Here is a 55732-nt window from a genome sequence, read left to right as displayed (position 1 = left end):
GGCCGCGTTGCTTAGCGAAATCGGCGTACCCACGAATCTGATGCGCGGCTTTGCCGTGATCTCGCGCGCGGCCGGCCTGGTGTCGCACGTGGCGGAAGAACAGCAAAGCCCGTCGGGCCGCTACATCTGGGAAACCATCGACCACGCCATCCCTTACGTCGGCAAGGGCAAGACGCATCAGCACGAGGACGGGGAACCGGCATGACGGCGGCGCAGGGCACCGATACCCGACTGGCGGGCAAGGTTGCGCTGGTGGCCGGCGCAGGCGCGTCCGCCAGCGGCTGGAGCATCGGCCGTGCCAGTTGCGTGACGATGGCGCGGCAAGGCGCAGCCATCGTGGCGCTGGACGTGAACCTGGCGGCTGCGCAGGATGCCGCCCATGAAGTGGAAAAAATCGGCGGCAGCGCCCTGGCCGTGCAGGCGGACGTGGCCGACCCGGACGCCATGCAGGCAGCGGTGGACGCCGCGCTGCGCCGCTATGGTCGCATCGACATCCTGCAAGCCAATGCGGGCATCGGCAAGGTGGGCGGGCCCGAGGATATTTCGCTGCAAGACTGGGACCGCATCCAGCAGGTGAACGTGACCAGTTTGCTGATCGCCACGCGCCTGCTGGCGCCCGTGATGCGGCAACAGGCCGGCGGCGCCATCGTCACGGTGTCGTCCATTGCAGGCATCCGGTACACCGGTTACCCGCACCTGGCCTACAGCGTCAGCAAGGCCGCCGTCATTCACTTTGCGCGCATGGCGGCGCAGCAATATGCCGCTGACGGCATCCGTGTGAATACCGTGATCCCCGGGCTGATCGACACGCCGCGCGTGGCGCAGAACGTGGCGCGCATGTTCGACCCCGACAACCTGCAAGCCGCGCTGGCCGCGCGCGACAAGCAAGTGCCGATGGGCCGCATGGGCACGCCGTGGGAAGTGGCGAAAGCGGTGGCTTTTTTGGCGTCGGACGAGGCGTCGTACATCACCGGCACCGAGCTGGTCGTGGACGGCGGGCTGACGGGGAAATACGCCTGATTGCCGACGCCGCGCCCGGGCGCAGGACGCAGGACGCAGCCGCTACGCCTTACCAGGAGGTGGAGTAGGCTCCCGGAAACTGCTTGGCCACAAACGCCTTCACCTCGTCCGACTGGTACGCCTTGATGAAGCGCGCAATGCGCGGGTCGCTCTTGTTGTCTTCACGCGCGGCGATCACCACGGCGGCAAAGGGCGCGTCCTTGCTTTCCAGCGCCAGCGCGTCCTTGGCGGGCGACAGCCCCGCCGGGATGGCGTAGGCCGAGTTGACCGCCGCCGCGTCCACGTCCGACAACGAATGCGGCAGCTGGGCCGCTTCGATCTCGATGAACTTCAGCTGCTTGGGGTTCTCGACGATGTCGAACAGCGACGCCGTCACCGTCACCCCGTCCTTGAGCTTGATGAGCTTGGCCGCCTGCAACACCAGCAGCGCGCGGGCGCCGTTGGTGGGGTCATTGGGTATCGCCACCTTGCCGCCTTGCGGCAGGTCATCCAGCGACTTCAAGCGCTTGGAATAGATGCCCATCTGCTGCACCACGGCGGTGGCCACCGGCACCAGCTTGTAGCCGCGCGCCTTGTTCTGCGAGTCAAGAAAAGGTTTGTGCTGATAGATGTTCAGGTCAAGTTCCTTGGCGTCCAGCGCGGCGTTGGGCTGGATGAAATCGCTGAATTCAATCAACTTCACTTTCAGGCCCTGCTTGGCCGCCACCTGCTGCACGACTTCGCCGATCTGCGCGTGCGGGCCGACGGTGACCCCTACCTTCAGTTCGGCGTCCTGCGCCATGGCTTGGGTGCCGGCAAAACCGAGCACGGCGGCGAATACGGCGAGGGAATGGCGAAGGCGCATGTGGCGCATAGGGATCTCTGGAAGTAGAAAGAATGACCCGCGATTCTATGCAGCGCCCTACAAAACCGGAAGCGATGAATATTCATATTGATATGCGCGAAATCGTATAAAGCACCGCGCCATGACAAGCCCGCCTCATGCGGACACAATAGCAGCTGCCATCAATCACCCGCATTCACGCCATGTCCACATCCGCCGAACTTCACCCCCACGCGCGCGCGCTGCTTGCCGACCACTACCAGGCCATCGACGCGGACTTGCCCGCGTTGCTGGACTTGCTGTTCGCCCGCAGTGCCGGTGAAGACTGGCACAAGGCCGGCACCTTCAAGCACCATCTGCTGGGCGTGTACCGCACGCTGGCCTTGTGGAACCAGCCGCGCGAAGTGCGCATGCTGGGCTTGTTCCACAGCGTATATGGCAACGAATACGTGGACCTGACCTTGTTCGACCGCGAGCGCGAACGCGAGACCTTGCGCAACGTGCTGGGCGACGAAGCCGAGGAATGGGTCAGCCTGTTCTGCGCCATGCCCCGCACGACGTTCGTGCAGACCGTGCTGGCGGGCCAGGGTACGGGCGGTGCAGGCATGACGCTTGAAGGCGCTGACGGGCACGTGTTTACGTTGACGCCGCGCCAGGTCGCCGCGTTCATCGTCGTGTCCGCCGCCGACATCGGCGAACAGTGGCACAGCTGGCAAGACGAGATCTTTGCCGGTTATCCGAGGCAGCAGCGGCGTGATCTGAAAACCAACTGGGCATCGTCGTTGTGGCCGGGGCCGCTGAAGCCGCCGTCAAACATCCTGTCGATGCTGTCGCACTTGCTGGCGCCCTTGTCCGGCATGCCGGCCGATACCGGCATCCCCGTTCCGCCCGCCTTCGACGCGTGCCGCGCCACGCTCAGCCCGCGCGACGAAGCCGCCGCCAGCGCGCTGTATTGGCAGGTCATCACGCGCATGCACCCGCTGACGGAAATGGACAGCGCGCGCCATCTGCTGGAAGCGGCCGTGGCGCATAACCCGTGGGTGGGCGAACCGCGTTTGCTGCTGGCGCAACTGGCGCTGACCACGGGCGATTTCGACGCGGCCCAAACGCATGCCGCGGCGGGCCTGGCCGCCTTGCAGGCGTGGGGCACGGCGTGGGACAAGCGCATCGAGTGGTCGGGCTGGATGGCCTGGGCGCGCATCGAATTGCAAAACGCCCGCGCGCGCCATTGGCCGGAAAACCTGGCAGCGCTCAATGGCTTGGGGCTGGTCGAGTAAGCCCGCGCCGCCGCCACCATGCAAAAACCCCCGAAGGTTGGATTTCGTCCAACTTTCGGGGGTCAGTTCACATGCGGGGCTGTTTCACTTCACGCGGCACACTGGCAGCAACTTGCCTACTTCATGCCTTCCCAATGCGGGCCGGGCACGATGATGTCGAACAATTCCAGCACGCGCGCCACGGTGTGATCCACCATTTCTTCAATGGACGACGGGCGGTGATAGAAGGCCGGCAGCGGCGGAAACACGATGCCGCCCATTTCGGTCACGGCGGTCATGTTGCGCAGGTGCGCCAGGTTGAAGGGCGTTTCGCGCACCAGCATCACCAGCCGCCGGCGTTCCTTCAAGGTGACGTCGGCCGCGCGCGTGATGAGGTTGTCGGACAGGCCATGCGCCACTGCCGCCAACGTGCGCATCGAACACGGCACGATCACCATGCCGGCGGTCTGGAACGCGCCGCTGGCCAGCGTGGCGCCCACGTCGCGCACCGAATGCACGTGGTCGGCCAGCGCGTAGACATCGTGGCGGCTGACATCAAGCTCGTGCTTGATGTTCAGCACCCCCGAGGCGGACACCACCAGATGCGTCTCGACATCTTCCACGCCGCGCAGGGCTTGCAGCATGCGCACCGCGTACAACGCGCCGGTGGCGCCGGTGATGCCGATAACAAGCCGCCGCATCGCGGCGTTAAGCCGTGGCGCCGGATTGCTCCAGCAGCGTCTTCAGTTCGCCGGATTCATTCATCTCGTTCATGATGTCCGAGCCGCCGATGAATTCGCCGGCCACGTACAGCTGGGGAATGGTGGGCCAGCTGGAAAATTCCTTGATGCCCTGGCGGACTTCGTCGTCTTCCAGCACATTGACGGTGACCAACTTCTTCACGCCACAGCCCTTCAGGATTTGAATGGCCTTGCCGGAAAAGCCGCACTGCGGGAATTGGGCGGTGCCCTTCATGAACAGCACAACGGGGTGCTGGGTCACGGTTTCGCGGATGAATTCTTGAACGTCGCTCATGGTGGTCTCTTGGACAGGCATAACGGAATACGCCAATTATAGGTACAGCGGAAAAATCCGCCCGAAATCCCCGGAAGCGGGTCAGGCCAAACGCGTTTTCCGCGCCAAACTCTTGTAACAGACGGCCCGGCTCAACCGCGCGCGGCAGGCCGGCGTCCGCCGGAAATTCGTTCGATGCCGGCCAGGTCATGGCGGCTGTGCACGTTCTCGAACCCGGCATCGGCCAGCAAGCGGCGTACCGCCTGCGCCTGGTCCCAGCCGTGTTCCAGCCACAGCGCGCCACCCGGCCTGAGGTGCTGGCCGGCGCCCATCACGATGCGGTTAAGGTCTTGCAACCCGCTCGCGCCGTCGGTCAGCGCACCGCGAGGTTCAAAGCGCAGATCGCCCTGGTCCAGATGCGGGTCGTTGCTGGCCACATAGGGCGGGTTGGACACGATCAGATCGAAACCCTCGCCGGCCGGCACCGCATCGAACCAGCTGCCTTCCACGAAACGCACCGATGCGGTCAGATCCCACGCGTTGGCCGCCGCCACCTTCAGCGCGGCGGCGCTGACGTCGGACGCCATCACGCGCGCATCGCGTCGGGCCAGGGCGATGGAAATGGCGATGGCGCCGCTGCCCGTGCCCAGGTCCAGCACGGCAGGCCCGGAGATACCCGCCACGCACTCCAGCGCGGTTTCCACCAGCACTTCGGTGTCGGGACGGGGAATCAGCACGTCGGGCGTCACGGTGAATCGGTGACCCATGAACTCGCGGTGGCCCAGCAGATATGCCATCGGTTCGCCCGCCAGCCGGCGCACCAGCAACGCGTTGAAGGCGGCAGCAACGTCGGGGTCCAGCGGGTCGGTGTCGTGCGCCAGCAGCCATGCACGCGGCTTTTGCAGCACGTGCTCAAGCAGCATCCGCACTTCCAGGCGCGGCAGGCGGGTGTCGAGCAGCAGGCTTTTGAGCCGGGGCGTCGTCATGGCGCGCGCGTCAGAGGTCGTCGCCCAGCGCCGCCAACTGCTCGGCCTGATGCTCGGCGATCAGCGCGCCGGTCAGCTCTTCCAGGTCGCCTTCCATGATCTGCTGCAACTTGTACAGCGTCAGGTTGATACGGTGGTCCGTCACGCGGCCCTGCGGAAAGTTATAGGTGCGGATGCGCTCGGAGCGGTCGCCCGTGCCGATCAGGCTCTTGCGCTCGGCGGCTTCCTTGCTTTGGCGCTCGCGCGTTTCCTTGTCTTTCAGGCGCGCGGCCAGCACCTGCATGGCCTTGTCCTTGTTGCGGTGCTGCGAGCGATCATCCTGGCATTCCACCACCAGTCCGGTCGGCAAGTGGGTGATGCGCACCGCCGAATCGGTCTTGTTGATGTGCTGGCCGCCCGCACCGCTGGCGCGGAACGTGTCGATGCGCAGGTCGTTGGCGTTGATGACGATTTCCGACATCTCGTCGGCTTCCGCCATCACGGCCACGGTGCAGGCCGACGTGTGGATGCGGCCTTGCGCTTCGGTGGCCGGCACGCGCTGCACGCGGTGTGCGCCGGATTCGAACTTCAGGCGGCCGTAGGCGCCGTCGCCGTCAATGCGCGCAATCACTTCCTTGTAGCCGCCCAATTCCGAGGCGCTTTCCGACATCAGCTCGACGCGCCAGCCGCGCGCTTCCGCATAGCGGGTGTACATGCGCAGCAGGTCGCCCGAGAACAGCGCGCTTTCGTCGCCGCCCGTGCCCGCGCGGATTTCCAGGAACACGCTGCGCCCGTCGTTGGGGTCGCGCGGCAGCAACAGAAGCTGCAACGCGCTTTCCAGGCCTTCCAGCTTGCCTCGGCCCGATTTGATTTCCTCTTCGGCCATGGCTTTCATGTCGGGGTCGGACAGCATTTCCTGCGCCGTCGCCAGGTCTTCTTCGGTGCGGGCGAACGCGGTGAACGCTTCGACCACGGGCTCAAGCTCTGCGCGTTCGCGCGAGAGCTTGCGAAAACGGTCCATATCGGACGCGGTTTCCGGTTGGGCCAGCAACGCGTCCACCTCGGTCAGGCGGTTACACAGATGCTCCAGCCGGCTGCGCATGGAAGATTTCATGGGGGAATGACCAAAGAGAAAACGGGAATAGCGGGCGCCCACAAGACGAACGCCCGCCAGGAGGCGGGACGTGGGGCAGATTCGCTAACGGCGGGAATCGCGGCCGGGGAACAGGCGCGGCATCCAGGCAAGCAGCTGCTTGCGGTCGTCGCCTTCGCTGCGGTTCAACGCCGCCAGCGGGCCGTGCAGGTATTTTTGCGTCAACCCGTGCGCCAGCTGTTCCAGCACGGCTTCGGGCGATTCGCCACGCGCCAGCAGGCGGCGCGCGCGTTCCAGTTCAGCGGCGCGGACGTCTTCGGCGGCCTGGTGCAGGTCGCGGATAACGGGCACCACTTCGCGGGACTGCATCCAGTGCATGAAGCCCTGGACGCGGGTTTCGATAATCGCTTCGGCCTGCACCACGGCGGCGCGGCGCGCGTCGGTGCCGGTTTGCACCAGCCGGCCCAGATCGTCCACCGAATACAGATAGACATCATCCAGGCGGCCGACTTCAGGTTCGATGTCGCGGGGCACGGCCAGGTCGATCATGACCATGGGGCGGTGGCGGCGCAGGCGCGTAGCCCGTTCCACCATCCCCAGGCCGAGGATGGGCAGGGAGCTTGCCGTACAGGAGACGATGACGTCGAACTCCGACAGGCGATCCGTCAGGTCGGACAGCTTCATGGTGCTGGCCGAAAAACGGTTGGCCAGGATTTCGGCGCGCTCGGCCGTGCGGTTGGCCACCACCATGCTGCGCGGGCGTTGCGCGGCGAAGTGAGTGGCGCACAGTTCAATCATTTCGCCCGCGCCGATGAACAGCGTGCGGGCCTGGTCCAGGTTGCCGAACACGCGCTCGGCCAGGCGGACGGCGGCGGCGGCCATGGACACCGATTGCGCGCCGATGGCGGTCTGCGACCGCACTTCCTTGGCCACCGAGAACGTGCGCTGGAACATCTGATGCAGCAAGGTGCCCAGCGAGCCGGCTTCGCCGGCGGCGCGCACGGCGTCTTTCATCTGCCCCACGATCTGGGTTTCACCCAGCACCATGGAATCCAGCCCGCTGGCCACGCGAAAAGCGTGACGGACGGCGTCGTCTTGATGATGGCGGTACAGGTGCGGGCGCAGCGTGCCGGCGTCCAGGCGGTTATGTTCAGCCAGCCAGGCGGGCAATTGATCAGCGACGTGACCGTCCGCCGCGCAATAGATTTCGGTGCGATTACAGGTGGACAGGATGGCGGCTTCACGAACGGAACCGCCGAATGCCGAACGCAGGCCTTCCAGCGCAGGCTTGACCAGATCGACGGGCATGGACACGCGTTCGCGAACCGAAACCGGCGCGGACGTGTGGTTCAGACCGAAGGCAAGGACAGCTACCGACATGTGGATGCGTAAAGAACTGCCACGAAATTAACTCGAAGATTATACCCCTGCGGGTTATCCCCAGCCCACTTGCGCCCGCTTGCGCGACCCTGCGTCGCACCTTCCGTTCCATTCACCCAACAGTTGGCAGGCGCGGCGGGGCGAAAAATAGTTGGCGGATCTGCCCCTGCGGCTGGCGTGGGCAAAAAAAATTGTGTATAGTTGCGGACTTCGTTGGCCTGGTAGCTCAGTCGGTAGAGCAGAGGATTGAAAATCCTTGTGTCGGTGGTTCGATTCCGCCCCAGGCCACCAAAAGAATTATTGGGATTTCGATAGCCATATCAAGTCCCAAAAAAGCCCAGCCGCCGCGCTGGGCTTTTTGCACCGAGTACGTGTTGGCCTGGTAGCTCAGTCGGTAGAGCAGAGGATTGAAAATCCTTGTGTCGGTGGTTCGATTCCGCCCCAGGCCACCAAAAGAATTATTGGGATTTCGATAGCCATATCAAGTCCCAAAAAAGCCCAGCCGCCGCGCTGGGCTTTTTGCACCGAGTACGTGTTGGCCTGGTAGCTCAGTCGGTAGAGCAGAGGATTGAAAATCCTTGTGTCGGTGGTTCGATTCCGCCCCAGGCCACCAAAAGAATTATTGGGATTTCGATAGCCATATCAAGTCCCAAAAAAGCCCAGCCGCCGCGCTGGGCTTTTTGCACCGAGTACGTGTTGGCCTGGTAGCTCAGTCGGTAGAGCAGAGGATTGAAAATCCTTGTGTCGGTGGTTCGATTCCGCCCCAGGCCACCAAAAGAATTATTGGGATTTCGATAGCCATATCAAGTCCCAAAAAAGCCCAGCCGCCGCGCTGGGCTTTTTGCACCGAGTACGTGTTGGCCTGGTAGCTCAGTCGGTAGAGCAGAGGATTGAAAATCCTTGTGTCGGTGGTTCGATTCCGCCCCAGGCCACCAGCCCTCCTGATCTCCACCGCTGTGGGGATTTTTTTACGTCCAAATTCTGGCGTTTACCCCCGCCTCGGCGCCCGCTTGCAAAATATTACATGCCGGCAAAAAAGCCGGGCACGAGGTCTACAATCGTCGGTATGAAACCGGCCGCCAATCTTCGCTTCGCTGTGCGCGACCGCATCAACGGCGTTGATGTGGGCCCAAAGGCTGTTCCCTTGAGCCTGCTTGGCGAGTTTCAAAAAGACGTCAGCGACTTTCTGCAAGGGTCCACTCGAGAGGTCAACCCGGCCGCAGTGCTGGTGTCGATAGAAGAAGGGTCGCTGGTTTTAGTCGCCGAAGGGTTGTTGGCGGCATCAACGCTCTGGGCCGATGTGGAACGCTTAGCCGTCCCGAATTCTCTCGAAGCCATTGATCCCCGGCGCGCGGCGGTCATCGAGCGCTGGCAAGCCCAGGCACGCAACAATCCCGATCGTGTTTACGCCCTTGAAGACAACACGCGGCGCGCGCTGACGATCGTCAATGCCCAGTCAGACTTCAAACAATCCGTCGATATTTGGGTAACCGTGGAAAAGTACTTACACGGCAAAATCGTGGACTGGGGCGGCAAGACCAAAGCGAACGTTCACCTTGTGCTTGAAAATGGCAAATCGCTTACGGTAGCCGCCACTCAGCAATTACTGGCACAGGAGAGCGAAAATCGCCTCTATCGCCCAGCCTTGCTGCACGTGACCGCTGAAGAGAATTTACGAACCGGTGAATTGCGCAATTTGAATCTGCGCTCGTTTGAGGTGCACCACCCCGCGTACGACGACGATGAATTCCAGCGAATGGTACGCAAAGGCACCGCGGCCTGGGCGGACGTACCCGACGCAACACGATGGGTTGAATCACTGCGTGGCGACGACTCATGACGGCAGCAGTGTTGCTGGATACCAGCTATCTGATCTCGCTCGTCGACGCGACTCGCCCCAACCACCAAATTGCCACCCGGTACTTCCGGCAGATGCTCGACGAGTCTCTGCCGATTTATTTTTCGGCAGTCGTTGCAGCAGAATTCGGCATCAAGCAAGCACTGACCGACTTACCACTGCAAAAGTTTCGCCACCTGCCGTTCAACATCCCGCACGGGCAGCGAGCCGCCCAATTGTGGAATGCGCTGGGCCCAAGGGGCGATGGCACCGGGCGCGCAGTTGCGCGTGATGACATCAAACTCATTGCCCAGGCTTGTCACGAGCGCATTCCCTTTGTCCTCAATGAGGACGCTTCCTCGCTGCACAAATACTGCGAACGGCTACGCGAGGCTGGCGTATGCCAGGTGCGTTCCATCGTCCTGGCCAGCGGTTATGACCCCGCAGCCTTCCGAATGGATGGTCAGCAAGGATTCGACCTAAGCGGCGAACCCTAGAGCGGGTTAACATTGCCTTCGCTCCGGGGTGCACGCCAGTGCTGAGATTCAGACCCGCGAACTTGACCCGGTTCATGCCGGCGTAAGAAGAGCAATCGTCCGACCCTGCCGCGCCTTTGCGCCGCTTGCGCGGGCGGGCTTCGGAGCTTCCTTGTACCGGAATCTACGAACGCCCATGAACAACGCTGCCCCGCCCGTCGCGGAAATTCTTGAATTCATTGCCCAGGACGGCTGCACCGACGCGCAGTTCGACCAGTTGGCGCTGCGGCTTTTTGCGTATCAATATGGCGCCAACGCGCCGTATCGCGCGTTTTGCCAGCGGCGCGGCGCCACCGTGCGCAATGTGAAGACCTGGAGCGACATTCCCGCCGTGCCCATCGACGCCTTCAAGGCGATGGAGCTGCGTTGCGAGGCGCCACGGCCCGACGAGCGTGTCTTCATGACCAGCGGCACCACGCGCGCCGATATGCGCGGCCGGCACTTTCACCCGCATCTGGACGTCTACGACCTGTCCATGACGCGCAATTTCGCCGCGCGCGTCATGCAGGGCACGCCGCGCCTGCCGATGGGCATTCTGTTTCCGGACGAAGTCGCCATGCCCAATTCGTCGCTGGCGCATTATCTGGCGCTGGCCATGACCGCGTTCGGCACCGAAGACAGCCGCTATTTCATGTCGCCGCAGGGCATCGACCTGGATGGGTTGTTGCGCCGCCTGGAAAAGGCCGAAAGCGATGGCCGGCCCTACGCGCTGCTGGGCGCCAGCTTCAGCTTCGTGCATGTGATCGATGCGCTGCGCAAGGCGGGCCGCACGTTCCATTTGCCGCCGGGCAGCCGCATTCTGGATACCGGCGGCTACAAGGGCCAGTCGCGCGAGCTGCCGCTGGACACCTTTTATGCCGAGCTTTCCGAGCTGCTGGGCGTGCCGCGAGCGCTGTGCATCAACATGTACGGCATGACCGAACTCAGCACTCAGTTTTACGACGACGGCAATGCCACGGTCCCGTCCGTGAAATCGGGGCCGCACTGGATCCGCTCGCGCCTGGTCGACCCGGCGACCGGCCGGACCGTGCCCGCGGGCGAACGCGGCATTCTGGCGCACTGCGACCTGGGCAACTTCAACTCGGTCAGCACCATCCTCACCGAAGACGTCGGGCAACCGGCCGATGGCGGCTTTTTGCTGTTGGGCCGTGCCGAAGGCGCGCAAGCGAAGGGCTGCTCGCTGGCCGTCGAAGCATTCATTCAGTCTGCGCGGCCATGAGCGTGCAACGGGTCCAAGCGGGATACCTGCCGGGGCTGGCTTCGGCCGATGTCCAATGGCAGACCCTGCCTTTCGAGCAGAACGGCCGGCGCGTGGACGTGGCCGTGCCGGTGCTGACCGCGTCACAGATGCAAGCGCTGGCCGAACGCGTCAAGCAGGCCAGCGCCCGGCATCTGAAGACGATGACGGTGTCGGAAATCATCAACGTGATTGATCGCGCCATTGCCCGGCTGCTGGATCCTGACGACCCGGTCCGGCAACAAGCCGACGCGCTGTTGCCGATCGTCAGCGGCTATGACGCGCAAATGGTGCGGCTGGGCCTGACCGGCTTTTTCAAGACCTTCCGCGCGCCACAGCTGCATCGCTTTGTGGCCGAGGACTTTGCCAACCCCAAGGTGCTGGACGGCTTTCAACCGGCGGCCAAGGGCGGCGCGGTGCGCGCCCACGGCCCGCAATTGCTGGTGCACAGCTGGGCCGGCAACGTGCCCGCGCTGGCGTTGTGGAGCCTGATCTGCGGTCTGCTCGTCAAGGCCGGCAATATCGGCAAGCTGCCCAGCGCCGAACCGCTGTTTGCCGGCTGGTTCGCGCACCTGTTGGCCCAGGTGCACCCGCCGCTGGCCGACTGCCTGGCCGTGGTCTGGTGGCGCGGCGCGGGCGAGGACGACGCCGCCGCGCTGTACGCGCAGGCCGATACCGTGGTGGCGTATGGCGGCAACGACGCGCTGCATGCCATCCAGCGCCGCCTGCCCGTTACGACGCGCTTTCTGCCGCATGGCCACAAGCTGGGCTTCGGCGTGGTCAGCGCAGCCGCGCTGGACGCCCAAAAGGCCCCCGCCCTGGCACGCCGTGCGGCATGGGATGTGATGCGCTACGACCAGCAAGGCTGTTATTCGCCGCAGATTTTTTACGTGCAGCGCGGCGGCCAGGTAGCGCCGCGCGACTTTGCGGCTTACCTGGCGGGCGAGCTGGCCAATCTGCATCGCCGCTTTCCCCGCCGCCCATTGGACCTGGCCGAATCGGCTGCGGTGGCCAAATGGCGGCAGTCCATCGAATGGCACTTGCCGTCCCACGATGCCGACGCATTGATCGGCGACCCCGACGCCGCTTGGGCAGTCTCTTATGTTGATGCCGCCCCCACGCTATCGCCCACGGCCCTGCAACGCAGCATCGTGGTGGCGGGCATCGACGCCCTGGATGACGTGGCGGCGCACGTGGCGCCCCACCGCCACTACCTGCAAACGGCGGGCGTGGCCGCGACGCCCGAAGAGCTGTATCGCCTGGCCGATCAACTGGGCGCGGTGGGCGTTACCCGCGTCAGCGCGATTGGGGCGATGAGCATGCCCGAGGCCGGCTGGCATCACGACGGCCGCTTCAACTTGCTGGACCTGGTGCGCATGACCGAAATCGAACAGTCCGCCGAAACCGCCGCCGACCCCTACGCGTCGTACGAACCATGATTGCGGACGCGTCCCGCCCCTTCCTGCACATCGACGGGGCGGTCTACACCTACCCCGGCCGCGCGCCCATCGTGCACGGTATCGACTGGCGCCTGCAAGCCGGCGGCTTTCATTGCCTGGTTGGCCGCAGCGGCTGCGGCAAGACCACGCTGCTGAAACTTGCCGCCGGTTTGTTGACCCCGCAGTCCGGCCGCGTGGTGCTGCAAGACGGCACGCCTGCGGCGCCCGGCCCGCAACTGGGCTATGTATTCCAGGCGCCGACGCTGCTGGATTGGCAACATGTGATCGACAACGTGCTGCTGCCCGTGTCGTTGCAACGCCGGCCGCTGCCTGAAGACACCCGGCACGCGCACGATCTGCTTTCCATGCTGGGCCTGTCCGACCACGCGCAGCACTATCCCCGCCAACTGTCCGGCGGCCAGCAAAGCCGCGTGGCGCTGGCCCGCGCGCTGATCCTTGAACCGGCCTTGCTGTTGCTGGACGAACCCTTTGCCGCGCTGGACGCCATCACGCGCGGCGAGTTGCAAGACGACCTGCTGCGCATGTGCCGCCTGCGCAATACCACCGTGCTGTTCGTCACGCACGACATCAGCGAAGCCGTCTACCTGGGCGACCGCGTGGCCGTCATGCACCAGGGCCGCATGCTGGCCGACCTGCCGGTGGACCTGCCCGCGCCCCGCACGCAAGCCATGCGACACGGCGCGGCGTTCAACGCCACCTGCGCGCAGGTGTACGAATTCATGACCGGGGCGCGCCCATGACGCCGGCCTTCCGATTCCGCCTGCTGGCGGTGGCGCTGCTTATCGCGCTGCTTGGCGTCTGGGAATTCACCGTGCGCCAGGCCGGTATCTCGGCATTGGTGCTGCCGGCCCCATCCGCCATCGCGCAGACCTTGTGGACCAGTCTGGCCACCGGCTACCTGTGGCCACACATCGGCGCGACGCTTGCCGAGATGCTGCTGGGCCTGGCGATCGGCGGCGCGGCGGGCCTGGGCATCGGCATTGCATTGGCCGAATCGGCCCTGCTGGACCGCGTGCTCAAGCCCTACGTGATCGTCAGCCAGGTTGTCCCCAAGCTGGCGCTGGCGCCGCTGTTCGTGGTGTGGTTCGGTTTCGGCATGGCGCCCACGGTGGTCATGACCGCGCTGATCTGCTTTTTCCCCTTGATGGAAAACACGCTGACCAGCTTGCGTCAGGTCGATCCGAACCGGCTGCAACTGTTTCGCATGCTGGGCGCCACGCGCGCGCAAACCTTGCTGCGGCTGAAGCTGCCCGCCGGCCTGCCGGGCATTCTGGCGGGCCTGCGCGTGGCGCTGGTGCTGGCATTGGTCGGCGCCGTGGTGGGCGAATTCATAGGCGCCAGCCGGGGTTTGGGCGCCGTCATCATTGCCGCGCAAGGCATGATGGACACGCCCCTGATGTTCGCCGCACTGACCGCCATTGCCGCCATCGGGCTGCTGGGCTATCAGGCCACGCTGATGCTGGAACGACGCCTGCTGCGTCCCTACGCCGATCAATCATGACTTTCATCCGGACCCCACCCATGCTTTCGTCCCCTGCCCGCCGCAGCTTGCTGACCGCCGCCGCCGGCCTTGCCGCCACGTCCCTGGCGCCGTGGGCGGTGCACGCCCAAGGCGCGCCGACCGGCACCATCACCCTGGCTGGCTGGAGCAAGCCCATCAGCGAAATCACCAACCTGCTGGCTGAGCCGGACAAGGGCTTCTTCAAGGCGCAGGGCGTGAACCTTGTCTACTTGCCCGGGGCGGGCGGTGGCGACGCCATCCGCAACCTGCTCAGCGGCCAGGCCGACGTGGCCTTTACCGACCCCGGCTCGTTTTTCATGGCGTTGGACAAGGGCGAAAAACTGCGCGCCATCTACGACATCTATCCGCAAAACGTCTTCAACGTGGTGTCGTTGAAGTCGGCCAACATCACGCGGCCGGCCGACTTGAAGGGCAAGCGCATCGGCGTCTACAGCCTGTCCAGCGGCACGCGCCAGAACCTGCTGGTCATGCTGCATCAGGCCGGGCTGACCGAAGCCGACGTTGAAATCGTCGTCACCGGCGTGCTGAACTTTGCGCCGCTGCTGCAAGGCCAGGTGGACGCCACCGCCGCCACCGACACCGGCTTGCTGGTGGGGCGCAAGCGCGGCCTGGGCGAGGTCAACGTGATGCAGGTCAGCGACACGTTGAACGTGTCCAGCGACCTGTTCGTCGTGCGCGAGTCGGCATTGCCGCAAAAGCGGCCGCTGCTGCGCGCCTTCCTGAAGGCTTATCGCGACAGCGCCGCCTGGATGATCGCGCATCCCGAAGAAGCGGCCCAACTGGCCGGCAAGCGCGCCCTTGACGGCACCGACCTTGCCGTCAACCTGGAAGTGATCCGGCTGCGCAACGCCGCCTCCCAGGCGTCCGGTGGCAGGCCGTTGGGCACCATCGATATCGGCTTGCTGCAACAGGCGGCGGACGCTTACCGCGCGTTGGGCCTCATCAAACAACCCATCGACATCGCCGCCGTTGTCGACACCCACTTGCTGCCGGAGGCATGACATGAATGCTGCGTTGAAGTTTGCAGGCAAGGTGGTGCTGGTGACGGGCGCCAGCCGGGGCATCGGCGCCGAAATCGCGCGCAGCTTCGCGCGTGAAGGCGCCACCGTGGTGGTCAATTATTTGCGCAACACGGCAGCGGCCGACGGCGTGGTGGCGCAATGCCAGGCCGCCGGCGGCGATGCCTGGGCCGTGCAGGCTGACGTCGGCGTGCCCGACGCCGTGCGCGCCATGGTCGATGGCATCGTGCAAGACGCCGGCCGCCTGGACATCGTCGTCAACAATGCCTTGCGGCCCTACGCGTTCGACCCCCGCCAGCGTACCGCTTTCGATGCGCTGCAATGGCAAGACTATCAATCGCAGTTTGATGGCGCCGTGGGTGCAGCGTTCAACGTGTGCCGTGCCGCAATGCCGCATTTCAAACAGCGCGCGCAGGGCTGCATCGTCAACATCGCCAGCAATCTGGTCGAGCATCCGGTCGTGCCGTACCACGACTACACCACTGCCAAGGCCGCGCTGGTGGCGTTCAGCCGCAACCTGGCGGTCGAGCTGGGGCCGTATGGCGTGCGCGTCAATTGCGTGGCCCCCGGCCTGGTCTACCCGACCGACGCCAGCGGCGCCACGCCGGAATCGTTTCGTGAACAGCTGATCGCGGCCACGCCGCTGCGGCGCATCGCCCGCCCCGAGGACGTCGCCGGGCCGGTGCTGTTCCTGGCGTCCGACTGGAGCGGCTTCATGACGGGGCAAGTGCTGTTCGTGGACGGCGGACTGGTGATGCGCTAGAGTGGATTGCCCCCCGCCTCGCAGCATCCCCACGGAGTCGCGACATGCGCGTCCGAGCCAGAGTCCTCAAGTACCTGTTCGGATGTTCCCTAGGCTTGCTGGCCTTGGCCGCCGCCCGCGTGGCGGTCGCCGACCCGCCTTCCCCATCCCCACCTGCCCCACCCGCCGCCATCCAGATGGCGGACATTCCCCTGCGGGCCGATAGCGACACCCGCTATGCCGAAGGGGTGATGCAGCGCGTAGCGGTGGCCGACCCCGACGCCACGCTGGGTCCCGCGCTTGAAGCCATCGGCAAATCCGCCGACGAGAAACTCTACGAGTTCCAGCCTGCCCAACTGCGCACGCTGCCCATCATGCGCGTGGAAAGCCTGGAGCGGCATTGGGTCTTTGACGCCAACCGGCTGGCGCGCTGGCAGACAGAGCTGCGCCAAGCCACCGCCTGGTACGCCAGCGACGCCGCCGAACTGCTGCGTCGCCGCGCCGCGTGGCAAGCCATCAAGGATTCTTCCTCGGCCGCCGGGCTGCCGCCGGCGTTGGCCGACCGGGTGGATGCCGTCCAGGCACAGCTGACGGCGGCGGCGCAGGCCTTGTCCGGCCCGCTATCGCGCCAGGCCCAGCTTGAGCAGCGCGCCAACGCCATCGAAGAACGCATCAAGGCGGGCCAGCGCGCGGTCAGTGATGCCATCAACGATATCGACGCGCGGCTGATGCGCATCGATTCGCCGCCACTCTGGGATGCAGGCAGGACGCAGGACGCGGGCGAAGACACGCTGGCCCTGCTGCGCACCGGCCTGGACATCGAAGTGCGCTTTGCGCGCGACTACGGCGCGGCCGGCAGCGGCAACCAGCGCGCGCTGCATGTGCTGCAACTGTTGCTGCTGCCGCTGCTGCTGTGGCTAGCCAGAAAAAGCCGGGACGCCATCCGCGCGGGCGTCATGAGCGAGACCGCCGCCGGCGTGTTGGGCCGCCCCTGGTCCACCTGGTTGCTGCTGTCGATGCTGGGCGTGCTGGCGCTGGAGCCCGACGCGCCCCTGATGGTGCAGCAGGTAGCGCTGGTGCTGGCCGCCGCGCCGGTGCTGCGCCTGCTGCCGCCTTCGGCGCGCCGCCAGCTGGACCAGTGGCCGCACGTGATCACCGCGCTGTTCCTGGCCGAGCGCCTGGGCTTTCTGTTCCTGGCCAACACGCTGTTCTACCGCCTGTCCACCGTGGCGCTGACCGCGCTGGCGCTGGCCGCCATCCTGTGGCTGCTGCGCCGCACGCGCGACCAGGTTCACCCCGCCGCCTCGGTCCGGCTGGCCGCTATCTTGCGCGCCATCGCGTGGGGCGCCGCGGCCTTGCTCTGCGTATCACTGGTGGCGAACGTGTTCGGCAACGTGTCGCTGGCGGAAATGCTGACCAGCGCGGTGATCGGCTGCGGCTACTTCGGGCTGGTGCTGTACGCCGGCGTGACGGTCATCATCACCCTGCTGCAATTGCTGCTGACCCGGCAAGGCATCTCGCGCTTCCGGCTGGCGCGCGAACACGCGCCGCCGCTGGTGCAGTTGCTGATCCGCCTCTTGACCGCAACGGCCGCCGTGGGCTGGGCGGTCTACGCGATGGACCGCTTTCGCATCCTGCGCGCCACGTATGCCTACGCGACCGAAGTGCTGTCCTACACGCTGACCATCGGTGAAATCACCATCAGCCTGGGCAATGTGCTGCTGTTTTTTATTTCGGTGATCATCGCTTTCTGGGCCGCGCGCACCATTCGCCTGATCCTGCGCGACGAAGTGCTGACCCGCATGGCCTTGCCGCGTGGCGTGGGCAACAGCGTTGCGTCGCTGTCGTACTACCTGGTGCTGCTGCTGGGCCTGGGCATTGCGCTGTCGGCGGCGGGCTTCCAGACCAGCCAGCTGACCATCGTGTTTGGCGCGCTGGGCGTGGGCATCGGCTTCGGCTTGCAAGGCGTGGTGAACAACTTCGTATCGGGCCTGATCCTGATGTTCGAACGGCCGATCCAACCGGGCGATGTGGTCGAGATCAGCGGCACGTCCGGCCAGGTGCGCGACATCGGCATGCGCGCCACGCGCATCAAGACATTCGAAGGCGCCGACGTGATCGTGCCCAACGGCACGCTGCTGGCGGACAAGCTGACCAACTGGACCATGCTGGACCGCAGCCGCCGCATCGAAGCCGGCATCGGCCTGGCCTACGGCACCGACCCTCGCCAGGCGATCGCGCTGCTTGATGCCGTCGCCCGCGACACACCCGGCATCGTCGCCGACCCGGCGCCCACGGTACTGTTCATGGGCATCGGCAGCAGCACGCTGGACTTCAGCGTGCGCGCGTGGACGTATGACTTCGACCGCTGGATCGACATCCGCAGCGACCTGTTGACGCGCATGTACGACGCGCTGCGCCAGGCCGGCATCGAAATCGCCTTCCCGCAGCGCGATCTGCATCTGCGCACGGTGTCGGAGGAAGCGGGCGCGGCGTTGGTGCGCGGGTGCGCGCCCGTCGCATCGGCGGCGCCGCGGCCCCCGGCGCCTTAGACCGGCATCGCCGCTTTCACCAGTTCCACCCAGTAGTGCGCGCCCAGCGGCAGAATGTCGTCATTGAAATCGTAATAAGGGTTGTGCACGGGCGGATTCTCCACGCCTGGACGCCCGGCGCCGACAAACACATACGCGCCCGGGCGCTGTTGCAGCATGTACGCAAAATCCTCCGAGCCCATGCGTGGCGTGCAAGCCGCATCGACCTTGTCCGCGCCCACCACGCGGGCCGCCGCGTGGACCGCCAGCCCCACCTCGGTTTCCGTATTCACGCACGCCGGATAGCCGCGAAACATTTGCACATCGATACCGGCGCCGGTACTCACCGCCACGCCCGCGCACACTTCGCGCAGGCGGCGCTCGGCAAGGTCGCGCGTGGCCGCGGTCAGCGTGCGGCAACTGCCGCGCAACATGACGCTGTTGGGCACCACGTTCCAGGTATCGCCGGCATGAATCTGGGTGATGCTTAGCGCCAATGCATCGGTGGGCTTCACATTGCGGCTGACGATGGCCTGCATGGCGGTAACCAGCTGGGCGGCCGCCACGATGGGATCAATGCCGTGCTCGGGTTGCGCGGCGTGGCAGCCCTTGCCGGTGATGTTGATTTCATAGGTGTCGCAGTTCGCCATCACCGTGCCCACCCGCGTGGACACGGTGCCGAACGGCAGATTGGGCGAGTTGTGCAGCGCGTACACCGCGTCGCAGGGGAAAAGGTCGAACAAGCCGTCCTGCACCATGGCCAGTCCACCGCCCGCGTGTTCCTCGGCCGGCTGGAAGATCAGGTGCAGCGTGCCGCGCCAGCCCGGGTCGGCGGCCAGGTGATGCGCTGCGCCAAGCAGCATGGCCGTATGCCCGTCATGGCCGCAGCCGTGCATCTTGCCGGCAATGGTGGAACGGTGCGACGCGTCGCCCAATTCCTGCATGTCCAGCGCATCCATGTCGGCGCGCAGCCCGATCACAGGCCCCGTGCCCCGCGCCAGCGTGCCCACCACGCCGGTCTTGCCCAGCCCCCGATGCACCACGGCGCCCGCGCGCTCGAGTTCGCGCGCCACCACGTCGGCCGTGCGGAATTCACAGAAGGCGGTTTCGGGATGGGCGTGCAGGTCGCGACGCCATACGCGCATATTGCGCAGCAGTTCCGGGCTGATGGGCGATGGGACGTTAGCCATGTTGCGGTCTCTCCGTAGACAAGCTTGGGGGAAATACGGCTATCGACTATAGACAGGCGCGGGTACAAAGCCGATAGCAATGATCGCGCCTTATCGATGCGGTTTTTGCAACGATCCCGCCTGGCCGACTACGCGGGGTACGTCTTTCCTGGAAGCCCGTCATGGAAATCAATCATGGATGATGTCCTGGAGTTCAAACGGACGCTCTGCTTGCTGCAGGTCATAGAAACCGGCACATTGCGCGCCGCCGCCGATCAGCTCAATACCGACCCGTCGGCCATCAGCCGCGCCATTGCCAGGCTAGAGGCAGACACCGGGTTGACGCTGCTGGAACGCCGTGGGCGCGGCGTCGTACCCACCGACGCCGGGCGCCTGGTGGCGCTCTTCGCGCGCCGCCAGCAGGACCTGAACGAATCCTTCCAGGCCGAAGTCAACAATCTGAAAAGCGCGACGCGTGGCCATGTGGAACTGGCGCTGGGCGAGGGCTTTGTCGACATGGTGCTGGAGCCCGTGCTGCTGTCCTTCGTGCGCAAGCACCCCGACATCACCTACAGCATCCATGTGGCGGGCACCAACGAGACGGTGCGCTGCCTGGTGGAAGAGCGCGTGCAGATTGCGCTGGCCTTCCAGCCGCCCAACGATGTGCGCTTGCGGTCGCACTATTCGCGCGCCGCGCCGATGCGCGTGCACGTGCACAAAGACCATCCGCTGGCGCGGTCGCGCCGGGCGTTGCGGCTGTCGGATCTGGCGCCCTACGGCTGGGCCGCCATGGACGAGTCGTTTGGCGTGCGACAACACATCCAGGCGGCCGAGCTGGACGAAAACGTCAAGCTCAAGCCCGCGCTGCTGACCAATTCCTTCAAGATCCTGTGGGAGTTCGCCAGCCAGGGGCTGGGCTATGTGGTGAACCCGCTGTCCGTGCCGCTCAAGGGCGCGCAGTTCCGCCAGATGGTGTCGCTGCCGCTGGCCAACCCCATCCTGAACAACAGCCGCACGCACGTCATCAGCCTGGCCGGCCGGCATCTGCCGCCTGCCACGGCCAGCATGCTGCGCCACATCCTGAAGACCTTTCCCGCCTTGGAGTCCCGCCGCGCCTGAGCTGGCCGCGCCTGAGCTGGCCGCGCCTGAGCTGGCCGCGCCTGATACCGGGCCGGCCGCGCCTGGGCCGGCCACGTCCATCGATGCAGAAATCACAATGATCCGACCTTCCGCCCGTCATTGATGCGAACAATCGCCGCTGCCTAGACTGCATACGGCAGACCGGACAACCGGCTGCGCGCCAACAGAAATGACAAGGGAGATGCAGCATGCGTTGGAATCTACCGGCCCGGATGGCCGCCGTTTGCCTTGCCGCTTGTGCCATGACGCCGCTGGCCCACGCGGACTACCCGGCCAAGAAGCCGTTGAGCCTGGTGGTGCCGTATCCGGCAGGCGGCGCCAGCGATGCGTCGGCGCGCCAGTTTGGCGTACATATCGCCCACGCACTCGGGCAACAGGTGGTGGTGGAAAACGTGGGCGGCGGTGCGGGCATGCTGGGCGCGCGCCGCGTGTTGACCAGCGCGCCGGACGGCTACACGTTTTTGCACGGGTCGCCCAACGAGGTCATCCTCAGCCCGTTCCTGAACGCCGCCGCGCATTACAAGCCCGAAGACTTCCGGCTGACGCAGCCCATCAGCGAAGCCACCATCGTGCTGCTCGCGCGCGCGGACCTGCCGGTCAATACCGTGGATGAATTCATCGCCTACGCCAAGCGGCCGGGCGCCAGCCCCCTGACCTTCGGCAGCGTGGGCGTCGGCTCGCTGTACCACATCATGACGGAATACCTGGGCCGGCGCGTGGGCGCGGAATTCCTGCACGTGCCCTATCGCGGCGCGGCGCCCGCGCTGCAAGACCTGATCGGACGCCAGGTTGATTTCGCGGTACTGCCCTACCAGCAAGCAATGGAGGGCATGGCCGCGCAACAGCAGTTGAAGATCCTGACCAGCTTTTCGGACACGCTGCCCGCTCCGCTGGCCAAGCTGCCGCTGATATCGCAAAGCAAGACCATCCCCGACTTCGTCTACACGATCGCGGGCGGTTACTACGTGCGTCAGGACACGCCCGCCGCCGAAGTGGACACCCTGCGCCGTGCCGTGGGCTATGCGCTGGAACAGCCCGACCTGCGCGCCCGGATGGAAGCCGAGGGGCGCCGCTTACTGGCGCCGATGAGCCAGCCCGACGCCGATGCCTACGCCAGCGCGCAGGTCGCCAAGTACCGCCAGATGATCCAGACGCTGGGCCTCAAGCCGATGTAGCCAGCGGCACCGTCAACGTGTTCTTCACCTGGTTCATCACCACCAGGGTGGAAAAGCGCTTCACGTTGGGGTTGCCCCAGAGCTGACGCTGGGCGAAGGCGTCGTATTCCGCCATGTCCGTCATGGTCAAGGTCAGCACGAAGTCGACTTCGCCCGTTACCGCCAGGCATTGCATGACCTCGGGCGCGCCCTGCATGGCGCGCTTGAACAGGTCCAGCTTGTCGGCACGCTCGCTTTCCAGCGACACCAGCACCACCATCATGATGGCGCGCCCCACCGCGGCCGGGTCCACCACGGAGACGTCGGCCGTCACCACTTTCGATTCGCGCAGCCGCTTCATGCGGCGCAGGCACGACACGGGCGACAGGTTCACGCGTTCGGCAACGTCCTGACTGGTGCGCTGGTTGTCCTCCTGCAAGCTTTGCAGGATCTGGAGATCAAAATCGTCTAGTTCCATGAGGGTCTCGGAACGCGGGGGTGGTCGGAACGCGGGTGGCGGCTTGGGCTGGCGGGGCGGATGGCGACCGGTCGGCGACCGCACAGCGGCCGGGTTCGGGTTAAGTCGGGGCTTGCGAGAGATTCTAATCCCGGGCGCGAACAGGTCCGGCCCCAATTCGACGGGAAACTTCATTTGGCAGCCGCCGGACGCAGGAAAAAATCAGCGGGCGTGCGTACACTGAGAGCCCTCCGCCCGGGCGCCCCGCCGTGGGGCATGCCAACCAGCCGCCGTCGCAATGCCGTCGCTCCAGCTTTTTCTGCTTTTTCTTGCCGCCGACGCGGCGCTTAAACTCACGCCCGGCCCGGACATGGCGTTGACGCTGTCGCGCGGCATGACGCAGGGGTTTCGCCCGGCTTTCCATAGCGTGCTGGGAAACGTGGCGGCCGGCTTCATCCAGGTTCCCGCCGTGGTGCTGGGCCTGGCGTCGGTGCTGCAAGCGTTTCCGACAGTGTTCGTGGCCATCAAGGCGGCGGGCGGTCTGTACCTGGGCTATCTGGGCATCAAGGCAATGGTCCGCTGCGCGCAGGCCGCCGACGTGTCCTTGTCGGCGCGGCCGGGCGATGCGCGCGATGCGTTCTGGCAGGGCTTCATGACCAATCTGCTGAACCCGAAGGTGCTGCTGTTCATGATCGCCTTCCTGCCACAGTTCACCTCGCCGGAGAACGGCCCCGTGTGGGTGCAGATGCTGGTGCTGGGTATCACCATGAAAGTACTCAGCCTGCCTTACGGCAGTTGCTTTGCCTATGGCGCGTCGCGCATTCGCGGCTGGGTCGGGCGCAACCCGTGGTTCCTGCGCATGCAGCAAGGCTTGCTGGGCGCCGTGATGCTGGGGCTGGCGCTGTATGTGCTTTACTCCACGGCCGCCACGCTGGCGCCTTGAACCTTCGTTTTTCGTTGCGCGTCCGCGCGTTCCTGCATTGAGCGTTACCTAGCACCCATGACCGCCGCCACCTTGAACACCGGGCACAACGCCTCGGGCTCGACCCTGCTTCCCACCCTGTCGCTGATCGGCGCGATGGCGTCGCTGTGCATCGGCACGTCGTTCGCCAAGTCCCTGTTTCCCCAAGTGGGCGCGCAGGGCACGACCGCCTATCGCATCGTTATCGGCGCCATCATCCTGATTGCGTTCTGGCGCCCGTGGCGCTTTGCGCTGACCCGGCAAAACGCCGCCAAGATCGCGCTGTATGGCGTGACGCTGGCCTGCATGAACCTGCTGTTCTACATGGCGCTACGCACGTTGCCGCTGGGCATCGCCATTGCCATCGAATTCACCGGCCCGCTGACATTGGCCGTGCTGATGTCGCGGCGTGCGATCGATTTTGTGTGGATCGGATGCGCGCTGGCGGGGCTGGTGCTGTTGATTCCCACCGGCCAGTCGCTGCACGATCTGGACCCTGCCGGCATCGCCTACGCATTGGCCGCCGCCGTGTGCTGGGCGCTGTACATCGTGTTTGGCAAGATGGCCGGCAACGTGCATGGCGGCCAGGCGACGTCGCTGGGCTTGCTGGCGGCCACGATGGTGGCCTTGCCCGTGGGCGTCGCGCATGCCGGCATGGCCTTGCTGGACCCCAAGCTGATCCTGGCCGGCATCGGCGTGGGCATTTTGTCCAGCGCGCTGCCCTACTCGTTGGAAATGATCGCGCTGCGGCGCCTGCCGCAAAAGACGTTTGGCGTGCTGCTCAGCATGGAGCCCGCCATGGGCGCGTTGGCCGGCGTGATCGTGCTGAACGAACATTTGTCGCAAACCCAATGGCTGGCGATTGCCGGCATCGTCATCGCGTCGGCGGGTTGCGCGGCCACGGCGCAGCGCGGCAAGAAGCGCCGCGCTGCGGTGCGCGACTAAGCGCCCCGGACGCGACTGATTCCGCGCTAGTCGGCCGAAATGCCCTTGTGCCGGATCACCGCGCCCCAGCGTTCGTTTTCCGCGCGCGCATAGTCGGCAAAGGCGTGCGGCGTGCTGCCCGTGGGTTCCATGCCTTGCAGCGTCAACTGTTTGACCACGTCTGGCGACTTCAACGCGGCGACGATGGCCTGGCTGAGCTTATCGACGATGGGCGCGGGCGTGCCAGCCGGCGCCCCCCCCCCTTGCCAGGCTGCCGCCTCGAACGTGTGCCCGCCCACTTCCGCAAAAGTCGGCACGTCGGGTAACTGGGCTGACCGCTGCGCGGCCGGCCCCGCGATGGCGCGCAGCTTGCCGGCCTGGATCAACGGCCGCGCGGCGGCCAGGTCGGCCATCATCATCGGCACCACGCCCGACGCGACATCCTGCAAAGCGGGTGGCGTGCCCTTGTACGGGATTGCGGTGGCGCGCCCACCGATGGATTCCAGGAACAACTCCATGGCCAGGTGATGCGGGCTGCCGACGCCCAACGACGCATAGCTGCCCGGCTTGTCGCTGCGCAGGTAGCGCATGACGGCGGGCATGTCGGACAGGTCGGACGCGGGCGATGTGACCAGCACAATGGGCAGGGACACCAACGTGGACACCGGCGTCAGGTTGCGGGCGGGATCGTAGGGGAGGTTTTTGTATAGCCAGGGGTTCAAGGCCAGCGTGCTCATGCCCGCGGTCATCAAGGTGTAGCCGTCGGGCGCGGCGCGCGCGGTCTCTTGCGCGGCGACAATGGTGGCGGCACCCGGCCGGTTCTCGACCACGACCGTCTGCCCCAGCGATTCGCCCACATGCCTGGCAACGATGCGCGTGGCGATATCGCTGCCACCGCCCGCACTGAACGGCACCAGCCAACGGATGGGATGATCGGGGAATTCGCCCGCCAAGGCGGCGGTGCATGCAAGGCTGAACCATGCAGCGGCGCTGGTAAACGCCACGGCCCGCCACGTGCGCGGCAAGATACTTGTCGTCATGTCCCGGCCTCCTCGACCCTGGCTCTCGTTTATTTTAATTAACATATTAACTATTTTTTTCACGACTGCAAGCCCGAGGTTTCGGGGGGCCATTCAAGGTGAAATGAGGCGCAAAAGAAAGGGACGGGGACTGCGCGGCGATCAGCCGCGCGCCGCGTTCAACCAACGCAAGCCTGCCGACGTATGCCCCGCCGGCCGGTACTCGCAGCCGATCCAGCCGCTGTAGCGCAGTTCGCGCAGCACGTTGAAAACCCAGCCGTAATCGAGTTCGCCGCGATCCGGTTCGTGGCGGTGCGGCACGCCGGCGATCTGCACGTGGCCCACGCGGCCGGTCGGCAGATATTCGTGCAGTTTGGTGGTGACGTCGCCTTCGACGATCTGGCAGTGGTACAGGTCCATCTGCACCTTCAGGTTCGGGGCGTTCACGGCTTGCACGATGGCGTGGGCCTCGTCCTGACGGTTCAGGATGTAGCCCGGGATGTCGCGTGTGTTGATGGGTTCGATCAGCAACGTGACGCCCGCCGATCGCGCTTGGCGCGCCGCCCAATTCAGATTCTCGCGGTAGCAATCCAATAGCGATTCGCGCGCCACGCCGTCGGGAGCCAAACCGGCCATGACGTGCACGTTCGAACAAGACAGCGTCGTCGCATACGACAAGGCCTGTTCGATTCCCGCCTGGAATTCCGCCTGCCGGCCCGGCAACGCCGCCAGGCCGCGTTCACCGCGCGCGGTCACGCCCGGCGGTGCATTGAACAGCACTTGCGACACGCCCACCGCGTCCATCCGTTCCCGCACGACGGCGGCGGGTTCGGCGTACGGAAACATGCATTCGACGCCCGTGAATCCATCCGACGCGGCGGCGGCATAACGGTCCAGGAATGGATATTCCTGATACATCATCGATAGGTTGGCGGCGAATTTCAGCATGGCGGGTCTTTGGGATTCCGGGCGGGAATTCCGGCAACTTAGCACACCGCCAGCCGGTTTCGTGCAATCGATTTGCACACGGGGATCACGCCAGGCGATGCGCGCGATCCGCGTGTGTTGTGACGCAGTGCATCAATACGTCATGCGCACGCCCAGCATCACGCTGCGGCCCGGCAGCGGCGCAACCGAAGAAATGAACGAGGCGTGGTTGTAGGCCAGCTTGTTCAACAGGTTGGTGCCGCGTACATACACTTCGTAGCCGGCGTCGCCATAGCGGCCACGATAGGCCACTACCGCGTTCACCATGTTGTAGCCCGGCGTGCTGTCTTCGTACGACGCAATGTCCTTCTGCGAGAACACGCGTGCGTATTCCACGCCGCCCGACCACTGATCCCACTTCACGTTGCCGCGCACGCCGGCGCGCGCCGCCGGAATGCGAGGCAGATTGCCGTCGCCGCCCGTCAGCTTGCCACGCACGTAGTCGCCGAACACGGCGGCCGAGAACACGGGCGTGAACTGGTGCCGCAGCTCGCCTTCCACGCCGGTGAATTCCGCATCGCGTTGCGTGTACTCGATCAGGCGAAAGTCTTCGTAGCGGTCCAGCGTGTTGGCATAGATGTAGTTCTTGACGCGGTTGTGGAACACGCTGGCGGAAAACGTGGTGTCGCCGGCATGCTTGCGCAAGGTCAGGTCGATGTTGTGCGACGTTTCGCGGCCCAGGTCCGCGTTGCCCAGTTCATACGTATTGGTGGCAAGGTGAACGCCATCGGCGTACAGCTCTTGGGCGTTGGGCAAGCGTTGCGAGCGCGACAAGGACAGTGCTACGGAATACTGCGGCGCAAAATCCCAGATGGCGGCGGCCGACAAGGACGTGCCGGACAGGCTGCTGCGCGACGCGCCGCCTTCGGGCGAGATGCGTTGCCAGTCCTGCCGCGCGCCCACTTCAAAGCGCCAATCGTTCAGCTGGTATTCCTCAAGCACGAACAAGCCGTTGGATCGGGTGCGACTGCGCGGCAGGAAGGCTTCTTCGCCCTCGGCGCTGAAGTCGCTATAGGCGTTTTGCATGCCGATCACGCCGCGCCAGCCGGCGATGGGCTTGTGCTGCAATTCCACGCGCAGGTCATAGCCCTTGTTCTTGAAACGCGTGCCGACTTCGCCGCCTTCGATCTCGTCGTGCTGATAGTCCGTCAAGCCACCGCGCACACGGATTTTCTCGAAGCCGGCGAAGGGGTCCTGATATTCGGCGCGCAGGTCCAGGCGGTTGCTGCGCAGCTTCACGTACGGCACGCCGCCATGTTCGTGATCGTGATCGTGGCCTTCTTCTTCGTGGTCATGATCGTCGTGGCCGCCGCAATGCAGATGCGTGCCGTGCGGGTGGCAGCCTTCGTATTCATGGTTGTGGCCAGGCAGGCCGTACTTGCTTTCCAGATGCGTGAACGCCAGGCCGACATAGCCGCGCGGCGTAATCCACGACATGCCGACGGAGCCTTGCGCGGATTCGCTGTACGAGCCTTCCAGCTTGCCGCCCGGCCAGTCGGGCACGTCGTAATCGCTGGTGCGGCGCTTCATGCCTTCCACGCGCACGGCAAACTGGCCCTCGCCCGCGGTGATGCCGACGGCGCCCGAACGTTCTTTCGTGCCTGTCGCGCCGCGCAGCTCGGCTTCGGCTTCGATGCCTTTTTCCGGCACGGCCGTCGGCACTTTCTTGTCCACCACGTTGACCACGCCGCCGATCGCACCGCCACCGTACAGCAACGTGGCCGGCCCGCGCAGCACTTCGATGCGCTCGGCCAGCAGCGGTTCCACGGTAACGGCGTGATCCGGCGAAATGCTGGACGCGTCCATCACTTCGGATCCATCGGACAACACCTTCACGCGCGGCGCGGTCTGGCCCCGAATCACGGGACGGCTGGCGCCGCCGCCAAACGTATCGCTGTTCACGCCGGGCAGGTTCTTCAGCGTTTCGCCCAACGTACCGGTGCGCTGTTCAATCAACGCATCGCCTTCCAGCACGGACGCCGGCAGCGTGGTGCTGTTCAGGTCCAGACCCAGCGGATTGGCCGACACGGTAATGGGCGCCAACGTCTTGGCGCGGCTGACGTCCGCATCGCTCTCGGCCTGCGCCACCGGCGCGATCAGCATCAACGAACACACCAACGGTTTCAGGCTTCCCCGACGCGGCGCGCGCGCCTCTGCTGCCACCTGGCTTACCTTCTTGAACCCCAGCTTCTTGCCTTTCATCTACGTTCTCTCGGATGTTATATCATTACAAACGGCGGACGAATGATATAACATTTCAGAATCAATGCGATGAAGTTTTGGGGGGCGGTCGCGAATAGCGCGACGCAGCGATGTCAGGCGCGATCCAGCGGCCACCGCTGTGCGGCGTGCAGGACGCGCAAAATTGTCACAGCGCGTGAGGACTCCGCGTAAACCACCAGGTAGTTGGGCTTCACCACCATCTCCCTGGTTCCAGCGACCCGCCCCGCGCGATAAAGCCGTGGACGCCGGCGCAATTTGGCCACCTACTGCTCAATCTCATCAAGCAAGCGAAGCGCAGCCGCCGGGCTGTCGTCCGAAATGTATTCAACAATCGCCAGCAGGTCTTCGCGAGCCGCCTGGCGCCATTCAAGAACCGGCACGATGCTTCTTTTTGCCGATCAAGGCACGCGCCTCGGCCATCACCTCCTGGTGGGAAACCGCTGGACGCGTATCGACGAGTGCCTCCTGGACCTTTGCGCGAAACCACGCATCGTAGCTCTTGGCATCAACCGCCAGCCCGGCAGGCAAACCGCCCTCTTTTGCCACCCTGGTCAGCAGGATGCGCACCGCATCCGAGATCGTCAACCCGACATTGGCGAGTTTTTTCGCCGCTTCGGCCTTGAGCTCTTCGTCTACACGAACATGCAACATGGACGTCGGTGCCATGGCGAGTCTCCGGTAAAGAAGCGGCCATTATGTATCTCAATTGAGATACGCAAAAATCCGGTTTGAATCGCCCCGTGAATCTGACAGTTGAAACGGTATTTAGCGACCGCCAATCCTGCCCTGCGACCGAGTATTCTCGACATCACGAGACCCTACACGCGATGCGCGCCGGTTGTTCGGACGCCAGGCGTCAACGGGTTCTCATCCCACCAGGAGACCCCCGATGATTCCCAAGAACACCATTTGCCTTTGGTTCGACGGCGCCGCGCTGGAGGCGGCGCGGTTCTATGCGCAGACGTTTCCCGATAGTTCGGTCGACGCGGTGCATCATGCGCCGTCCGATTACCCGTCGGGCAAGGAAGGCGAAGTGCTGACTGTGCAGTTCACCGTGATGGGCATCCCGTGCCTGGGCCTGAATGGCGGGCCGGCGTTTCAGCACAACGAGTCGTTTTCGTTTCAGGTGGCGACCGACGACCAGGAAGAAACCGACCGCTATTGGAATGCCATCGTCGGCAACGGCGGGCGGGAAAGCGAGTGCGGCTGGTGCCAGGACAAGTGGGGCTTGTCCTGGCAGATCACGCCGCGGGTGTTGACCGAGGCCTACACGGGCCCGGACCGCGCCGCCGCCAAGCGCGTATTCGAGGCGATGATGACGATGAGCAAGATCGACGTCGCGCGGATCGAAGCGGCGCGGCGGGGATGAGTGCGGCGGGCGGGGCGACGGGCGAGGCGGGTGCCCGGCCCGGCCGTCAAATCATCCACCCCATCAACCGGCCTTGAATTCCTTGTTCCAGAATTCCAGGATGTCGGCCTTGCGCTCGGTCAGGCCCTTCAGGTCGTACGCGTGCAGCAGCTTCACCTCGGCATCGGTGAACCCGACGCGCTTCAGGTTTTCCGGCAGCGTCGCGTTGGTCACCGTAGGCGCGTAACCCATTTTTTCGGCGAAACCGATCTGGCCTTGCGGGTCCAGCATGGCGTTCAGGTATTCCCAGGCCGCGTCCTTGTTGCGGCTGTTCTTGGCCACGCCCGCTTCAAACGACACCGGCACCGAGCCTTCCTTCGGGATCACGAAACCCAGCGGCAGGCCGCTGTCCTTCCACTGCAATGCGCGCGCCTTCCACATGCAGGCGATGGCGATTTCGCCGGACTTGAACGCGGACGCCACCGCCTCGTTGGACGGATAGATGCGCGGCGCGTTGGGCTTGAGCTTGGCCAGGAAGCGCTTGCCGCCGTCAAACGTCTTGGTGTCGCCACCCGCGCCCAAGCCAACAAAGACCGCGTTGTACAGGTACAGGATGTCCGAGAAGCCCACCTGCCCTTTCCACTTCGGGTCCAGCAGCACTTGCAGGGAATCCGGCGGCGTGGCGAATTTTTCGGTGTTGTACACCAGGGTCATCGCGCTGAAAATGTGCGGGATCGAATACGGCGTTTTCAGCGCGGCAATGGCGTGCGCCAGGTTCGGCAGCTTCTTGACGTCGATGGGCTCCAGCGTGCCGGAACGTTCGGCGTCATACATATCGACTTCGCCCAGCAGGGCCACGTCCATGCTGCCGCGCCGCGAGTTCTTTTCCGCGCGCAGCTTGGTCACGCGGCCCACGGCGTTGCCGGTGTCGTACACCACCTTCACGCCTTGCTTGTCGACGATGGGGTTGATGATCTGCTGCAACAGGTTTTGGTAGTCGCCGCCCCACGTGCCCACGACCAGGTCTTTTTCGGCGGCGTGCGCCATGCCGGGCACCCAGCCCAACGCGGGGGCCAGGGCCAGGCCGGAGGCGGTCTTGATGAAGCCACGGCGAGTCAGGTTTTTCTCTTGCATAACAACCTCGTATCGAAGGGGAACTGACGACTTGCTACGGTGGCGCGCAAGCGGCTGTGCCCGCCCGTGCGCCTTGGGGTTATCAAAACATTCAGGCCAGCATCTCGACCGGCGCGTCCGGCGCCAGGGCGCGAATGTCGTTCGCGTCGATGTCGCGGGCGATCACAATGATGGCGTCGCGGGCATCGGGCAGGCGCGTCAAGCGCTGCGGTGCACTGAAGGTCGTGCCTACCGACTGGATCAGGATGGGCTCGGCGCATTCCGTCACGCGCACGATGGCCTTGAGCCGCAACAGCCGTTCACCGCACAAGCCGGCCAGGTTATCCAGCCATTCAGAAAAATCGGTCCAGCTGATGCCGTCTCGGGCACGCGCCGCCATCACGCGGATGCGCGGGTGCGCGGCGCTGGCGCCGGCGCCGCCAGCCATCAGCATGCGCGCGGCCAGCCCGGCCAAGTCGGCCACTCCTTGCGACGGCGCGAACGCGGCCTGCACGGCGCGCCGGCGGTCCGGGTGGGCAATGACGTCGGCCAGCGGATTCAGCGCGGCGGCACGCGCGGCGCGGCCGGCAAGCTCGGATGCCGGCAGCAGATCGGTCTTGGTCAGCACGATGCGGTGCGCGGCGCCAAACTGCGCCATGGCCTCGTCCATCTCCGCCAACGCGTCAGGGTCGCGCGCGCAATCGTCGGTGCACACCACCGTCAGCCTCAAACCCCGGCTGGCCAGTTCCGGGTCGGCCAGCGACGCAATGATCGGGCCGGGCCGCGACAGCCCGCTGCATTCCAGGATCACGCGTTGCAACGGGCCTTCACCGTGCGGACGCGGCGCATCCAGCAACGCCGACAAGGTGTAGACCAAGTCGCTGCGCAACGAGCAACATACGCAGCCATTGGCCATCAGCGTCATCGGCACGTTGTCGCTGTCGTTTGCAACGATGGCGCCGTCCACACCGATTTCGCCTGCCTCGTTGACGATCACGCCGGTGTCGCGGGATGCCGGATCGCGCAGGTAATCCACCAGCAGCGTGGTCTTGCCGCTGCCCAGGAAACCGCACAACAGGAACAGGTCAACGGCCATGTCAGCCCGCCTCGTCCGCGCTGTCGCACGGCGAACCCGACGGCGCGCCGCCAAACGGCGGGCGTTCGCCATCCGCGTCTTCCGCCCAACTGTCCTTGACCATCTTGCGCACGTCGGCCAGCAGTTCGGCGGTGTCGTACACCACGCCGGACTTGATGGTGGTGCGCAGGCAGCGTTGCCATTGCACCTTGGCCGTCTCGTCGTTCAGGCGCATGGCGCCGGTGCCGAACAGCAGCTTGAAATCGGTCAGCGGGTTCTGGTCGTGGATCAGCAGGTCGGCGCGCTTTTGCACATCGATCGAGCCGGTGTCGTCATCGATGCCCAGCAATGCGGCGCTTTGCGAGGTAGCGGCGCGCAGCACTTCAATGGGATGAAAGCCGGCTTCCTGAAGCAGTTCCAGTTCACGCACGAAACCAAAGCCGTAGATCTGGAAGATGAAGCCGGAATCGCTGCCCGCGCACACGCGCCCGCCCAGGTTCTTGTATTCGTTGATGAACTGCATCCACAGCCGGTAGTTTTGCTTCCATTCGATTTCGTTGGTGGTGCTCCAGCGATACCAGTAGGCGCCGTGCCCGCCGCGCTGCGGCTGGAAGTACTTCCACACGGCCTTCCAGGTGTAGTCGTCGTGCCAGTCCGCGCGGCGCGCGCGCATCAGGTCGCGGTTGGCGTCGTAGATGTTGAAGGTGGGCACGAATGTGTGGCCCAGCTCCAGGAACTGGTCCATCACCTGGCGCCACTTGGCCGATCCCGGCTGCGCGGCCTGCATGAAGGTCTGGCCGGCGACGGCAAAGCGGTAGTACTCGTCGCTGTAGTTGTAGTCGGTGGGAAACGACTGCACCACGCGGTCTTCGAACAGCGCTTCGGGCAGGCCGTAATAGTGTTCGGAACTGGTCAGCCCCCAGCGCGCGGACTTCAACGCGTTTACACGGGTGACGGCCATCTGCGCGTGGTGGCAACCGGAACGCAGCCCCAGTTGCGCGGCTTCATCCAGCGCCGCTTCCATGATGGCGGGCGGCGCGCCGAAGAACTTGATGCCGTCCGCCCCGCGCGCCGCCAGCTTGCGCACCCATTCGCGGCCCTGCTCGGGCGTGTGGATGGTCTTGACGCGGTCGTTCACGGCGGGAAACACGCTGTGCACGACCATGCGCGGCGCGGCGATCTTGTTGGCGGCGGACAGCTCACGCTGCTCCATCGTCCAGCCCAGCCCGCCCATCGCACCCATTTCGCGCACCGTGGTCACCCCGTGCGCCAGCCACAGTTTGTAGATGTAGTCAGCGGGCGGAACGATGCCGCTCATGGCGTGATACGGCGTGCCGATGTGCGCGTGCGCATCCACAAAGCCGGGCGTGACGAACTTGCCGTGGCAATCGATTTCGTGGTCGCCCGGCCCCGGGCGACGCTTGGGGTCGATGGCCTTGTGCGGCGTGCCCACGTTGACCAGCGCGGTGATGCGGTCGTTCTCGATCACGATGTCGACCGGCCCCCACGGCGGCGCGCCGGTGCCGTCGATGATCGTTGCGCCGCGCAGAATCAGCCGGGGAAACGGCCCCAGGCCACGGTCGCGCGACACCGGGGCGGAAGGCGGATGCCAGCCCTTGGCCGCGTTGACGTCGCGGGACTCTTCGCCGACTTCCGATTGCGAAAACGTGGGATCGCTCATGGCGCTTACACCCCCAGTCCGTTATGTTCGATTTCGCCGCCCTTCATGATGAGCGCAATGTGCTCGCCCTGCCCCAACAGGCAAGACAAGTCCCGATACGGGTTGCCGTCCACCAGCAGGACATCCGCCAGCGCGCCCGGCTGGATACGGCCAAGCTGGCCCACCTGGTTCAGCACCTCGGCCGCCGTGGTGGTGGCGCACTGGATCACTTCCTGCGTGGAAAGCACTTCGTTGCGGATACGGAATTCATCGCTTTGCAGGCGTTGCGACGGCCCCAGCAGATCCGAGCCGTAGCCGATCTTCACGCCCGCCTTCTTGTAGATTTCCAGCGAGTGCAGGCCGGCGGTGCGCACCGTGGCGATCTTGGCGACCGAGTCCGCCGGCAGGCCATAGTCGGCGCCTTCGTTGGCCAGCGCTTCGTAGGTCACCAGCGTGGGCACCACGAAGGCGCCCTTCTCGGCCATGAAGCGCGCTACGCGCTCATCCACCAGGTTGCCGTGCTCGATAGTGCGCACGCCGTTGCGGACGGCGCGTTCGATGGCATCGGCGGTGTAGGAATGCGCCATCACGTAGGTCTGGCGGCTGGCGGCTTCGTCGACGATGACGCGGATTTCTTCTTCCGAATAACCGAAGGACGCGATGGGATCGGTGGGCGACGCGACGCCGCCCGAGGCCATCATCTTGATCTGGTCGGCGCCCATCTGGAGCTCCTGACGCACCGCCTTGCGCACGTCGTCGATGCCGTCGGCCACGCGGCCGATGTCGCCCGCGCGAAAGCAGCAGCCGCAAAAGCTCATGGGGCGCAGATGGTCCGAACGCGGGCGCGGATCGCCGTGCCCCCCCGTCTGGCTGATCGCGCGCCCCGAGATGAACAGGCGCGGCCCCTTGACCGTGCCTTCGTTGACGGCGCACTTCAGGCCCCAGCCCGCGCCTCCCGCATCGCGCACCGTGGTGAAGCCGCGGCGCAGCATCGCCGCCATGATCGGCACCGCGCGCATCATCACCAGCGCATCGGGCAGCACGCCCTGCGTGCTCAGGTTCAACTGCGTGGCCAGCACGTGCACGTGCAGGTCGATCAGGCCGGGCATCAGCGTGCGGCCGGCAGCATCGATCACCTGCGCCGAGGCGCTGCTGATGGGCTTGTCCGACACTTCCTTGATGACGCCGTCCTCGACCAGCACATGGTGGCCCTCCAGCAATTCGGCCTGCAAGGGATCAAGCAGGTTCGCGTTCTTGAACAATACGGATGCCATGAAATTTCCTTGTTGTGACTCGGGCTCAAGACGCCATGGTCTTGATGTAGCGCCGATGGATCAGCCAGTTCGAAATCAGTGCGATGACCAGCGTGCCGCAGACCAGGATGACGGCCAGCGCGGCGCCGAACGGCCAGTTCGATGCGCGGGTGATCTGGTCGTACAGCGCGGGCGCCATCATCGTCAGGCCTGAGCCGCCCAGCAGCACCGGCGTGGCGTAGGCGTTCATGCAAAGAATGAAGACCAGCATCGTGCCCGCCGCCACGCCTGGCGCGGCAATCGGCAACACGATGCGGCGGAACGTCGTGAAGAAGCTGGCGCCGACATTGCGCGCCGCCTCTTCCACCGACAGGTCCATGCCTTCCAGCACGCTTTGCAAGGTCAGGATCAGGTACGGCATGACAACGGCCGTGGTGCCGATGACCACCGCCGTGGGCGTGTACATCAGCGTGATGGGCTTGTCGATCACGCCCAGCCCCTGCAACACCGCGTTGACCACGCCGGCGTTGCCCAGCGCCACCATCCAGCCGGCGGCGCGCACCACGTTGCCCACCATCAGCGGGAACACCAGCAGGATCACGAACAGGCTTTTGTATCGGCTTTGCGTGCGCGCCAGAAAATACGCCACCGGAAAGCCCAGCACCAAGGCCAGCACCGTGCAAAGCGCCGCCACCCCAAGGGTGGTGAAGAAGATGTCGCGGTAGTAAGGGTCGCCAAAGAACTTGGCGTAGTTCTCGAAGGTGAAGGCGGTTTGCATCAGCTCCGCCGGATCGAAATGGTTGAAGCTGTAGCGGGCCAGTTGCAGGATGGGCACCAGGATGATCACCAGCACCACCAGCGATGCGGGAAAGGCCAGCCCGGGCCCCAGCCAGCGGCTGGGCCGCCCGTCTACGGTTGCGGTCGTCATGGCGGCTCCTATTGCGTGAAGGCCACGCAGTCTTCCGGCTCGAAGCACGCGTACACGCGCGAGCCGGTGGCCGGTTGCGCGCGGCCCGCGCCACCATTGACGATCTGGCTGATCATGCGGTTGCCGCCTTCCAGCTGCACGCGCACTTCCAGCACCGACCCCAGATACAACGAAGACTCCACCACGCCCGCCAACGCATTGCCGCCCAAGGGCTGCTCGGCCAGCCGAACGCGTTCAGGCCGCACACCCACATGCGTGGCGCCGGCGCCGCCCGGCGTGGCGATGCGCTGGCCGGCATCGGTATGGAACTGGTTATCAGCCTGGCCGCGTCCGGTGAACACATTCATCTTGCCCAGGAAGTCGGCCACGAAAAGATTCGCCGGGCGCTCGTACAGCGTGGCGGGCGCGCCCACCTGCTGCACGATGCCGTCATGCATGATCGCCATGCGGTCGGCAATGGCCAGCGCCTCTTCCTGGTCGTGCGTGACGAACACCGTGGTCAGGCCCAGGCGCTGCTGCAACGACCGGATTTCCTCGCGCACTTCCAGCCGCAGCTTGGCGTCCAGGTTGGACAGCGGCTCGTCCAGCAGAAACACCTTGGGCTCGATGGCCAGCGCGCGGGCGATCGCCACGCGCTGCTGCTGTCCGCCCGATAGCTGGCGCGGATAGCGGTCGCGCAATTCCGTCATGCGCACCATGTCCAGCACGCGGCGGATCTTGGCGTCGCGCTCGGCCTTGGGCACCTTGTGCATCTCCAGCCCGAAGGCCACGTTTTCGGCCACCGTCATGTGCGGAAACAGCGCATAGCGCTGGAACACCATGCCGGTGTCGCGCTTATGCACGGGCAAGCGCGTGACGTCGGTATCGCCGATGCGGATGCGCCCGGCCGTGGGCGTGATGAAGCCGGCAATCATGCGCAGCGTGGTGGTTTTGCCGCAGCCGCTTGGGCCCAGGAACGTGACGAGTTCGCCTTCGGCGATCTCCAGGGAAAAGTCGGACACCGCCACCGCCGCGCCGAACTGCTTGCGGATATTCTCGATTGAGACCTTCGCCATTTCTTACACCACCTGACTGAGTTTCACATAGCGGTCGGTCACAAGCATGATGATGCCCAACAGCAGGATTTGCACCGAGGCCACCGAAGCGATGGTCGGGTCCAGATTGAATTCCAGGTACTGCATGATGGCGATCGGCAACGTGGTGCGCCCCGGGCCGACCAGCGACAGAGACAGCTCCAGGTTTTCGAACGACACCACGAAGCTGAATAGCGCCGCCGCCACGATGGACGGGCGCAGCATCGGCAGGGTCACGCGCATGAAGGCCCTGGGCGCGCTGGCGCCCAGGTTGCGCGCCGCTTCCTCGATGGAGCCATCCAGCCCCGCCATGCCGGCGGTGACCAGGCGCACCGTCCACGGAATCGTCAGGCAGACGTGCGCGATGACCAGGCCGCCGAAGGTGCCGATGATGTCCTGGTCCAGCATTTCCTCGGCACGCAGATAGAACAGGTAGATGCCCACGCCCGCCACGATGCCGGGTATCAGCAGCGGCGACAGCAGCAAGGTGTTGATGCCCTTGCTGCCCTGAAAGCGGTAGCGTGCGATGCCGACGGCGGCCAGCACGCCCATCACCACGCCGATGGCGGCGGCCACCAGCGACACTTGCAGGCTGAACAGGAAGCCGTTGGCGAACGCGGGGTTTTCCCACGCCTTGACGTACCAGGACAGCGTGTAGCCGGACGGGGGGAAGTAGAGAATGGCGTCCTTGAAGAAGCTCAGCCAGACCACCAGCACGATGGGGCAGAGCATGAACGCATACATCAGGACGACGAAAACTCGATGCAGCCACGTTGCCCAGGGGATCACGCGTATGGGCTTGACCCGGGCGGCCGTGACGGCCGAGTTCAAAGGAGGCGCGCTATGCAAATCCTGTTTCCTTGTCAGCGAGGTGCCGGCTCGGTTTGAAACTCCTCCGGTTGGAACTCTTCGGTTCTCTCGGTTAACCGAAGCATATCGATGGGTTGCTGCGCGGCTCAACTAGGGATTACCCAACAACAGCCTCACAACGCCGGGCCGGCGCGGGTAATTCCCGACGCGCGCGCCGCGAGCAGGTGCAACCTGTTGCCGGGTAAAAACGGCGACAGGTGCAACCCGGGGTTTCAATGGAAACGAGGGCGCCGATGCATCGGCGCATCAGCGCATCAGCGCGCCGCCTCCAGTCCGCACAGCGCTTGCAGCACCGCCACGCGGCTTTGCCCCAAGACCATGCCGTGCCAGTCGTAGGCGTGGCAATAGAACGCGTCCTGCGTGGTTTGCAGGATGTCGCGGCGCAACGCGGCCGGGGCGTCGGGATTGGCGCGCAGCCAGTTGCGGCCGCGCAGCGCCAACACGATGTCATCGAACGGCACGGTGCCGTATTCCAGCGCCATCAGCGTGGGCGACGACTGCGGGCAGGCCTGATAGATCAGGCTGGCAAGATGCCCCGTGATGTCCACGGAAGCCGAGGTTCCCTGGAAAGGCACCGCAATGTCCAGGCCCCACCACTGCCGCGCCCGTGCCACTTCGGCGTCATCGCGGCGGCCGGCGTAGATTTTTTCGCCATGCCCACGCGGCCCCAGGCCGGTATGCACATCGATCCAGCCGATATGCGCATAGGGGCTGGCGTGCGTTTGCAGGATGCGGCGCAGGTTGGAAAGCGACGCGGCGGGCGCGGCGCCGCCATAGAACAAGCCGTCGGCGTGCGTGTACTGGCCACGCGACACGGCTTGCGCAAAGGCGGCCTGCCCATGTTCGGCGACGTAACGCGCCAGATCGCGCTGGTTGTCGTCGGACGGCGGCCATTGCTCGGGCAGCAGCAGCGGATGCAGCGCGCCGTAGCCCGCGTTGACCGGCAGCGGCGTGCCGTCAAAGGGTTGCGCGTTGCGGTTCAGGTCCACGTTGTCTTCATCGGTACGCGCCATCCACGAATACCCGTACGGGTTTACCGCGTGGACCAGCAGCAAGGCCACGCCCGCCTGGCGCGCGCGCTTGAGCATCGGCGCGTCGTCCATCAGCGAAAACTGGCAGCCCGCGCCGCAAAAGCCTTCAACGCCATGCGTGGCGGACGTCATGATCAACAGGCGCCTGGCATCGGGCGCACCTAACAGCGCAACGTCGGTGGCCAAGGCTTCGCCCTCGCTGCCCACCGCCTCGATCGGGTAGGACGCGACGGATGCGCCCAGGCGCTCGGCGTCCGCCAGAAACCGCTCGCGCGATTCGGCGTAACTGCGGGGGAAGTAGCTCGTACTGCTGGGCATCATGCCTCCTGAGTGTCGATTGCATGGCCGGTGCGGTCCTGAATCCAGAACAGCACCACGGTGGAAAGCGTGACGGTCACCATCAAATACCAGGCAGGCGCCATGGGGTTGCCGGTAACGTGCAACAGCCAGGTCACGAAGAACTGCGCAAAGCCGCCAAAGACCGAGATGCCCAGACCATACACGACCGACATCCCGGTGGTACGCACGGCCTTGGGAAACAGCTCGGGCAGCATCGTGATGACGGGCGCGGTCTGCAAGGCCAGCAACACGGCAAGCAGCGCAATCACCGTCATCAGCCGCGCCGTGCTGGGCGCAGACACCAACCATTCAAAGCACGGCAACAGGGCGCACACCGTGGCCGCGCGCGACCAGAAAATGACCTTCTTGCGCCCGACGCGGTCAGCAAGCATGCCGACAAACGGGGCGATCAAAAAGCCGATGGCGCCCAGCACCACGCTGGCAAACAGCGTGGACGTGGCGGGCAGGCCGAGCTGCTTGTTGGCGTAGGCGGGCATGTAAAAGCCGATGATCTGCGCGCACACCATGCCGCCGATGACAAGCAGGATGCCCTTGACGACCAGCGACTTGTGCTCGGTGAACACGCGGCGCAGCGGTTGATGGGACGGCGTGGTGGAGGCCGCCGGGGTGACGCGCGAGTCGGCCGCCCTGGCCGGGGAATGCGCGGCGGGGGTGGAATGCCCCGCCTGCACCGCCTGGCGGGCGTGATTCCCCGGAGACGATTCCGGTGCCTCCAGCGTTTCTTCCAGGTTGCGGCGGATGTAGGCGCCCACCGGTACGGTCAGGATGCCGATTACGAACGGCACGCGCCAGCCCCAGGTCTGCATCTGCTCGGCGCTCAGGCTGGCGGTCAACAGCGCCACCGTCAGCGCGCCCAGCATCACGCCCAGCGACTGGCTGCCAAACTGCCAGCTGGAATAAAAGCCGCGCTGGTTGGCCGGCGCGTGTTCCACCAGCAAGGTGGTGGACGCGCCCACCTCGCCACCGGCGGCAAAGCCCTGGATCAGCCGCGCCAGCACCATCAGCACCGGTCCGGCCACGCCCATCTGCGCGTAGGTGGGCGCGGCGGCGATCAGCGCGCAGCCCAGCCCCATCAGCCACAGCGTCAGCGTCATGGCGGCGCGGCGACCGTGGCGGTCGGCGTACGACCCGATCAGCATGCCGCCCACGGGCCGCATCAGGAAGCCCACGCCGAAGGTGGCCGTGGTCAACAGCAACTGGCCGTAGCCGGAGGCAGCCGGAAAGAATAGCGGGCCGATGACCAGCATCAGGAACGTGAAGACGGTGAAGTCGAAGAACTCCAGCGCGTTGCCGATGGTGGTGCCGGCGATGACGCGCCGACGCATCGTCGATGAATGCAGGTGCTGCCGGCCGGATCCGGCGGCGATGGCGATAGACATGATTTCCCCTTGATGTCCGTTGTCGGGGCGATGGTCACGCGTCACGCAGTGACCGCGCCGTGTCGGCCTGATGGCCGCCGGGCCTTCCTGTCCCGGCCGCTTTGCCTGCCCCGTCCGCGTGAATATACGGATGGCGGACGATAAGGAAAAGACAGTATTTTTGTTCCAGTGAAACCTTTTTGTTATAGCCCCACCCCATCCCAGCCCCGGCACCACCCCATCCCCTCTCCATCCCCACGCCATGAATCTTCGCCAATTGCGCGCCTTTGTCCTGATCGCCGAGCACGGCAGCATCCGCGCGGCGGCGCGCGCCCTGTTCGTGACGCAACCCGCCGCCACCCGCAGCCTGCGCGAGCTTGAGCAAAGCGTGGGCGCCGAACTGGTGCGCCGCAGCGCGCGCGGCGTTGAACTGACCCCGTACGGCGACGCGCTGTACAAGCGCGCCGTGGTGATCCTGCAAGAAGCGCGCCGCGCCCAGGAAGAGATCGGGCAAATGCGCGACGGCGAAGGCGGCAGCTTGAACCTGGCCATCAGTTCGGCCGCGCTGACGGTGCTGCCCGCCGCGCTGGCAGCCTTCCGGGCGCGCATGCCGCGCGTATCGGTGGCGTTCAACGAAGTGGCCCCGCCCTTCAGCCACGAACAGCTGGAGTCGGGCCGCTATGACTTCCTGGTGCAAACGGAATACGACGGCGACATCGACGACGGCTTTGCCCGCACCACCCTGTTCACGCTGCCGCTGGCGGTAGGCGCCCGCGCCGGTCATCCGCTGCGCCACGCCCGCACGCTGGCCGATCTGCACGAGGCCCTGTGGCTGCTGCCCGGCAACATCCAGGCGCCGGCAAACCTGCTGCGGCTGGCCTTCGCGGCGCAGCAATTGCCAGCCCCGCGCGACGTGATTCCGTGCCAGTCCATCGCGGTAGCCCTGGCCATCATTGCCGACAGCGACGCGCTGGGCATCTTCGTGCGCAATTTGTTCGACCACCGGCTGCTGCCGCGCGACGTACGCATGCTGCCGCTGGCGCACGAACTGCCGGCCGCGCGCGTGTCCATCCTGACCCGCGCCGACTCGCCACCCACGCCCGCCGCCCGCTGCTTTATCGACTGCCTGCACGACGCCCACGCCCGGCCCCGCCCGCCCCGCCGATAGCGTCGGTGGCACCGGTCTACCGGTTATCATTGCCGCCGGGCCTCGCCACGCGCTGCCGTCAACATCAGCGTCAGCGTCCACACGCGGCGACGACGTCCAACATCGCCATCCGCGACCGGCGTCGTTGCCCCGCACCCGCCATACTCCAGCCTTTGATACCCATGGTGTTCCCCCGCCTTCCCTCCCCGCCCACGCTGACCGACACGGTCACCAAGCGCCTGCTCGCCGAAATCGACGAAGGCCGCGTGCCGCCGGGCGAAAAACTGCCCACCGAAGCGGCGTTGGCCGAGCAGTTCGGGGTCAGCCGCACAGTGATCCGCGAAGCGGTATCGCGGCTGCGGCAGGACGGCATCGTGGAAGCGCGGCAAGGCAGCGGCGTGTTTGTTACCGGCCTGACGGGTAACCGGGCGCTGCGAATCGATGCGACGGAACTCACGTCACTGGACGCGGTGCTGCACATCGTGGACCTGCGGCGCGCGCTGGAAACCGAAATCGCGGCGCAGGCGGCCGCCATGCGCAAGAAGCGCGACATGACGGATATCGACAACGCCCTGGCCGCCATTTCGCAGGCGGTGGCGGACGGAGGCGACGGCGTCAAGGAAGACGTGGCGTTTCACCGCAGCATTGCACGCGCCACGGGCAACCCGTACTTCCTGACCACACTGGCCTTTGTCAGCCAGTTTCTGGAAGCCGCCACACGCGTCACGCGCGGCAACGAAGCGCGCCACGCCGACCTGATGCGCGACGTGCTGCAGGAACACGTCGCCATCGTCGAGGCCATCCGCCGGCAAGACGTGGAAGGCGCGCGCGAAGCCGCGCGCATCCACATGGTCAACGCGGCCAAGCGACTTAGCCGGGCGCACCGCTGACCTGCAAGCGGCGCCCGCCGGTGCCGATGCCAAAGCGCTGCGCAACCAGCCCCATCACAACAATCACGCCCGCCAGCAACGACGTGTAGGCCACTTCATTGCGGTATGTGCCTTCGACCACCATGGTGATCAACGCGGCGATGATGCAGACGATGACGCCATAGGTCAGCCACGGAAACAGCCACATCTTGAAGCTCAGTTCCACGCCTTGCGCCTGCAAGCGGTAGCGCATGCGCAGCTGCGACAAGGCGATCGCCAGGTACACGAACAGCGCGATGGTGCCGGTGGCCTGCATCAGCACGTCGTACAGATCCATCTTGGACGTCGCCATCATCCAGATCGCCACGAAGGCGAACACGCTGGACACCAGCACGCCGACGTAGGGCGTGCCGGTGCGCCGGCCGGTTACCTGCATGATGCGGTGCGCATCACCGCGCCGCGACAGCGAATACAGCATGCGCGATGCCGTGTACAACGCCGAATTGAAGCAGCTGCACACCGACGTCAACACAATGAAGTTGACGATGGCTTGCGCGTGCGGCACGCCCAGCCGGCTCAGCGCCACGTTGTAACTGCCGTGCGTGGGCTGCGACAGTTGCGGATCGTTGTACGGCACCAGGCACACGATGATGAAAATGGACCCCACATAGAACAGGCAGATCCGCCACACCACGGACCGCGTGGTCTTGATGATCTCGCGTGCTGGGTCGGCGGATTCAGCGGCGGCCACGGTCACGATTTCCGCTCCGATGAACGCGAACATCACACCCAGCATGGCCACCACCACCGACTTGACGCCGTTGGGCATGAAACCCTGCGCCGTCAGTTGCGACACGCCGCGCGCCTGGCCCCAGGGCCACAGGTGCACCACCGCCAGGCTGCCGATAACCAGGAACGCCACAATGGCGATCACCTTGATCAGCGCGAACCAGAACTCGAATTCACCGTAGTTCCGCACGTTCATGAAGTTGACGATGATGAGCGACACCGTGATGAAAAGCGCGTAGCCCCAATCCGGCACCTGCGGAAACCAGCCATGCAGGATCTGCCCGGCGACGTAGGCTTCCCAGCCCATCAGCAATGCCCAGAAGTACCAGTACAGCCAGCCGATGGTGAAGCCTGCCCAGCGCCCGATGGCGCGGTCGGCGTAGGTGGAAAACGAGCCCGTGTCCGGCTGCGCCACGGCCATTTCCCCCAGCATGCGCATCGCCAGGATGACCAGGATGCCGCCACCCAGGTACGCCAGGATGACGGCGGGGCCGGCCAGCGCGATCTGCTTGCCCGAGCCGACGAACAGCGCCGCCCCGATCACCCCGGCGATGGACATCATCGTCAGGTGCCGCGATTTCAAGCCGCCTTTCAGCGCATTGTTCTGTTTGCTGGCCACTGCCTGCCCTCCTGCTTGTGTGTATGGCTGAACCGGCGTCAGCGAAACGCCTTGATGAAGAAGTCGCGCGATCCAAAGTTGCCTGACTTCAGCGCGATGCTGACGTCTTCCCTCGCCACGGGCGTATGACCGGCGCACCAGGGCACGCCCGGGTCGATCTGCGCGCCGATGGTGATCTGGGCCAGCCCCAGCGCCTGAACCACCGCGCCCGACGTTTCACCGCCCGCAACGATCAGTTGGCGCACGCCGCGTTCCACCAAACCAACCGCGATGCGCGCAATGGCCGCCTCGATCATCTCGCCCGCGCGCGCCACGCCCAGCGCGCCTTGCGCGGCTTTCACCGCATCCGGTTGCGCGGTGGAATACACCAGCACCGGGCCGTCTTGCATGCGCGGTTCGGCCCATGCCAGCACCTGTGCCACCACGTCGTCGCCCGATGCCAGCCGCATTGGGTCCAACGCCATCGCCGGCCGCCCGCTTTCAATGAACGCGGCCACCTGTGCATTGGTGGCGGTAGAGCAGCTGCCCGCCACCACGGCTTGCAAGCCGGGCGCGCGCACGTCGACAGCCACGGTGCTGGGCGCCAAACCCCAGTTGCCGGGCAGGCCGATGGCCACGCCGGACCCTGCCGTCACCAACGGCATGTGGCGCAGCGCGGGGCCCAGGGTCAGCAGGTCGTCGTTGGACACGGCATCCACGATGGCGATTTCAATGCCCTCTTGCTGCAAGGCCTGGATGCGCGCGCGGATGGCATCCGCGCCCGCCGCCACCACGCTGTAATCGATCAGCCCGACCTTGCGCGAGGTTTGCGCCTGCAACACGCGCACCAGATTGGGGTCGGTCATCGGCGTCAGCGGATGATGCTGCATGCCCGATTCGTTCAGCAGCACGTCGCCCGCGAACAGATAGCCCTTGAAGACGGTGCGCTTGTTGTCGGGAAACGCGGGCGTGGCGATGGTGAACGGCGTGCCCAGCTGCGTCATCAGCGCGTCCGTGACGGGGCCGATGTTGCCCTGCGGCGTGCTGTCGAACGTAGAGCAGTACTTGAAATAGATCTGCTGGGCGCCCTGCTGCTGCAACCAGTGCAGCGCGGCCAGCGATTGCGCCACGGCCTCGTCGGGCGGCAGCGTGCGGGTTTTCAACGCCACGACCACGGCGTCCGCATCGGCGCGTAACGGCTCGCCCGGCACGCCAATGGTCTGCACGGTGCGCATGCCCGCGCGCACCAGGTTGTTGGCCAGGTCGGTGGCGCCCGTGAAGTCGTCGGCGATGCAGCCAAGCTTGATGTTGATGCTCATGTTGCCTCCGGCAAGCTGATGCCCGGAAAAATCTTGATGACGGCGCTGTCGTCCTCGCGGCCATGCCCGGCGGTGGATGCCTGCATGAACATCTGGTGCGCGGTGGACGCCAGCGGCAGCGGAAACTTGCTGTGCCGCGCGGTGTCCAGCACCAGCCCCAGGTCCTTCACGAAGATGTCCACGGCCGACAAGGGCGTGTAGTCGCCCGCCAGCACATGCGGCATGCGGTTTTCGAACATCCAGCTGTTGCCCGCGCTATGCGTGATGACCTCGTACAGCGCGTCGGCGTCCACGCCTTCGCGCAGGCCCAGCGCCATGGCTTCGGCGGCGGCGGCGATGTGCACGCCCGCCAGCAACTGGTTGATGATCTTGACCTTGCTGCCCGCGCCGGCGCGGTCGCCCAGCCGGTAGACCTTGCCCGCCATGGATTCCAGCACCGCGCCGCAGGCGTCGTAGGCGGCGCCGGCGCCTGCCGTCATCATCGTCATCTGGCCGGCGGCGGCCTTGGCCGCGCCACCGGAAATCGGCGCGTCCAGGTACAGGACGCCCTGCTCGGCCAGGCGCGCTTCCAGCGCGATGGACCAGTTGGGGTCCCCGGTGGAACACATCACGAACACGGCGCCGGGCCGCAAGGCGGCGGCGATGCCACCGTCGCCATACAGCACGGATTCGGTTTGCGCGGCGTTGACCACCACGCTGATGATGATGTCGCAGGCAGCCGCCATGTCGGCCAACGTGGCGCAGGCCACGCCGCCGTCTGCGGCAAACGAGGCGGTGGCTTCGGGACGGATGTCGTACACGTGCACATCATGACCGGCGCGGCGCAGGCTTTGGGCGATGCCCGCGCCCATGGCGCCCAGGCCGATGACGCCGACGCGGCGGGGAGTGGATTGCGGAAGGCTCATGGCGGGTTCGTCCGGAATATTGAAATGAGGGCGCCGCGCATCAACGCGGCAAGTCGTCGGCCATGTACGCGCGGACGATGTCGGCAAAGCTGTTGTCGCCCTTCAAGCCCAGGCGGCTGGCGCGCGTGGTGTCCCAGCGGCCGGGCCAGCTGCCCACGATGCGTTCAACGCGTTCGTCCGGGCGCCACGTGATGCGGTCCGCGACGTCATCGCCCGCGACCTCGCGCAGCGCCTGTTCCATGTCGGCCACCGTGACGGACACGCCCGGCAGGTTGATGGGCGCGCGGTCGGCCACGGCGTCCGCCGGCAGCTCGCAGCCGGCAATCAAGGCCTGGATGGCGGCGCGCGGCGACAGCAGCCACAGGCGCGTGTCGGCGCCCACGGGGCAGACGGCGGTTTCGCCGTTCAGCGGTTCGCGGATGATGCCGCTGGCAAAGGACGATGCCGCCGCGTTGGGGCGGCCCGGGCGCACGCTGATGGTGGGCAGGCGCAGCACGCGCCCGTCGACAAAACCGCGCCGCGTGTAGTCGGCCAGCAGCAGTTCGGCAATGGCCTTTTGCGTGCCGTAGGACGACTGCGGATTCAACGCGGTGTCGTCGCGCACGGTGTCGGGCAGGTCGCCGCCGTACACGGCTACCGAGCTGGTGAAGAGGACGCGCGGTTGGTGGCCCAGCGCGCGGCACACTTCCAGCAAGGCGCGCGAGGCGTCCAGATTGATGCGCATTCCCAAGTCGAAATCGGCCTCGGCCTGCCCGCTGACGATGGCCGCCAGATGGAAGACGGCGCGCGTGTCCGTGTCGATGGCCTGGCGCAGCACGGCCGGGTCGGCAATGTCGCCAACTTGCGAATGCACACGCGGGTCAGTGAACGCGTCGGTCTTGACGACGTCCAGCAGGTCGATCCGGGTGATGGGTTGCGGGCCGTTGGCGTCCAGTGTCAGCGTGCCCTGCTCCAGCAGTTTGCGAGCCAGCCGCTGGCCCAGGAATCCGGCGCCGCCGGTGATCAGGATTTTCATGGTGGGGTCTCAGTGGTGTGCGGTTCGGTGGTGTGCGGTTCGGTGGTGTGCGGTTCGGTGGTGTGAACGTGGTGTTCATCCACGCGGCGCGATGCGACTCAACGCCGGGAGAGATAGGGTCGCGCCCAGCCCAGGCCCGCGCGCGTGCCCGCTTTTGGGCGGTACTCGCAGCCGATCCAGCCCGTGTAGCCCAGCGCGTCGATGCGGTCGAACAGATACGGATAGTTCAGCTCACCCTCGTCGGGCTCGTGGCGGTCGGGTACGCCGGCAATCTGGATGTGGCCGATGCCGGCCATGTCGCGCTCCAGCTTTTTGGCGATGTCGCCTTCGACGATCTGGCAGTGATAGCAATCGAATTGCACTTTCAGGTTGGCGGCGCCCACTTCCTGGCAGATGGCTTGGGCGTCGTCTTGCCGGTTCAGAAAAAAGCCGGGGATGTCGCGTGTGTTGATGGGTTCGATCACCACGGTGATGCCGGCCGATGCCGCGATGCGGGCGGCGGCGGCCAGGTTCTTCACGTACACCTCGCGATGCGCCGCGCGGTCCTGGTCCGGCCGGATCAACCCGGCCATGACGTGCAGGCCGCGGTTGCCCAATTGCGCCGCATATCCCAGCGCCTGGTCCAGTCCGCGCAGAAATTCGTCTTCGCGGCCGGGCAAGGACGCAATGCCGCGCTCGCCCGCCGCCCAGTCGCCGGGCGGCGTGTTGAACAGGGCCTGGGTCAAGCCCTTATCGCGCAGCCGCGCCTGGATATCGGCGGCGGCGTAGTCGTAGGGAAACAGGAATTCCACCCCTTGAAAGCCATCGCTGGCGGCGGCTGCAAAGCGATCCAGAAACGGATGCTCGGTGTACATCATGGTCAGGTTGGCGGCCAGGCGCGGCATGGCGGGTCCTTTCTTCAATAACGTGTTCAATAACGGTTATCTACGCGGCAATAACGCTTTAGCGGTTGACCAGCTTGGCGGGCGTGAACCACACCGCGATGGCCCCGATAACCAGCACGGCGGCCAGCACGTACATGCCGGACGCAGTAGAATTTGTCAGGTCTTTCAGGTAGCCGATCATGTAGGGGCTGGCGAAACCGGCCAGGTTGCCCACGGAGTTGACGATGGCGATGCCCGCCGCCGCCGCGGTGCCCGACAGGAATGCCGTGGGCAACGACCAGAACAACGGCGCGCAGGTCAGCACGCCGGCGGCGGCCAACGACAGGCAGATCAGCGACACCACGGTGTTGTCCGCAAAGGATGCGGCGGCGGTAAAGCCGATGGCGCCCGCCAGCGCCGGCACGATCAAATGCCAGCGACGCTCACGCCGCTTGTCCGCCGAATGGCCCAGCAGGTTCATCACGATGATGGCGCAGATGAAGGGAATGGCCGACAGCAGGCCGATGTTCAGCGCCCCGGTCACACCGGTGGACTTGATCAGCGTGGGCATCCAGAACGTCAAACCGTATTGGCCGGCGACGAAGGCGAAGTAGATCAGGCACATCCACCACACGCGCTTGTCGCCGAACACGGCACGCAGCGAGTGTTTTTGCGTGCCGGTCTGCTTCTGGTCCTGTTCGATTTCCCGCGTCAGCAGCTGCTTCTCGTCGGGCGTCAGCCACTTGGCGCTGGCGATGCCGTTGTCCAGGTACATGATGGTGACCACGCCGATCAGCAGCGCGGGAATGGCTTCGATCAGGAACATCCACTGCCAGCCCTGCAAGCCGTGCGTGCCGTGAAAGGCTTCCATGATCCAGCCCGACAACGGGTTGCCGAAGATGCCGGCCACCGGAATGGCGGACATGAACAGCGCGATGATCTTGGCGCGGCGATGCGCCGGGTACCAGTAGGTCAGGTACAGGATCACGCCGGGGTAGAAGCCCGCTTCGGCCAGGCCCAGCAGGAAGCGCAGGATGTAGAAGCCGGTGGGCGTTTCCACAAACATGAACATGCCGGACAGGATGCCCCACGTGATCATGATGCGCGCGATCCAGATGCGCGCGCCCAGGCGATGCATCAGCAGGTTGCTGGGCACTTCAAACAGGAAGTAGCCGATGAAGAACACGCCCGCGCCCAGCCCGAACACGGTTTCGCTGAAGCCCAGGTCTTGCGACATCTGCAACTTGGCGAAGCCGACGTTGACGCGATCCAGGTAGGCAATGACATAGCACAGCATCAAGAACGGCACGAGCCGCCAGAACACCTTGGCGTAGGCGCGCGCGGTGTCGCGGGATTCAGGCTGGGATGCCGAAGCGGCAGCGGGGTTGGCGCCGGACGCCAGATCCATCGGGGGCATGAAAAGTCTCCAGGAGTATGCGCCGCACCGGTCCGCGCCAAGGCGGCCAGGCGACTTTATTTGCGGTTGATGGGCTTAGAGGCGCGCGCCGAACGTTGTGCGCAATTCTTCGATGGCATCGGCAGACAAGGGCGTGGGACGCGGCTGGCTCATCAGCCACAGGCGCGCGGTTTCTTCCAGCTCTTCCAGCGCATACGAGGCATGCGCCACCGAGCGTTCCCACACCACCGGCCCCAGCCGTTCGAACAGCGCGCCGCGCACCTGGCCGGCCACGGCTGCGACCTCGGCCGCGGCTTGCGGGTCACCGGGCCGGCGATACGCAATCAGCGGAATGCGGCCCACCTTCATCACTTGATAGGGCGTGATGGGCGGCAGCACTTCGTCCGCCTTCCACACGCCGGCCAGCGTCAGCGCGACCAGATGCGTGGAATGCGTGTGGATGATGCCTCGCGATTCGGGGCTGGCCCGATAGATGCCCTGGTGCAGCACCAGCGTCTTGGACGGCTTGGCGCCTGACACCCAATTGCCGTCCAGGTCGACCTTGGCCAGTTCAGCGGGGTCCAGGCGGCCCAGGCAGGCGTCGGTGGGCGTGATCAGCCAACCGTCGTCCAGCCGCGCGCTGATGTTGCCGGCGGCGCCGACCGTGTAGCCGCGCTGGTAGAGGCTGGCGCCGACGACGCAGATTTCTTCGCGGATGCGGCTTTCGTCAGTCATGAAAAACCCCTGGGACGCAGGGGCGGACGGGCGCTGAAACCCAATGGAAAACGGCAGGGAAAGGCGCAGGGCTAAGCGCAGCGATCGGGAATGGCCGGGACGGCATGATGACTTGTCTCATGAATCTAAGTTATCGGGTCATCATACAAATTTCGAACGGCAAACCATACCGGGTAAACCCTAAACAAAAAGAAAAGGCCCGGGCAACGCCCGGGCCTTCGCTACGTGTTGGCCAGGCCGGGCAGCGCTTATTCCAGCACGCGGCCCTTGGTTTCCGGCAACAGCAGCGCCGTCACGATCACCACGGCGTACGCGCCCGTGGCGAAGGCGCCAATGGCCCAACCCAGCCCGTGCGTCTGGCTCAAGAAACCGACCAGGCTGGGAAACAAGGCGCCGATACCGCTGAAAATTCCCGACGCGGCAAACCCCAGCGGAAAGCCCAGGAACAGCATCTGGTGATCGGTCAACGGCAGCTGCGTATAGGCGTAGACGCTGATGGTGGACAGCACCGAGAAGATCAGCAGATTGGCGCGCCGGCCCAGGCGGTCGGCCAGATAGGCGCCCGCAATGTACCCGCAGAACGATCCCAGGATGATGACCATCAGATAGCCGCCCGTGTTCAGCACCGACAGCTGTCGCTCGACCTTCAGGTAAGTGGGCAACCACGTCGTGATGGCGTAGTAGCCGCCCTGCACGCCCGTGCACAGGATGGCGGTGATGACGGTGGTCTTGATCAGCGCCGGCGAGAAAATCGTCCAGAACGAGGCGCGCTCCTGGCCGGCTTGCACCTTGGCCTGCGCGCGCTGGAACACCTCCGGCTCGGGCACGTTCTTGCGGATATACAGCACCAGGAACGCAGGCAGCACGCCGATCCAGAAGAGGCTGCGCCAGGCCCAGTCGGACGGCAACACCGAGAACGCGATCGTGTACAGGATTGCCGCCGCGCCCCAACCCACGGCCCAGCCGCTTTGGACGGTGCCCACGGCCTTGCCGCGATGTTCGGCGCGCACGATTTCGCCCATCAGCACCGAGCCCACGGCCCATTCGCCGCCAAAGCCCAGCCCCTGCAAGGCGCGCAGCACGAACAGCTGCTCGAAGTTCTGCGCGAAGCCGATGGCCACCGTGCAGGCCGAGAACCACAGGATCGTGTATTGCAGCACGCGCACCCGGCCGTAGCGGTCGGCCAGGATGCCGGCCAGCCAGCCGCCGATGGCGGAGAACAGCAGCGTCACGGTGCCCAGCATGCCCGCCTGGCCCTTGTCGATACCCCACAGGGTCATCAAGGTGGCGATCACGAACGTGAACACCATGAAGTCCAGCGCGTCGATGGCCCATCCGCCGAACGCGGCGATGAAGGTACGGCGTTCGGTCTTGTTCAGCTCTCTATACCATTGCATGGCTTGTCTCTTGTGTTGTTGTTCGGGCGATGCGCGGCTATCGCGTCGGGGCGAATCCGTACAGGCGTTCGGGGTTGCTGACCAGGATGCGATGGCGCACGTCGGGGTCCGGCGCCCACAGCGCCAGCTGGTTGCGCAGGCGTCCCGTATTGACCATGCGGGTCTGGTGCACGTGCGGCCAGTCGCTGCCCCACAGCATGCGGTCGGGCGCCGCGTTGATCAGCGCCTGCGCCCACGGCGTCACGTCGCTGAAGTCGTCAAAGCGTTCGCTGATGCGATAGGCGCCCGACAGCTTCACCCACCAGCCGTGGTCGCGCACCAGATGGTCCAGCGCCTGGAAGCCGGGGCTGCCCAGACCGTCGGCGACCGGCATGTGCCCCATGTGGTCCACCACGCCGGGCACCGGCAGCTTGCGCATGCGCGGCAGCAGCTCGGGCAACTGGCGCGCGTCCATCAGGAACTGCATGTGCCAACCCAGGTCGGCGATGCGATGCGCCAACGTTTCCATGGCGTCAAAACCGATGCCGCCGCCAAACAGCACATTGATGCGCAGGCCGCGCACGCCGGCCGCGTGCATGGCTTCCAGTTCGTGGTCGGTGACATCGGGCGATACGACGCCAATGCCGCGCAGCGTGTCGGGGTGGCGGGCCAGCACCTCAAGCATGTAGCGGTTGTCGGTGCCGTAAACACTGATCTGCACCAGCACGCCGCGCGTCATGCCGGTTTTTTGCAGCATGGCCAGGTAGGCCGATTCCGGCGCGGGCGGCGGCGTGTAGGTGCGCTCGGGCACCAGCGGATAGGCCGCGGTGTTGGCGGCCACTACGTGTGCGTGCGTGTCGCAGGCGCCGGGCGGGATGTCGAAGGTAGCGGCGTCCATGTCGGGCAGCGGGGGCAGGCACAACGGCGGTTCGCCCGCGATCGGGGTGGTGTTCAATGTTGTCTCCTCAAATGGCCTATTGGATGGTCTATGGCCTATTGGATGGCCTATGGCCTATTGAACGGACCATTCAACGGCCCATCCGGTGGCCTTACAGCGAATACCGATATTCGCAGTTCAGCGTCGCCGTCAGTGCCGCCGGGGTCTGCGCCCCCGTGGCCGAGCGCGGCCGGGGCGCCTTCAGCTTGGCCTGAAATTTGCCCGACATGTCACCGCTGTCGCTGGTCTTTTCCACCGCCATGGTGGACGGCAGCGCGTAAAGCGTCAGCGCCGTGCCTTGCGAAGGCACCAGCAACAGGAACACGGACTGCGGAAAGTCCGACACCACATAGCTGCCCTGGGTCGTCGTGTCGTCAAGGGTCAGCGTGGCGTCGAAGTAGCTCAGCGTAATGTCCAGGTCTTCGGAGGACGGCGACGGGATCGTGCCCTTTACCGCGACCTTGCCGCTATCGGACACGCATGAGAGCTCGGCCGGTGCCGATCCGGCGTGGGCGGCGCCTGCCAGCAGCAGGCAGGACAAGAACGAAATCGCGCGGGCGTGCATGGGGCTTCCTTGCGGCGGGTGAACGGAAAATTTTGCCGTTCAGTGTATGCCCAAACCCCGGCGTTTCAACCCCCGACGGCGCGGCAGAATGCCTGCGCGTCGCCGTCGATGATCACGCCCGACGGCAGGTAGCCTTCGCGCTGCCGTGTCGCGCGCAGTTGCTGCGCCAAGGCCGCATCGCCACCCACCGCGTAGACAAAGACGCGCACCGACTGCGCCGCCGCGTCACGCAGCAATTGCGGGTTGGCGGCCAGCGTCCTGGCGTCCACATGCACACCGACGGGCGCGCCTACCGTCCTGGCAAGATTGGCCAGCCATGGGCGGTCAAGCGTGGGCGCGGTGGCGCGTTGCGACACGTACTTGCCCAGGGGGTTCGCGCTGACGGCGTCTGCGTGGCGCGGGTCGAACACGATCAGGCCCAGATAGCCGTCGGGGTCCGTGCCGCGCACGCAGCGCAGCGCCTCGGGGAATGCCGAGGTGATCATCCAGTTGCCGTGCGGCAGCGCGCGCTTCATGCCGGCGACCAGCTTGCCCACCGGCGCGCAATCGCGGTAGACAACCTTGAGTTCGGCGTTGAAGGTCTTGGCCGGCTGCGTGGCCGCCACTTGCAGCGCGTCGTCCAGGAAAGGCGGCGGCTGCCCGCCGCCCTGCCCGGCCAGCTTGGCGCCGCGCCAATCCGCGCTGCTCAGTTGCAGCACGGCGCGGCGTCCGACGCCGGTGACCGACCTGCCGGTCAGCACATCGTGGTGCAACACCCAACGGCCGTCCTTCAGACGCTGCATGTCGATTTCAACGCCGTCCCACTGGCCCGCATACGCCGCGCGGATGGACGCCAGCGAATTCTCCGGCAGCGTGGGCGCGCCGCGATGCGCGTGCACCTGCATGCCCAGGCACGCGGCGCCGGCGCCGGACCAGGGCAACGCGGCGGCAAGCAGCGCCGCCATCCAGCGTTTAGCCTGCATCGCCGTGATATCCATACTTGATGCCGCCCAGCAAGCCGGTGCGCACCGCTTCGTTAAAGGGATAGGTGTACGCCTGGCCCACCACCACCACGTGCGCCACGTTGGCCAGCACGCGGCGGCGCAGCGCCTGCCCGATCGACTCATCATCGCGGCCGAGTTCCGCCCGCGACATCTGCTGGAACAGTTCGCTTTGGGTCACGCTGTTCTGCATGAACGAAAACGCCGTCCACACACACACCAGCGTCAATACCAAGGCCAGGCCGGCGGCGCGCGTGGCGGTGCGGCCGGGCTGTTGGCCGGCGGGGGTGCGCAGCCACACCACCAGCTTGGCGATCAGGTACAGCAGCTTGGCAAAGTGGCCCACCGCGCCCAGCAGCGAACACAGCAACGCAACCGGCGGCACAATGGCCGCGCGCGCCGCGTCCTCGCCCAGCTGTTGATGCTGGCCGCCGCGCTGAAAGTCGGACGCGCTGGCGGAAAAGCGCGGCATCGCCTCGTCAACGGCGCGGTCCAGCATGCCGTCGTACAGGCGCTTGAAGCTGGCGGGATCGGTGTAGTTGGACGCCACGTTCATGCTGGCCGGCACCATCAGCGTCTGGCGCAGCAGCTTTTGCACGCCGGGCCGCGCCACGAAATCCTCGTAGGACAGGCCGGGCGGAATGGCGTCGCCTTCCACGTGCACGGTGCGGCTGCGCATCGTCTTCCAATACTGCTGGGCCACGGCCTCGTTGAACGTGGCGCGGTCATGCGGCTGCCAATCGCCGGGCACCGGGATGCGCTTGCGCACATCTTGCGTGACGCGGCCCTGGTAGCGGGCGGGCACGCGTTCCGGCGTCCAGCCGCGCCGCGACAGGCTATTGCGGTAATCGGACCACGCGCGGTCCTGCTCGCGCGCCAGCCCGATGTCGGACGCAACCGGCACGCCGGCATATTTCTTCCAGCGGTCGGCCACCGACTGCATCACGCTGGTGTAGACCTGGTGATAGCCACGGATGCCGGGCGCCGTCATGCGCACATCGCGGCCGTCGAACGAAAACGTCTTCATCTGGCGTTGCAGATCGCTGCGGATGACCTGGCGTTTCTTGGGCTCGACCTTTTCATCCAGGTTGTCGATGTTGGACAGCAGCACCTGGAACACGGCCAGGAACGCCTTGCCCTCGGGCCGCGCATAGACGCCGTCGTCCACCAGGCCATCCAGGTGCAGATCACCCTGCACCAGCGACCGCTGGAGCAAACCGGCGTTGGTGGCGACGCGACGAAAGTCGGCCTCGCGCGTGTCCACCAGTACGTTCACCAGCATCTTGATGGCGCCGAACACCACCAGCGCGGTCACCGCGCAGGCCACGGCGATCTTCAGGAACGACGGCTGGCCACCGGTGCGCAGCCGGCGCGTCCACAGCACTTGCAGCACCACCAGCGCGGCGGCGATGCCCGACAGCGTGCGGCCGAAAAACTCCAGCTCTTCGATGTCGTGCGGCGTGGCGCGGCTGCCGACCACGTCCAGCAGGCGGGCGTTGAAACCCAATTCAAAGCTCAGGTAAACAACGGTCAGCGCAATCAGGATAAGGATTTGGCGAATCTGGGCTTGCCGCACGTCAATCTCTCAGGTCGATTCGGGTCGAGGTGATTTCCTCGTCGGGCAGGTCCAGCTTGGCCGGCACGCGCGACGCCCCGCCACGCGGTGGTGGGCTGGCGGCGGCGGCGGGCGTGTCGCTGCC

The 55732-nt window shown here is 65.5% G+C and carries 52 protein-coding genes, 5 tRNA genes, 1 pseudogene and 1 riboswitch (1 of these 59 cut by a window edge); of the genes and pseudogenes, 24 read left to right on the top strand and 34 right to left on the bottom strand.

Going from position 1 to position 55732, the window contains the following annotated elements; genetic code table 11:
- On the top strand, positions 1-205 hold the final stretch of the coding sequence (locus ACNPP0_RS28390) for a citryl-CoA lyase (protein ID WP_448707763.1). 587 nt of this gene lie to the left of the window's left edge; the window shows 205 of its 792 coding nt (coding positions 588-792); its start codon lies off the left edge, out of view; it ends in the stop codon at positions 203-205.
- On the top strand, positions 202-1020 hold the full coding sequence (locus tag ACNPP0_RS28385; protein ID WP_448707762.1) for an SDR family NAD(P)-dependent oxidoreductase: 819 nt from the start codon (positions 202-204) through the stop codon (positions 1018-1020). The genes ACNPP0_RS28390 and ACNPP0_RS28385 overlap by 4 nt, the downstream gene beginning before the upstream one ends.
- Before the next feature lie 49 nt (positions 1021-1069).
- On the opposite strand, the gene ACNPP0_RS28380 is transcribed toward ACNPP0_RS28385, so the two are convergent.
- The gene (locus tag ACNPP0_RS28380; RefSeq protein WP_448707771.1) at positions 1070-1864 is read right to left on the bottom strand and encodes a MetQ/NlpA family ABC transporter substrate-binding protein; all 795 of its coding nucleotides are present in this window, start codon (positions 1862-1864) and stop codon (positions 1070-1072) included.
- 182 nt (positions 1865-2046) lie between these two features.
- Here ACNPP0_RS28380 and ACNPP0_RS28375 point away from each other — a divergent pair, with 182 nt between their 5' ends.
- On the top strand, positions 2047-3120 hold the full coding sequence (locus ACNPP0_RS28375; RefSeq protein WP_448707761.1) for a DUF6817 domain-containing protein: 1074 nt from the start codon (positions 2047-2049) through the stop codon (positions 3118-3120).
- Between the two features lie 116 nt (positions 3121-3236).
- Here the strand turns inward: ACNPP0_RS28375 and ACNPP0_RS28370 are convergent, their stop codons facing one another.
- From ACNPP0_RS28370 to hemA, 5 genes are all read right to left on the bottom strand, one after another.
- On the bottom strand, positions 3237-3800 hold the full coding sequence (locus tag ACNPP0_RS28370) for a UbiX family flavin prenyltransferase (protein ID WP_332609886.1): 564 nt from the start codon (positions 3798-3800) through the stop codon (positions 3237-3239).
- A 7-nt stretch (positions 3801-3807) separates the two neighbouring features.
- Positions 3808-4134, bottom strand: coding sequence for a Grx4 family monothiol glutaredoxin (gene grxD / locus ACNPP0_RS28365; RefSeq protein ID WP_006227137.1), 327 nt, complete (start codon positions 4132-4134; stop codon positions 3808-3810).
- Positions 4135-4265: 131 nt separating this feature from the next.
- On the bottom strand, positions 4266-5099 hold the full coding sequence (prmC, locus tag ACNPP0_RS28360) for a peptide chain release factor N(5)-glutamine methyltransferase (RefSeq protein WP_448707760.1): 834 nt from the start codon (positions 5097-5099) through the stop codon (positions 4266-4268).
- Positions 5100-5109: 10 nt separating this feature from the next.
- Positions 5110-6192 carry a peptide chain release factor 1 gene (prfA, locus tag ACNPP0_RS28355; protein WP_332609884.1) on the bottom strand — a complete coding sequence of 361 codons (1083 nt, stop codon included), beginning with the start codon at positions 6190-6192 and terminating at the stop codon, positions 5110-5112.
- An 84-nt stretch (positions 6193-6276) separates the two neighbouring features.
- Positions 6277-7551, bottom strand: coding sequence for a glutamyl-tRNA reductase (hemA, locus tag ACNPP0_RS28350; RefSeq protein ID WP_046803238.1), 1275 nt, complete (start codon positions 7549-7551; stop codon positions 6277-6279).
- A 215-nt stretch (positions 7552-7766) separates the two neighbouring features.
- Between hemA and ACNPP0_RS28345 the strand changes: the two genes are divergently transcribed.
- From ACNPP0_RS28345 to ACNPP0_RS28280, 14 genes are all read left to right on the top strand, one after another.
- A tRNA-Phe gene (locus ACNPP0_RS28345) sits at positions 7767-7842 on the top strand.
- Positions 7843-7927: 85 nt separating this feature from the next.
- A tRNA-Phe gene (locus ACNPP0_RS28340) sits at positions 7928-8003 on the top strand.
- Between the two features lie 85 nt (positions 8004-8088).
- Positions 8089-8164 (top strand) — tRNA-Phe (locus ACNPP0_RS28335).
- Positions 8165-8249: 85 nt separating this feature from the next.
- Positions 8250-8325 (top strand) — tRNA-Phe (locus ACNPP0_RS28330).
- A gap of 85 nt (positions 8326-8410) precedes the next feature.
- Positions 8411-8486: transfer RNA gene (locus ACNPP0_RS28325), tRNA-Phe, on the top strand.
- A 131-nt stretch (positions 8487-8617) separates the two neighbouring features.
- Positions 8618-9391, top strand: coding sequence for a hypothetical protein (locus tag ACNPP0_RS28320; protein WP_219991299.1), 774 nt, complete (start codon positions 8618-8620; stop codon positions 9389-9391).
- Complete coding sequence (locus tag ACNPP0_RS28315; RefSeq protein ID WP_046803236.1) at positions 9388-9885, top strand: hypothetical protein; 498 nt, start codon at positions 9388-9390, stop codon at positions 9883-9885. Before ACNPP0_RS28320 ends, ACNPP0_RS28315 begins: the two co-directional genes overlap by 4 nt.
- Before the next feature lie 14 nt (positions 9886-9899).
- Positions 9900-9991: riboswitch (TPP riboswitch) on the top strand.
- Positions 9992-10060: 69 nt separating this feature from the next.
- Positions 10061-11143, top strand: a complete 1083-nt coding sequence (locus ACNPP0_RS28310; protein ID WP_448707759.1) for a LuxE/PaaK family acyltransferase — start codon at positions 10061-10063, stop codon at positions 11141-11143.
- Positions 11140-12600 (top strand): acyl-CoA reductase, encoded by a 1461-nt coding sequence (locus tag ACNPP0_RS28305; RefSeq protein ID WP_448707758.1) that lies wholly within the window; start codon positions 11140-11142, stop codon positions 12598-12600. Before ACNPP0_RS28310 ends, ACNPP0_RS28305 begins: the two co-directional genes overlap by 4 nt.
- Complete coding sequence (locus ACNPP0_RS28300) at positions 12597-13361, top strand: ABC transporter ATP-binding protein (protein WP_448707757.1); 765 nt, start codon at positions 12597-12599, stop codon at positions 13359-13361. Before ACNPP0_RS28305 ends, ACNPP0_RS28300 begins: the two co-directional genes overlap by 4 nt.
- Positions 13358-14122, top strand: a complete 765-nt coding sequence (locus ACNPP0_RS28295; RefSeq protein ID WP_332609878.1) for an ABC transporter permease — start codon at positions 13358-13360, stop codon at positions 14120-14122. Before ACNPP0_RS28300 ends, ACNPP0_RS28295 begins: the two co-directional genes overlap by 4 nt.
- Positions 14123-14142: 20 nt before the next feature.
- Positions 14143-15144: an ABC transporter substrate-binding protein gene (locus ACNPP0_RS28290; protein ID WP_332609876.1), complete on the top strand. Its 1002-nt coding sequence runs from the start codon at positions 14143-14145 to the stop codon at positions 15142-15144.
- 1 nt (position 15145) lies between these two features.
- On the top strand, positions 15146-15925 hold the full coding sequence (locus ACNPP0_RS28285; RefSeq protein ID WP_332609874.1) for a 3-oxoacyl-ACP reductase: 780 nt from the start codon (positions 15146-15148) through the stop codon (positions 15923-15925).
- A 44-nt stretch (positions 15926-15969) separates the two neighbouring features.
- Positions 15970-18456: a mechanosensitive ion channel family protein gene (locus ACNPP0_RS28280; RefSeq protein ID WP_448707756.1), complete on the top strand. Its 2487-nt coding sequence runs from the start codon at positions 15970-15972 to the stop codon at positions 18454-18456.
- Here ACNPP0_RS28280 and ACNPP0_RS28275 read toward each other — a convergent pair.
- Positions 18453-19625 carry a M20 aminoacylase family protein gene (locus ACNPP0_RS28275; protein ID WP_448707755.1) on the bottom strand — a complete coding sequence of 391 codons (1173 nt, stop codon included), beginning with the start codon at positions 19623-19625 and terminating at the stop codon, positions 18453-18455. The two genes, ACNPP0_RS28280 and ACNPP0_RS28275, sit on opposite strands and share 4 nt — an antisense overlap.
- 174 nt (positions 19626-19799) lie before the next feature.
- On the opposite strand from ACNPP0_RS28275, the gene ACNPP0_RS28270 reads away from it, so the two are divergent.
- Complete coding sequence (locus tag ACNPP0_RS28270; RefSeq protein ID WP_332609871.1) at positions 19800-20723, top strand: LysR family transcriptional regulator; 924 nt, start codon at positions 19800-19802, stop codon at positions 20721-20723.
- Between the two features lie 209 nt (positions 20724-20932).
- On the top strand, positions 20933-21919 hold the full coding sequence (locus tag ACNPP0_RS28265; protein ID WP_332609869.1) for a Bug family tripartite tricarboxylate transporter substrate binding protein: 987 nt from the start codon (positions 20933-20935) through the stop codon (positions 21917-21919).
- On the opposite strand, the gene ACNPP0_RS28260 is transcribed toward ACNPP0_RS28265, so the two are convergent.
- On the bottom strand, positions 21906-22376 hold the full coding sequence (locus ACNPP0_RS28260) for an Lrp/AsnC family transcriptional regulator (protein ID WP_332609868.1): 471 nt from the start codon (positions 22374-22376) through the stop codon (positions 21906-21908). The two genes, ACNPP0_RS28265 and ACNPP0_RS28260, sit on opposite strands and share 14 nt — an antisense overlap.
- A gap of 277 nt (positions 22377-22653) precedes the next feature.
- On the opposite strand from ACNPP0_RS28260, the gene ACNPP0_RS28255 reads away from it, so the two are divergent.
- Together ACNPP0_RS28255 and ACNPP0_RS28250 are read left to right on the top strand one after the other, a co-directional pair.
- The gene (locus ACNPP0_RS28255) at positions 22654-23298 is read left to right on the top strand and encodes a LysE family translocator (RefSeq protein WP_332609867.1); all 645 of its coding nucleotides are present in this window, start codon (positions 22654-22656) and stop codon (positions 23296-23298) included.
- A gap of 57 nt (positions 23299-23355) precedes the next feature.
- Positions 23356-24261, top strand: a complete 906-nt coding sequence (locus ACNPP0_RS28250) for an EamA family transporter (protein WP_448707754.1) — start codon at positions 23356-23358, stop codon at positions 24259-24261.
- 26 nt (positions 24262-24287) lie between these two features.
- On the opposite strand, the gene ACNPP0_RS28245 is transcribed toward ACNPP0_RS28250, so the two are convergent.
- From ACNPP0_RS28245 to relB, 5 genes and pseudogenes are all read right to left on the bottom strand, one after another.
- Positions 24288-25280 carry a Bug family tripartite tricarboxylate transporter substrate binding protein gene (locus tag ACNPP0_RS28245; protein WP_448707753.1) on the bottom strand — a complete coding sequence of 331 codons (993 nt, stop codon included), beginning with the start codon at positions 25278-25280 and terminating at the stop codon, positions 24288-24290.
- A gap of 141 nt (positions 25281-25421) precedes the next feature.
- Positions 25422-26207 (bottom strand): 2-oxo-tetronate isomerase, encoded by a 786-nt coding sequence (gene otnI, locus ACNPP0_RS28240; protein ID WP_448707752.1) that lies wholly within the window; start codon positions 26205-26207, stop codon positions 25422-25424.
- A 132-nt stretch (positions 26208-26339) separates the two neighbouring features.
- On the bottom strand, positions 26340-28349 hold the full coding sequence (locus ACNPP0_RS28235) for a TonB-dependent receptor domain-containing protein (protein WP_448707770.1): 2010 nt from the start codon (positions 28347-28349) through the stop codon (positions 26340-26342).
- 212 nt (positions 28350-28561) lie between these two features.
- Positions 28562-28849 (bottom strand): annotated as a pseudogene (locus ACNPP0_RS28230) (type II toxin-antitoxin system RelE/ParE family toxin).
- Positions 28836-29135 carry a type II toxin-antitoxin system RelB family antitoxin gene (gene relB, locus ACNPP0_RS28225; protein ID WP_332609862.1) on the bottom strand — a complete coding sequence of 100 codons (300 nt, stop codon included), beginning with the start codon at positions 29133-29135 and terminating at the stop codon, positions 28836-28838. Before relB ends, ACNPP0_RS28230 begins: the two are co-directional and overlap by 14 nt.
- Positions 29136-29358: 223 nt before the next feature.
- Here relB and ACNPP0_RS28220 point away from each other — a divergent pair, with 223 nt between their 5' ends.
- Positions 29359-29838 carry a VOC family protein gene (locus tag ACNPP0_RS28220; RefSeq protein WP_448707751.1) on the top strand — a complete coding sequence of 160 codons (480 nt, stop codon included), beginning with the start codon at positions 29359-29361 and terminating at the stop codon, positions 29836-29838.
- A gap of 63 nt (positions 29839-29901) precedes the next feature.
- Here the strand turns inward: ACNPP0_RS28220 and ACNPP0_RS28215 are convergent, their stop codons facing one another.
- The 9 genes from ACNPP0_RS28215 to ACNPP0_RS28175 form a co-directional block, all read right to left on the bottom strand.
- The gene (locus ACNPP0_RS28215; protein WP_448707750.1) at positions 29902-30951 is read right to left on the bottom strand and encodes an ABC transporter substrate-binding protein; all 1050 of its coding nucleotides are present in this window, start codon (positions 30949-30951) and stop codon (positions 29902-29904) included.
- Positions 30952-31042: 91 nt separating this feature from the next.
- Positions 31043-32026, bottom strand: a complete 984-nt coding sequence (locus ACNPP0_RS28210) for a CobW family GTP-binding protein (RefSeq protein ID WP_448707749.1) — start codon at positions 32024-32026, stop codon at positions 31043-31045.
- 1 nt (position 32027) lies between these two features.
- Positions 32028-33686: an amidohydrolase family protein gene (locus tag ACNPP0_RS28205; protein ID WP_448707748.1), complete on the bottom strand. Its 1659-nt coding sequence runs from the start codon at positions 33684-33686 to the stop codon at positions 32028-32030.
- Between the two features lie 5 nt (positions 33687-33691).
- The gene (locus tag ACNPP0_RS28200; protein WP_332609855.1) at positions 33692-34939 is read right to left on the bottom strand and encodes a metal-dependent hydrolase family protein; all 1248 of its coding nucleotides are present in this window, start codon (positions 34937-34939) and stop codon (positions 33692-33694) included.
- A 25-nt stretch (positions 34940-34964) separates the two neighbouring features.
- The gene (locus ACNPP0_RS28195) at positions 34965-35846 is read right to left on the bottom strand and encodes an ABC transporter permease (RefSeq protein WP_332609854.1); all 882 of its coding nucleotides are present in this window, start codon (positions 35844-35846) and stop codon (positions 34965-34967) included.
- 8 nt (positions 35847-35854) lie between these two features.
- Complete coding sequence (locus ACNPP0_RS28190; RefSeq protein WP_448707747.1) at positions 35855-36901, bottom strand: ABC transporter ATP-binding protein; 1047 nt, start codon at positions 36899-36901, stop codon at positions 35855-35857.
- A gap of 3 nt (positions 36902-36904) precedes the next feature.
- Positions 36905-37768: an ABC transporter permease gene (locus ACNPP0_RS28185; RefSeq protein ID WP_332609852.1), complete on the bottom strand. Its 864-nt coding sequence runs from the start codon at positions 37766-37768 to the stop codon at positions 36905-36907.
- A gap of 275 nt (positions 37769-38043) precedes the next feature.
- Positions 38044-39141 carry a M14 family metallopeptidase gene (locus tag ACNPP0_RS28180; RefSeq protein WP_448707746.1) on the bottom strand — a complete coding sequence of 366 codons (1098 nt, stop codon included), beginning with the start codon at positions 39139-39141 and terminating at the stop codon, positions 38044-38046.
- Entirely contained in the window at positions 39138-40559 is a 1422-nt protein-coding gene (locus tag ACNPP0_RS28175) for an MFS transporter (protein ID WP_332609850.1), read from the bottom strand. Before ACNPP0_RS28175 ends, ACNPP0_RS28180 begins: the two co-directional genes overlap by 4 nt.
- Before the next feature lie 241 nt (positions 40560-40800).
- On the opposite strand from ACNPP0_RS28175, the gene ACNPP0_RS28170 reads away from it, so the two are divergent.
- Positions 40801-41706, top strand: coding sequence for a LysR substrate-binding domain-containing protein (locus ACNPP0_RS28170; RefSeq protein WP_332609849.1), 906 nt, complete (start codon positions 40801-40803; stop codon positions 41704-41706).
- 161 nt (positions 41707-41867) lie between these two features.
- Positions 41868-42575, top strand: a complete 708-nt coding sequence (locus ACNPP0_RS28165) for a FadR/GntR family transcriptional regulator (protein ID WP_332609847.1) — start codon at positions 41868-41870, stop codon at positions 42573-42575.
- Here the strand turns inward: ACNPP0_RS28165 and ACNPP0_RS28160 are convergent.
- From ACNPP0_RS28160 to ACNPP0_RS28105, 12 genes are all read right to left on the bottom strand, one after another.
- Positions 42556-43905 carry an amino acid permease gene (locus ACNPP0_RS28160; RefSeq protein WP_448707769.1) on the bottom strand — a complete coding sequence of 450 codons (1350 nt, stop codon included), beginning with the start codon at positions 43903-43905 and terminating at the stop codon, positions 42556-42558. The genes ACNPP0_RS28165 and ACNPP0_RS28160 overlap by 20 nt on opposite strands.
- A 95-nt stretch (positions 43906-44000) precedes the next feature.
- A complete protein-coding gene (gene otnK / locus ACNPP0_RS28155; RefSeq protein ID WP_448707745.1) occupies positions 44001-45260 on the bottom strand; it encodes a 3-oxo-tetronate kinase in 1260 nt (419 codons plus the stop codon).
- The gene (gene ltnD / locus ACNPP0_RS28150; protein ID WP_448707744.1) at positions 45257-46165 is read right to left on the bottom strand and encodes an L-threonate dehydrogenase; all 909 of its coding nucleotides are present in this window, start codon (positions 46163-46165) and stop codon (positions 45257-45259) included. The genes otnK and ltnD overlap by 4 nt, the downstream gene beginning before the upstream one ends.
- Before the next feature lie 40 nt (positions 46166-46205).
- The gene (gene denD, locus ACNPP0_RS28145; protein WP_448707743.1) at positions 46206-47180 is read right to left on the bottom strand and encodes a D-erythronate dehydrogenase; all 975 of its coding nucleotides are present in this window, start codon (positions 47178-47180) and stop codon (positions 46206-46208) included.
- A 98-nt stretch (positions 47181-47278) separates the two neighbouring features.
- Positions 47279-48064 carry a 2-oxo-tetronate isomerase gene (otnI, locus tag ACNPP0_RS28140; RefSeq protein WP_448707742.1) on the bottom strand — a complete coding sequence of 262 codons (786 nt, stop codon included), beginning with the start codon at positions 48062-48064 and terminating at the stop codon, positions 47279-47281.
- A gap of 58 nt (positions 48065-48122) precedes the next feature.
- Positions 48123-49460: an MFS transporter gene (locus tag ACNPP0_RS28135; RefSeq protein ID WP_448707741.1), complete on the bottom strand. Its 1338-nt coding sequence runs from the start codon at positions 49458-49460 to the stop codon at positions 48123-48125.
- 75 nt (positions 49461-49535) lie between these two features.
- Entirely contained in the window at positions 49536-50174 is a 639-nt protein-coding gene (gene otnC / locus ACNPP0_RS28130) for a 3-oxo-tetronate 4-phosphate decarboxylase (protein WP_332609839.1), read from the bottom strand.
- 248 nt (positions 50175-50422) lie between these two features.
- The gene (locus tag ACNPP0_RS28125) at positions 50423-51571 is read right to left on the bottom strand and encodes an MFS transporter (protein WP_448707740.1); all 1149 of its coding nucleotides are present in this window, start codon (positions 51569-51571) and stop codon (positions 50423-50425) included.
- Between the two features lie 37 nt (positions 51572-51608).
- Positions 51609-52505, bottom strand: a complete 897-nt coding sequence (locus ACNPP0_RS28120) for an amidohydrolase family protein (RefSeq protein ID WP_442880297.1) — start codon at positions 52503-52505, stop codon at positions 51609-51611.
- A gap of 94 nt (positions 52506-52599) precedes the next feature.
- On the bottom strand, positions 52600-53052 hold the full coding sequence (locus tag ACNPP0_RS28115) for a hypothetical protein (protein WP_332609837.1): 453 nt from the start codon (positions 53050-53052) through the stop codon (positions 52600-52602).
- 65 nt (positions 53053-53117) lie between these two features.
- Positions 53118-54014, bottom strand: a complete 897-nt coding sequence (locus tag ACNPP0_RS28110; protein WP_448707739.1) for a glycerophosphodiester phosphodiesterase — start codon at positions 54012-54014, stop codon at positions 53118-53120.
- On the bottom strand, positions 54004-55608 hold the full coding sequence (locus tag ACNPP0_RS28105) for a hypothetical protein (protein WP_448707738.1): 1605 nt from the start codon (positions 55606-55608) through the stop codon (positions 54004-54006). The genes ACNPP0_RS28110 and ACNPP0_RS28105 overlap by 11 nt, the downstream gene beginning before the upstream one ends.
- Positions 55609-55732 lie beyond the last annotated feature (124 nt).

It is taken from the genome of Achromobacter semiaridum (genome assembly GCF_053543755.1).
Note: the sequence above shows the minus strand (reverse complement) of the source record. Positions and strands in the feature narration are given on the sequence as shown.

Excerpts from the sequence above, each read along its gene's own strand:
- ACNPP0_RS28385 (WP_448707762.1), top strand. The coding sequence starts at position 202 with ATGACGGCGGCGCAGGGCACCGATACCCGACTGGCGGGCAAGGTTGCG.
- ACNPP0_RS28380 (WP_448707771.1), bottom strand. The coding sequence starts at position 1,864 with ATGCGCCTTCGCCATTCCCTCGCCGTATTCGCCGCCGTGCTCGGTTTT.
- ACNPP0_RS28375 (WP_448707761.1), top strand. The coding sequence starts at position 2,047 with ATGTCCACATCCGCCGAACTTCACCCCCACGCGCGCGCGCTGCTTGCC.
- ACNPP0_RS28370 (WP_332609886.1), bottom strand. The coding sequence starts at position 3,800 with ATGCGGCGGCTTGTTATCGGCATCACCGGCGCCACCGGCGCGTTGTAC.
- grxD (WP_006227137.1), bottom strand. The coding sequence starts at position 4,134 with ATGAGCGACGTTCAAGAATTCATCCGCGAAACCGTGACCCAGCACCCC.
- prmC (WP_448707760.1), bottom strand. The coding sequence starts at position 5,099 with ATGACGACGCCCCGGCTCAAAAGCCTGCTGCTCGACACCCGCCTGCCG.
- prfA (WP_332609884.1), bottom strand. The coding sequence starts at position 6,192 with ATGAAATCTTCCATGCGCAGCCGGCTGGAGCATCTGTGTAACCGCCTG.
- hemA (WP_046803238.1), bottom strand. The coding sequence starts at position 7,551 with ATGTCGGTAGCTGTCCTTGCCTTCGGTCTGAACCACACGTCCGCGCCG.
- ACNPP0_RS28320 (WP_219991299.1), top strand. The coding sequence starts at position 8,618 with ATGAAACCGGCCGCCAATCTTCGCTTCGCTGTGCGCGACCGCATCAAC.
- ACNPP0_RS28315 (WP_046803236.1), top strand. The coding sequence starts at position 9,388 with ATGACGGCAGCAGTGTTGCTGGATACCAGCTATCTGATCTCGCTCGTC.
- ACNPP0_RS28310 (WP_448707759.1), top strand. The coding sequence starts at position 10,061 with ATGAACAACGCTGCCCCGCCCGTCGCGGAAATTCTTGAATTCATTGCC.
- ACNPP0_RS28305 (WP_448707758.1), top strand. The coding sequence starts at position 11,140 with ATGAGCGTGCAACGGGTCCAAGCGGGATACCTGCCGGGGCTGGCTTCG.
- ACNPP0_RS28300 (WP_448707757.1), top strand. The coding sequence starts at position 12,597 with ATGATTGCGGACGCGTCCCGCCCCTTCCTGCACATCGACGGGGCGGTC.
- ACNPP0_RS28295 (WP_332609878.1), top strand. The coding sequence starts at position 13,358 with ATGACGCCGGCCTTCCGATTCCGCCTGCTGGCGGTGGCGCTGCTTATC.
- ACNPP0_RS28290 (WP_332609876.1), top strand. The coding sequence starts at position 14,143 with ATGCTTTCGTCCCCTGCCCGCCGCAGCTTGCTGACCGCCGCCGCCGGC.
- ACNPP0_RS28285 (WP_332609874.1), top strand. The coding sequence starts at position 15,146 with ATGAATGCTGCGTTGAAGTTTGCAGGCAAGGTGGTGCTGGTGACGGGC.
- ACNPP0_RS28280 (WP_448707756.1), top strand. The coding sequence starts at position 15,970 with ATGCGCGTCCGAGCCAGAGTCCTCAAGTACCTGTTCGGATGTTCCCTA.
- ACNPP0_RS28275 (WP_448707755.1), bottom strand. The coding sequence starts at position 19,625 with ATGGCTAACGTCCCATCGCCCATCAGCCCGGAACTGCTGCGCAATATG.
- ACNPP0_RS28270 (WP_332609871.1), top strand. The coding sequence starts at position 19,800 with ATGGATGATGTCCTGGAGTTCAAACGGACGCTCTGCTTGCTGCAGGTC.
- ACNPP0_RS28265 (WP_332609869.1), top strand. The coding sequence starts at position 20,933 with ATGCGTTGGAATCTACCGGCCCGGATGGCCGCCGTTTGCCTTGCCGCT.
- ACNPP0_RS28260 (WP_332609868.1), bottom strand. The coding sequence starts at position 22,376 with ATGGAACTAGACGATTTTGATCTCCAGATCCTGCAAAGCTTGCAGGAG.
- ACNPP0_RS28255 (WP_332609867.1), top strand. The coding sequence starts at position 22,654 with ATGCCGTCGCTCCAGCTTTTTCTGCTTTTTCTTGCCGCCGACGCGGCG.
- ACNPP0_RS28250 (WP_448707754.1), top strand. The coding sequence starts at position 23,356 with ATGACCGCCGCCACCTTGAACACCGGGCACAACGCCTCGGGCTCGACC.
- ACNPP0_RS28245 (WP_448707753.1), bottom strand. The coding sequence starts at position 25,280 with ATGACGACAAGTATCTTGCCGCGCACGTGGCGGGCCGTGGCGTTTACC.
- otnI (WP_448707752.1), bottom strand. The coding sequence starts at position 26,207 with ATGCTGAAATTCGCCGCCAACCTATCGATGATGTATCAGGAATATCCA.
- ACNPP0_RS28235 (WP_448707770.1), bottom strand. The coding sequence starts at position 28,349 with ATGCTGATCGCGCCGGTGGCGCAGGCCGAGAGCGATGCGGACGTCAGC.
- relB (WP_332609862.1), bottom strand. The coding sequence starts at position 29,135 with ATGGCACCGACGTCCATGTTGCATGTTCGTGTAGACGAAGAGCTCAAG.
- ACNPP0_RS28220 (WP_448707751.1), top strand. The coding sequence starts at position 29,359 with ATGATTCCCAAGAACACCATTTGCCTTTGGTTCGACGGCGCCGCGCTG.
- ACNPP0_RS28215 (WP_448707750.1), bottom strand. The coding sequence starts at position 30,951 with ATGCAAGAGAAAAACCTGACTCGCCGTGGCTTCATCAAGACCGCCTCC.
- ACNPP0_RS28210 (WP_448707749.1), bottom strand. The coding sequence starts at position 32,026 with ATGGCCGTTGACCTGTTCCTGTTGTGCGGTTTCCTGGGCAGCGGCAAG.
- ACNPP0_RS28205 (WP_448707748.1), bottom strand. The coding sequence starts at position 33,686 with ATGAGCGATCCCACGTTTTCGCAATCGGAAGTCGGCGAAGAGTCCCGC.
- ACNPP0_RS28200 (WP_332609855.1), bottom strand. The coding sequence starts at position 34,939 with ATGGCATCCGTATTGTTCAAGAACGCGAACCTGCTTGATCCCTTGCAG.
- ACNPP0_RS28195 (WP_332609854.1), bottom strand. The coding sequence starts at position 35,846 with ATGACGACCGCAACCGTAGACGGGCGGCCCAGCCGCTGGCTGGGGCCC.
- ACNPP0_RS28190 (WP_448707747.1), bottom strand. The coding sequence starts at position 36,901 with ATGGCGAAGGTCTCAATCGAGAATATCCGCAAGCAGTTCGGCGCGGCG.
- ACNPP0_RS28180 (WP_448707746.1), bottom strand. The coding sequence starts at position 39,141 with ATGATGCCCAGCAGTACGAGCTACTTCCCCCGCAGTTACGCCGAATCG.
- ACNPP0_RS28175 (WP_332609850.1), bottom strand. The coding sequence starts at position 40,559 with ATGTCTATCGCCATCGCCGCCGGATCCGGCCGGCAGCACCTGCATTCA.
- ACNPP0_RS28170 (WP_332609849.1), top strand. The coding sequence starts at position 40,801 with ATGAATCTTCGCCAATTGCGCGCCTTTGTCCTGATCGCCGAGCACGGC.
- ACNPP0_RS28165 (WP_332609847.1), top strand. The coding sequence starts at position 41,868 with ATGGTGTTCCCCCGCCTTCCCTCCCCGCCCACGCTGACCGACACGGTC.
- ACNPP0_RS28160 (WP_448707769.1), bottom strand. The coding sequence starts at position 43,905 with ATGATGTCCATCGCCGGGGTGATCGGGGCGGCGCTGTTCGTCGGCTCG.
- otnK (WP_448707745.1), bottom strand. The coding sequence starts at position 45,260 with ATGAGCATCAACATCAAGCTTGGCTGCATCGCCGACGACTTCACGGGC.
- ltnD (WP_448707744.1), bottom strand. The coding sequence starts at position 46,165 with ATGAGCCTTCCGCAATCCACTCCCCGCCGCGTCGGCGTCATCGGCCTG.
- denD (WP_448707743.1), bottom strand. The coding sequence starts at position 47,180 with ATGAAAATCCTGATCACCGGCGGCGCCGGATTCCTGGGCCAGCGGCTG.
- otnI (WP_448707742.1), bottom strand. The coding sequence starts at position 48,064 with ATGCCGCGCCTGGCCGCCAACCTGACCATGATGTACACCGAGCATCCG.
- ACNPP0_RS28135 (WP_448707741.1), bottom strand. The coding sequence starts at position 49,460 with ATGCCCCCGATGGATCTGGCGTCCGGCGCCAACCCCGCTGCCGCTTCG.
- otnC (WP_332609839.1), bottom strand. The coding sequence starts at position 50,174 with ATGACTGACGAAAGCCGCATCCGCGAAGAAATCTGCGTCGTCGGCGCC.
- ACNPP0_RS28125 (WP_448707740.1), bottom strand. The coding sequence starts at position 51,571 with ATGCAATGGTATAGAGAGCTGAACAAGACCGAACGCCGTACCTTCATC.
- ACNPP0_RS28115 (WP_332609837.1), bottom strand. The coding sequence starts at position 53,052 with ATGCACGCCCGCGCGATTTCGTTCTTGTCCTGCCTGCTGCTGGCAGGC.
- ACNPP0_RS28110 (WP_448707739.1), bottom strand. The coding sequence starts at position 54,014 with ATGCAGGCTAAACGCTGGATGGCGGCGCTGCTTGCCGCCGCGTTGCCC.